The organism is Streptococcus suis (assembly GCF_017601095.1).
Lineage (GTDB): Bacteria > Bacillota > Bacilli > Lactobacillales > Streptococcaceae > Streptococcus > Streptococcus suis_Z.
The window spans coordinates 1-46,897 of the sequence record NZ_JAGFUX010000013.1; the positions used below are offsets into that span (position 1 = coordinate 1).

54 protein-coding genes, 16 tRNA genes and 1 pseudogene are annotated in these 46,897 nt (G+C 44.1%); 1 reads left to right on the top strand and 70 read right to left on the bottom strand.

Annotation, left to right across the window (positions count from 1 at the left end):
- Positions 1–104: 104 nt before the first annotated feature.
- The 39 genes and pseudogenes from J5566_RS09335 to purD form a co-directional block, all read right to left on the bottom strand.
- The gene (locus J5566_RS09335) at positions 105–1,373 is read right to left on the bottom strand and encodes a glutamate-cysteine ligase family protein (RefSeq protein ID WP_208563072.1); all 1,269 of its coding nucleotides are present in this window, start codon (positions 1,371–1,373) and stop codon (positions 105–107) included.
- Between the two features lie 183 nt (positions 1,374–1,556).
- Positions 1,557–1,943: a 50S ribosomal protein L17 gene (gene rplQ, locus J5566_RS09340; protein WP_000331493.1), complete on the bottom strand. Its 387-nt coding sequence runs from the start codon at positions 1,941–1,943 to the stop codon at positions 1,557–1,559.
- 14 nt (positions 1,944–1,957) lie between these two features.
- Positions 1,958–2,896, bottom strand: coding sequence for a DNA-directed RNA polymerase subunit alpha (locus J5566_RS09345; protein WP_208563073.1), 939 nt, complete (start codon positions 2,894–2,896; stop codon positions 1,958–1,960).
- Positions 2,897–2,940: 44 nt separating this feature from the next.
- On the bottom strand, positions 2,941–3,324 hold the full coding sequence (rpsK, locus tag J5566_RS09350) for a 30S ribosomal protein S11 (protein ID WP_003080097.1): 384 nt from the start codon (positions 3,322–3,324) through the stop codon (positions 2,941–2,943).
- 17 nt (positions 3,325–3,341) lie between these two features.
- Entirely contained in the window at positions 3,342–3,707 is a 366-nt protein-coding gene (gene rpsM / locus J5566_RS09355; protein WP_099832346.1) for a 30S ribosomal protein S13, read from the bottom strand.
- Between the two features lie 19 nt (positions 3,708–3,726).
- Positions 3,727–3,843: a 50S ribosomal protein L36 gene (gene rpmJ, locus J5566_RS09360; RefSeq protein WP_001808836.1), complete on the bottom strand. Its 117-nt coding sequence runs from the start codon at positions 3,841–3,843 to the stop codon at positions 3,727–3,729.
- A 24-nt stretch (positions 3,844–3,867) separates the two neighbouring features.
- Positions 3,868–4,086: a translation initiation factor IF-1 gene (infA, locus tag J5566_RS09365; protein ID WP_002936627.1), complete on the bottom strand. Its 219-nt coding sequence runs from the start codon at positions 4,084–4,086 to the stop codon at positions 3,868–3,870.
- Between the two features lie 121 nt (positions 4,087–4,207).
- Positions 4,208–4,849 carry an adenylate kinase gene (locus J5566_RS09370; RefSeq protein ID WP_208563074.1) on the bottom strand — a complete coding sequence of 214 codons (642 nt, stop codon included), beginning with the start codon at positions 4,847–4,849 and terminating at the stop codon, positions 4,208–4,210.
- A 139-nt stretch (positions 4,850–4,988) separates the two neighbouring features.
- Entirely contained in the window at positions 4,989–6,299 is a 1,311-nt protein-coding gene (secY, locus tag J5566_RS09375) for a preprotein translocase subunit SecY (RefSeq protein ID WP_208563075.1), read from the bottom strand.
- Between the two features lie 13 nt (positions 6,300–6,312).
- Positions 6,313–6,753, bottom strand: a complete 441-nt coding sequence (gene rplO / locus J5566_RS09380) for a 50S ribosomal protein L15 (RefSeq protein ID WP_002936637.1) — start codon at positions 6,751–6,753, stop codon at positions 6,313–6,315.
- Between the two features lie 174 nt (positions 6,754–6,927).
- Positions 6,928–7,110 carry a 50S ribosomal protein L30 gene (rpmD, locus tag J5566_RS09385; RefSeq protein ID WP_172043755.1) on the bottom strand — a complete coding sequence of 61 codons (183 nt, stop codon included), beginning with the start codon at positions 7,108–7,110 and terminating at the stop codon, positions 6,928–6,930.
- 14 nt (positions 7,111–7,124) lie between these two features.
- Positions 7,125–7,619 carry a 30S ribosomal protein S5 gene (rpsE, locus tag J5566_RS09390; RefSeq protein ID WP_024391473.1) on the bottom strand — a complete coding sequence of 165 codons (495 nt, stop codon included), beginning with the start codon at positions 7,617–7,619 and terminating at the stop codon, positions 7,125–7,127.
- Between the two features lie 18 nt (positions 7,620–7,637).
- Entirely contained in the window at positions 7,638–7,994 is a 357-nt protein-coding gene (rplR, locus tag J5566_RS09395) for a 50S ribosomal protein L18 (protein ID WP_002936641.1), read from the bottom strand.
- 88 nt (positions 7,995–8,082) lie between these two features.
- Positions 8,083–8,619, bottom strand: a complete 537-nt coding sequence (rplF, locus tag J5566_RS09400) for a 50S ribosomal protein L6 (RefSeq protein WP_024379980.1) — start codon at positions 8,617–8,619, stop codon at positions 8,083–8,085.
- A gap of 242 nt (positions 8,620–8,861) precedes the next feature.
- Positions 8,862–9,260 (bottom strand): 30S ribosomal protein S8, encoded by a 399-nt coding sequence (rpsH, locus tag J5566_RS09405; protein ID WP_002936647.1) that lies wholly within the window; start codon positions 9,258–9,260, stop codon positions 8,862–8,864.
- Between the two features lie 307 nt (positions 9,261–9,567).
- Positions 9,568–9,753: a type Z 30S ribosomal protein S14 gene (locus tag J5566_RS09410; protein WP_002936651.1), complete on the bottom strand. Its 186-nt coding sequence runs from the start codon at positions 9,751–9,753 to the stop codon at positions 9,568–9,570.
- Between the two features lie 14 nt (positions 9,754–9,767).
- A complete protein-coding gene (gene rplE, locus J5566_RS09415; protein ID WP_002936653.1) occupies positions 9,768–10,310 on the bottom strand; it encodes a 50S ribosomal protein L5 in 543 nt (180 codons plus the stop codon).
- 23 nt (positions 10,311–10,333) lie between these two features.
- Positions 10,334–10,639: a 50S ribosomal protein L24 gene (rplX, locus tag J5566_RS09420; RefSeq protein WP_014637292.1), complete on the bottom strand. Its 306-nt coding sequence runs from the start codon at positions 10,637–10,639 to the stop codon at positions 10,334–10,336.
- A gap of 77 nt (positions 10,640–10,716) precedes the next feature.
- Positions 10,717–11,085, bottom strand: a complete 369-nt coding sequence (rplN, locus tag J5566_RS09425) for a 50S ribosomal protein L14 (protein ID WP_002936658.1) — start codon at positions 11,083–11,085, stop codon at positions 10,717–10,719.
- Between the two features lie 24 nt (positions 11,086–11,109).
- Complete coding sequence (rpsQ, locus tag J5566_RS09430) at positions 11,110–11,370, bottom strand: 30S ribosomal protein S17 (protein ID WP_000440801.1); 261 nt, start codon at positions 11,368–11,370, stop codon at positions 11,110–11,112.
- A gap of 23 nt (positions 11,371–11,393) precedes the next feature.
- Positions 11,394–11,600 (bottom strand): 50S ribosomal protein L29, encoded by a 207-nt coding sequence (gene rpmC / locus J5566_RS09435; protein WP_002936659.1) that lies wholly within the window; start codon positions 11,598–11,600, stop codon positions 11,394–11,396.
- A gap of 9 nt (positions 11,601–11,609) precedes the next feature.
- Positions 11,610–12,023, bottom strand: coding sequence for a 50S ribosomal protein L16 (rplP, locus tag J5566_RS09440; RefSeq protein WP_002936660.1), 414 nt, complete (start codon positions 12,021–12,023; stop codon positions 11,610–11,612).
- A gap of 3 nt (positions 12,024–12,026) precedes the next feature.
- Positions 12,027–12,680 carry a 30S ribosomal protein S3 gene (gene rpsC / locus J5566_RS09445; protein ID WP_044689746.1) on the bottom strand — a complete coding sequence of 218 codons (654 nt, stop codon included), beginning with the start codon at positions 12,678–12,680 and terminating at the stop codon, positions 12,027–12,029.
- A 12-nt stretch (positions 12,681–12,692) separates the two neighbouring features.
- Positions 12,693–13,037, bottom strand: a complete 345-nt coding sequence (gene rplV, locus J5566_RS09450; RefSeq protein WP_002936662.1) for a 50S ribosomal protein L22 — start codon at positions 13,035–13,037, stop codon at positions 12,693–12,695.
- A gap of 17 nt (positions 13,038–13,054) precedes the next feature.
- Complete coding sequence (gene rpsS, locus J5566_RS09455; RefSeq protein WP_000533766.1) at positions 13,055–13,336, bottom strand: 30S ribosomal protein S19; 282 nt, start codon at positions 13,334–13,336, stop codon at positions 13,055–13,057.
- 250 nt (positions 13,337–13,586) lie between these two features.
- Positions 13,587–14,420 (bottom strand): 50S ribosomal protein L2, encoded by an 834-nt coding sequence (rplB, locus tag J5566_RS09460; RefSeq protein WP_002936663.1) that lies wholly within the window; start codon positions 14,418–14,420, stop codon positions 13,587–13,589.
- Positions 14,421–14,437: 17 nt separating this feature from the next.
- The gene (locus J5566_RS09465) at positions 14,438–14,737 is read right to left on the bottom strand and encodes a 50S ribosomal protein L23 (RefSeq protein ID WP_004195491.1); all 300 of its coding nucleotides are present in this window, start codon (positions 14,735–14,737) and stop codon (positions 14,438–14,440) included.
- Complete coding sequence (gene rplD / locus J5566_RS09470; RefSeq protein ID WP_004195490.1) at positions 14,737–15,360, bottom strand: 50S ribosomal protein L4; 624 nt, start codon at positions 15,358–15,360, stop codon at positions 14,737–14,739. Before rplD ends, J5566_RS09465 begins: the two co-directional genes overlap by 1 nt.
- A gap of 24 nt (positions 15,361–15,384) precedes the next feature.
- Positions 15,385–16,011: a 50S ribosomal protein L3 gene (gene rplC, locus J5566_RS09475; protein ID WP_011921686.1), complete on the bottom strand. Its 627-nt coding sequence runs from the start codon at positions 16,009–16,011 to the stop codon at positions 15,385–15,387.
- A 213-nt stretch (positions 16,012–16,224) separates the two neighbouring features.
- Positions 16,225–16,533 carry a 30S ribosomal protein S10 gene (rpsJ, locus tag J5566_RS09480; RefSeq protein WP_002939332.1) on the bottom strand — a complete coding sequence of 103 codons (309 nt, stop codon included), beginning with the start codon at positions 16,531–16,533 and terminating at the stop codon, positions 16,225–16,227.
- A gap of 425 nt (positions 16,534–16,958) precedes the next feature.
- Positions 16,959–17,495 (bottom strand): annotated as a pseudogene (locus J5566_RS09485) (nucleotidyltransferase family protein).
- A gap of 111 nt (positions 17,496–17,606) precedes the next feature.
- Positions 17,607–18,221 carry an HAD-IA family hydrolase gene (locus J5566_RS09490; RefSeq protein WP_208563077.1) on the bottom strand — a complete coding sequence of 205 codons (615 nt, stop codon included), beginning with the start codon at positions 18,219–18,221 and terminating at the stop codon, positions 17,607–17,609.
- Position 18,222: 1 nt separating this feature from the next.
- On the bottom strand, positions 18,223–18,969 hold the full coding sequence (locus J5566_RS09495; RefSeq protein ID WP_208563078.1) for a GNAT family N-acetyltransferase: 747 nt from the start codon (positions 18,967–18,969) through the stop codon (positions 18,223–18,225).
- Positions 18,969–19,970 carry a Holliday junction branch migration DNA helicase RuvB gene (ruvB, locus tag J5566_RS09500; RefSeq protein WP_208563079.1) on the bottom strand — a complete coding sequence of 334 codons (1,002 nt, stop codon included), beginning with the start codon at positions 19,968–19,970 and terminating at the stop codon, positions 18,969–18,971. Before ruvB ends, J5566_RS09495 begins: the two co-directional genes overlap by 1 nt.
- Before the next feature lie 205 nt (positions 19,971–20,175).
- Positions 20,176–21,444 (bottom strand): MerR family transcriptional regulator, encoded by a 1,269-nt coding sequence (locus J5566_RS09505; protein WP_208563080.1) that lies wholly within the window; start codon positions 21,442–21,444, stop codon positions 20,176–20,178.
- Between the two features lie 277 nt (positions 21,445–21,721).
- Positions 21,722–23,014, bottom strand: coding sequence for an adenylosuccinate lyase (gene purB / locus J5566_RS09510; protein ID WP_024411508.1), 1,293 nt, complete (start codon positions 23,012–23,014; stop codon positions 21,722–21,724).
- A gap of 181 nt (positions 23,015–23,195) precedes the next feature.
- Positions 23,196–24,263: a 5-(carboxyamino)imidazole ribonucleotide synthase gene (gene purK, locus J5566_RS09515; protein WP_208563081.1), complete on the bottom strand. Its 1,068-nt coding sequence runs from the start codon at positions 24,261–24,263 to the stop codon at positions 23,196–23,198.
- Positions 24,250–24,738, bottom strand: a complete 489-nt coding sequence (gene purE, locus J5566_RS09520; RefSeq protein WP_024383089.1) for a 5-(carboxyamino)imidazole ribonucleotide mutase — start codon at positions 24,736–24,738, stop codon at positions 24,250–24,252. The genes purK and purE overlap by 14 nt, the downstream gene beginning before the upstream one ends.
- A gap of 25 nt (positions 24,739–24,763) precedes the next feature.
- Positions 24,764–26,026: a phosphoribosylamine--glycine ligase gene (gene purD / locus J5566_RS09525; protein WP_208563082.1), complete on the bottom strand. Its 1,263-nt coding sequence runs from the start codon at positions 26,024–26,026 to the stop codon at positions 24,764–24,766.
- A gap of 126 nt (positions 26,027–26,152) precedes the next feature.
- Between purD and J5566_RS09530 the strand changes: the two genes are divergently transcribed.
- Entirely contained in the window at positions 26,153–27,562 is a 1,410-nt protein-coding gene (locus J5566_RS09530; protein ID WP_208563083.1) for a GBS Bsp-like repeat-containing protein, read from the top strand.
- A gap of 27 nt (positions 27,563–27,589) precedes the next feature.
- On the opposite strand, the gene J5566_RS09535 is transcribed toward J5566_RS09530, so the two are convergent.
- The 31 genes from J5566_RS09535 to J5566_RS09685 form a co-directional block, all read right to left on the bottom strand.
- Positions 27,590–28,666 (bottom strand): LysM peptidoglycan-binding domain-containing protein, encoded by a 1,077-nt coding sequence (locus J5566_RS09535; protein ID WP_208563084.1) that lies wholly within the window; start codon positions 28,664–28,666, stop codon positions 27,590–27,592.
- Positions 28,667–28,857: 191 nt separating this feature from the next.
- A complete protein-coding gene (purH, locus tag J5566_RS09540; RefSeq protein WP_208563085.1) occupies positions 28,858–30,405 on the bottom strand; it encodes a bifunctional phosphoribosylaminoimidazolecarboxamide formyltransferase/IMP cyclohydrolase in 1,548 nt (515 codons plus the stop codon).
- Positions 30,406–30,414: 9 nt separating this feature from the next.
- Positions 30,415–30,966: a phosphoribosylglycinamide formyltransferase gene (purN, locus tag J5566_RS09545; protein WP_208563086.1), complete on the bottom strand. Its 552-nt coding sequence runs from the start codon at positions 30,964–30,966 to the stop codon at positions 30,415–30,417.
- The gene (purM, locus tag J5566_RS09550; RefSeq protein WP_208563087.1) at positions 30,963–31,982 is read right to left on the bottom strand and encodes a phosphoribosylformylglycinamidine cyclo-ligase; all 1,020 of its coding nucleotides are present in this window, start codon (positions 31,980–31,982) and stop codon (positions 30,963–30,965) included. The genes purN and purM overlap by 4 nt, the downstream gene beginning before the upstream one ends.
- A gap of 17 nt (positions 31,983–31,999) precedes the next feature.
- Positions 32,000–33,454 (bottom strand): amidophosphoribosyltransferase, encoded by a 1,455-nt coding sequence (gene purF, locus J5566_RS09555; RefSeq protein ID WP_208563088.1) that lies wholly within the window; start codon positions 33,452–33,454, stop codon positions 32,000–32,002.
- 2 nt (positions 33,455–33,456) lie between these two features.
- Complete coding sequence (locus tag J5566_RS09560) at positions 33,457–37,176, bottom strand: phosphoribosylformylglycinamidine synthase (RefSeq protein WP_208563089.1); 3,720 nt, start codon at positions 37,174–37,176, stop codon at positions 33,457–33,459.
- Between the two features lie 12 nt (positions 37,177–37,188).
- Positions 37,189–37,896: a phosphoribosylaminoimidazolesuccinocarboxamide synthase gene (gene purC, locus J5566_RS09565; RefSeq protein WP_105160531.1), complete on the bottom strand. Its 708-nt coding sequence runs from the start codon at positions 37,894–37,896 to the stop codon at positions 37,189–37,191.
- Positions 37,897–38,013: 117 nt separating this feature from the next.
- Positions 38,014–38,262, bottom strand: coding sequence for a phosphopantetheine-binding protein (locus J5566_RS09570; RefSeq protein WP_105160532.1), 249 nt, complete (start codon positions 38,260–38,262; stop codon positions 38,014–38,016).
- On the bottom strand, positions 38,255–39,262 hold the full coding sequence (plsX, locus tag J5566_RS09575; RefSeq protein WP_105160533.1) for a phosphate acyltransferase PlsX: 1,008 nt from the start codon (positions 39,260–39,262) through the stop codon (positions 38,255–38,257). The genes J5566_RS09570 and plsX overlap by 8 nt, the downstream gene beginning before the upstream one ends.
- Entirely contained in the window at positions 39,259–40,041 is a 783-nt protein-coding gene (recO, locus tag J5566_RS09580) for a DNA repair protein RecO (RefSeq protein ID WP_105160534.1), read from the bottom strand. The genes plsX and recO overlap by 4 nt, the downstream gene beginning before the upstream one ends.
- The gene (locus tag J5566_RS09585) at positions 40,028–41,206 is read right to left on the bottom strand and encodes a pyridoxal phosphate-dependent aminotransferase (RefSeq protein ID WP_208563090.1); all 1,179 of its coding nucleotides are present in this window, start codon (positions 41,204–41,206) and stop codon (positions 40,028–40,030) included. The genes recO and J5566_RS09585 overlap by 14 nt, the downstream gene beginning before the upstream one ends.
- A 283-nt stretch (positions 41,207–41,489) precedes the next feature.
- Complete coding sequence (locus J5566_RS09590) at positions 41,490–42,458, bottom strand: ribose-phosphate diphosphokinase (RefSeq protein ID WP_208563091.1); 969 nt, start codon at positions 42,456–42,458, stop codon at positions 41,490–41,492.
- A 130-nt stretch (positions 42,459–42,588) separates the two neighbouring features.
- On the bottom strand, positions 42,589–43,890 hold the full coding sequence (locus J5566_RS09595) for a PcsB-like coiled-coil domain-containing protein (protein WP_208563092.1): 1,302 nt from the start codon (positions 43,888–43,890) through the stop codon (positions 42,589–42,591).
- Positions 43,891–43,981: 91 nt separating this feature from the next.
- A complete protein-coding gene (mreD, locus tag J5566_RS09600) occupies positions 43,982–44,500 on the bottom strand; it encodes a rod shape-determining protein MreD (protein WP_208563093.1) in 519 nt (172 codons plus the stop codon).
- Positions 44,497–45,321, bottom strand: a complete 825-nt coding sequence (gene mreC / locus J5566_RS09605; protein ID WP_208563094.1) for a rod shape-determining protein MreC — start codon at positions 45,319–45,321, stop codon at positions 44,497–44,499. The genes mreD and mreC overlap by 4 nt, the downstream gene beginning before the upstream one ends.
- Positions 45,322–45,387: 66 nt before the next feature.
- Positions 45,388–45,475 (bottom strand) — tRNA-Ser (locus J5566_RS09610).
- A 10-nt stretch (positions 45,476–45,485) separates the two neighbouring features.
- Positions 45,486–45,559: transfer RNA gene (locus tag J5566_RS09615), tRNA-Ile, on the bottom strand.
- 21 nt (positions 45,560–45,580) lie between these two features.
- Positions 45,581–45,653: transfer RNA gene (locus tag J5566_RS09620), tRNA-Phe, on the bottom strand.
- 3 nt (positions 45,654–45,656) lie between these two features.
- A tRNA-Met gene (locus J5566_RS09625) sits at positions 45,657–45,730 on the bottom strand.
- 9 nt (positions 45,731–45,739) lie between these two features.
- Positions 45,740–45,829, bottom strand: a tRNA-Ser gene (locus J5566_RS09630).
- A gap of 8 nt (positions 45,830–45,837) precedes the next feature.
- Positions 45,838–45,911 (bottom strand) — tRNA-Ile (locus J5566_RS09635).
- An 11-nt stretch (positions 45,912–45,922) separates the two neighbouring features.
- A tRNA-Met gene (locus J5566_RS09640) sits at positions 45,923–45,996 on the bottom strand.
- An 11-nt stretch (positions 45,997–46,007) separates the two neighbouring features.
- A tRNA-Pro gene (locus J5566_RS09645) sits at positions 46,008–46,081 on the bottom strand.
- A gap of 48 nt (positions 46,082–46,129) precedes the next feature.
- Positions 46,130–46,203: transfer RNA gene (locus J5566_RS09650), tRNA-Arg, on the bottom strand.
- A gap of 6 nt (positions 46,204–46,209) precedes the next feature.
- Positions 46,210–46,293: transfer RNA gene (locus tag J5566_RS09655), tRNA-Leu, on the bottom strand.
- Between the two features lie 7 nt (positions 46,294–46,300).
- Positions 46,301–46,372: transfer RNA gene (locus J5566_RS09660), tRNA-Gly, on the bottom strand.
- Positions 46,373–46,385: 13 nt separating this feature from the next.
- Positions 46,386–46,458: transfer RNA gene (locus tag J5566_RS09665), tRNA-Thr, on the bottom strand.
- 16 nt (positions 46,459–46,474) lie between these two features.
- Positions 46,475–46,556 (bottom strand) — tRNA-Leu (locus J5566_RS09670).
- Between the two features lie 3 nt (positions 46,557–46,559).
- A tRNA-Lys gene (locus tag J5566_RS09675) sits at positions 46,560–46,632 on the bottom strand.
- A 64-nt stretch (positions 46,633–46,696) separates the two neighbouring features.
- Positions 46,697–46,769, bottom strand: a tRNA-Asp gene (locus J5566_RS09680).
- Between the two features lie 2 nt (positions 46,770–46,771).
- A tRNA-Val gene (locus J5566_RS09685) sits at positions 46,772–46,844 on the bottom strand.
- Positions 46,845–46,897 lie beyond the last annotated feature (53 nt).

Sequence of the window (46,897 nt, forward strand, 5' to 3'; positions counted from 1 at the left end):
AGTCTACCTCTTCCTACTTTTGTTTTCATTCTACTACCTATATCAACTCCTGAACAGGACATAAATGTCCGATTACAAAAAAAAAATTCAAAAAAACTAAACCATTACTGGTCTAGTTTTTCTTTTAGAGATTGTAGATAAATTTCTTCCCCAAAATCACGCATTTGTAAGCCTTCTTCTGCAAGGAACACTAGTTCTTTTGATAACTGATGCATCTGAGACTTTGTGGTTGAATCAAGATTTTTTTTCGAAAATATCTGACGCATTTGTGGGATATCAAATTCTTTTTCTTTATATAGGGAATGGTTAGAGAGTAATTGTTCTGCCTTCGGACGATTGAAGAGCAGCCCTAATTGAAAGGCAGTTGGTAGAAAACTCTGATCAAATGGTTGTGCGCAAACACTTCTTAGCTCGACCGTGCTGCGGGTAGTTAGTAGCTGATAATGATAGGCTCGATGATATTGGATATCTTCGTTTTGCGGAATAAGAACGCTAGTTTGACCCAAAAGGTTTGTGGCTTGGACGCTCTCTGCTTGAAAATAGTCAGAGACGGTCATTGGAAGAAAGTAGTAATCAACCCCGTCTCGTTTGCAGCAAAACATGGCGGACTGATCCAATACATTGAGGTAGTCATCCAGCTGATTAAACCCCCGATCAAATGGCCCAACATTTTTCGAAATGACCCCATGCATCGATTTCTCCCACAAGAAGTCACGTGCTATCGTCAGCCCTTGAACAATCTCATCTTGGCCTGAATTGGCAAACAAATAGGCCTTTACAGGTTCCAAAAGGTTAAAAAAATTCAACACCGGCAAGACGGATGTTCGATCTACATCAAATTGTACTTGATTACCATGTATAAAGCCTGCATAGTCTAGAAAGACATGACAATCCTTTCTAAACTTTCCAAGGGCTAAATAAGCCATTAGAAGTTTGTAGCGGCCTATTGGTATTGGACTGTAATCATTCTCCTTCCAATAAGGATGAAGCCCCTTGCCTTGTAGTTCATAGCCCTTTTCACTTAGAATACCTTGAATGATCGGGAGATAGTTTTGAAATCGATCTGCGATTTGGTGAAGATTACTAGCTTTTTCGAAAGCAATTTCAAGCGTGGTATAAGTGACTTCAAAAACAAGGATATCTTTTGCTGGCGTCTGAATGCCGATAATATTTCCTGTATCATCCCATGCAGTCGCAATTGCTTGCAGAGGGGCCATCAAGCCTCTCAGTAAGGAAACCATGTCTTGGCTCTTAGTTCCTCTACCAGCTTTTGAAACGATGGGAAACTCTAGTTCTACTCCGATGTATAGTTCATTTTCTTGTGGAATTGGCTGAATATAGCGCTTAAATAATAATTGTTTTGATAGAGACAAGGTCCTCTCCTTACTTAAAAACGCCTGCTTACAAAATCATTCTATTTTAGAGTGATTTCGTAAACAAGCGTTACGTCTATTCTGATGAGTGTTACCGCTGGGCAGAAGCCCAGCAGTAGACCAGAGCTAGACTAAGAATAGTAACTATTCCATCATCATAACACTCAACAAAATTGATGATTATTAAACTAATTCAATGATAGCCATTGGGGCTGCATCGCCACGACGTGGTTCAGTTTTAAGAATACGAGTGTATCCACCGTTGCGTTCTGCATAACGAGGTGCGATTTCTGAGAACAATTTTTGAAGTGCTGTAGTAGAAGTGTACTTATCAGTAGCTTCATCATAGTTTTCAGATGCGATTTCGTTACGTACAAATGCAGCTGCCTGACGACGAGCGTGCAAATCACCACGTTTACCAAGTGTGATCATTTTTTCAACTGTTTTACGGATTTCTTTAGCACGAGCTTCAGTTGTAACGATTGATTCGTTGATCAAAAGGTCTGTCGTCAAATCGCGCAACATTGCTTTACGTTGTGAGCTAGTGCGTCCTAGTTTACGGTATGCCATGATTTCCTCCTATATTATTTATCTTTCTTCAATCCAAGACCGAGATCAGCCAATTTAACTTTGACTTCTTCAAGACTCTTACGGCCAAGATTGCGTACTTTCATCATTTCTGGCTCAGATTTCTCTGTCAAATCAAATACAGTATTGATTCCTGCACGTTTCAAACAGTTGTAAGAACGTACTGAGAGATCCAATTCTTCAATTGTGCGGTCTAACATCTTATCATCGGAAGCCACTTCAGTTTCTTTCATCACTTCTGCAGATTTTGCAACCTCAGTCAAGTCTGTAAAGAGACCCAAATGTTCCATCAAGATACGAGCAGATAGGCCAAGGGCATCTTCTGGCACAATTGTACCATTGGTCATGATTTCAAGTGTTAGTTTGTCAAAACCATCATTGCTACCAACGCGAGCTGGTTCAACTTGGTAATTAACTTTTTTCACTGGCGTGTAGATTGAATCCACAGCAAGTGTACCTACTGGTGCATCATCTTTTTTGTTTCCTTCAGCTGGAACATAGCCTCGACCTGAATTTACTTTAAGAACTGCTTTGAAGCTTGCTCCCTCAGCAATGGTGAAGAGATGATGATCAGGGTTTACAATTTCAATATCACTGTCTGTTAGAATATCGCCTGCAGTTACATCTGCTGGACCCACCACATCAAGTTCAATCGTCTTTTCGTCTTCGACATAAGATTTTACAGAAATCCCTTTGATGTTAAGAATGATTTGCATAACATCTTCACGAACACCTGGAACGGTATCGAATTCGTGCAATACTCCATCAATTTTAATTGAAGTTACAGCAGCTCCTGGAAGAGATGCCAAAAGTACGCGACGAAGAGAATTTCCGAGAGTTGTGCCGTAACCACGCTCAAGTGGTTCGATTACAAATCTACCAAAATCTTTATTTTCATCAATTTTTGTTATAGTTGGTTTTTCAAACTCAATCATTTCCTACTCCCTCTTAAACGAAAAGCTGTGTATGGTTTGTATGATTATACACGGCGACGTTTTGGAGGACGAGCACCATTGTGTGGTACAGGAGTCACATCACGAATTGCTGTTACTTCAAGACCAGCGGCAGCAAGAGCGCGGATAGCAGACTCACGACCTGAACCTGGGCCTTTAACGGTAACTTCAACTGTTTTAAGACCGTGTTCTTGTGCAGATTTAGCCGCAGCTTCAGCAGCCATTTGAGCAGCAAATGGTGTAGATTTACGAGAACCTTTGAAACCAAGAGCGCCAGCTGATGACCAAGCAAGAGCGTTACCATGCACATCAGTAATCATAACAATAGTGTTATTAAATGTTGCGTGAATATGAGCAATACCAGATTCGATATTCTTTTTCACACGACGTTTACGTGTTGGTTTAGCCAATTTTTCTACCTCCTATTTTATTTTTTCTTACCTGCGATCGCAACAGCTTTACCTTTACGAGTGCGGGCATTGTTCTTAGTGTTTTGTCCACGGACAGGAAGTCCACGACGGTGACGGATACCACGGTATGAACCGATTTCCATCAAACGTTTGATGTTCAAGTTAACTTCACGACGGAGGTCACCTTCAACTTTGATTGCATCAACTTCACGACGGATAGCGTCTTCTTGATCAGGTGTCAAGTCTTTTACGCGAACATCTTCTGAAATACCTGCAGCAGCAAGAATTTTTTTAGAAGTTGCGAGACCGATACCGTAAACATAAGTCAATGAAATAACTACACGTTTGTCATTTGGAATGTCAACTCCAGCAATACGAGCCATGTTTTCTCCTTTCTATTTCTTAACCTTGACGTTGCTTGTGTTTAGGGTTTGCTGGGCAAATCACCATAACACGACCATTACGACGAATAACTTTGCAGTATTCGCAAATTGGTTTGACCGATGGTCTTACTTTCATGTTTAATCCCTCCAAGTATTTCGACTATTTAAAGCGGTATGTGATACGGCCACGCGTCAAGTCGTAAGGACTAAGCTCAACAGTTACACGGTCACCGACTAAAATACGGATGTAGTTTTTACGGATTTTTCCTGAAACAGTTGCAAGGACTTGGTGCCCATTTTCCAACTCAACAGTGAACATAGCATTAGGCATAGTATCGACTACTTTACCTTCAATTTCAATCACATCTTCTTTTGCCATGCAAAAGTATCCCCTCTCTAAATTTCGATTTGATGCCCTCTGAACACAGAGGTAACAATTATAAGTCAGACTAGGCTATTTTATCATGTTTGTCAACAAAACGCAAGCCTAATCCCTTTAATTATTTCAAATTTGTTAAAACTGTATCAATCGCACCAAAAACCACTTCGATATCTTGATCACCTTCGATATCATGAACCAAACCTTTGTTTCGGTAATGGTCAATGATTGGCTGACCTTGTGCAATATTGACTTCTAAACGGCGTTGTACAGATTCCGGTTTATCATCTTCACGTTGGTAGAAATCTTCTTCTTTGTAATCGCCAACTGGTGGGTTGAAGATCTTATGGAAGGTTTCACCTGTTTCCTTATGAATGATACGACCGCTTAGACGCTCGACCAATTTTGCAGGGTCGATTTCAATGTTAATCACCCCTTGCAATTCAATGCCCAAATCTACCAAACTTGCATCCAAGGCATGTGCTTGCTCAATCGTGCGTGGATAACCATCCAACAAGAAACCTTTTTCTTTGATGTCGTCTTGTAGCAAACGTTCTTTAACAATACCGTTGGTCACTTCATCTGGTACTAAATCGCCCTTGTCGATGTATGACTTAGCTAAAAGTCCCATTTCAGTTTGATTGGCCATTGCTGCACGGAACATATCTCCAGTGGAAATATGAGCAACATTAAATTTTTCAACAATCTTTGCGGCTTGAGTGCCCTTGCCTGCACCTGGTAAGCCCATGATTAAAAGATTCATGACAAACTCCTTATTTTGTTTTCACATAAATTTGCCACTCTTGACAAACTTATCTAAAAACAAAATAGGAGCTAGACGACAAACCATCGTCATTTCAGCTCCTATTTCAAAATTCCCTTAAAGGGAAGTGACCAGCAAGCTAGTCTGTAATTTCCATAAAACCTACATATTTTCTCTTAAGAAGGTAGCCTTCCAATTGCTTGATACCTTCGATACTTGTCATAATGACGATGATCAGACTGGTACCAAGGAAAGCGATGTTTGAAGATAATCCAAATAGATTTTGGGCCAAGATTGGGAGAAGGGCAATGAAGCTCAAGAAGAGTGAGCCAATCGCTGCCAATCGCTTCAAGAGGGTTGAAAGATATTTCTCTGTTCCATTTCCTGGACGAACACCGTGGATGTATGCAGCACTCTTTTGCAAACTTTCCGCAGTTTTCTCAGGGTTAACCTGAACAAAAGTATAGAAGAAAGTAAACAGAATGATTAGTAAGGCATAAACAACCATACCTTTAACGGTTGAATAATCAAAGTATTCCTGAACATTCAATAACCAACCAATACTACGGTTTTGACTTGCTAAGAATTGAATGATTGAAGTTGGAATCGCAGTGATGGAACCTGCAAAGATAACAGGGATAACACCAGCTGGGTTCAGCTTCAAGGGCAAGTAAGAACTAGACGGTGCGCCTTGAGCGCGTTTGGTGTACTGAATTGGAATTTTGTATTCAGCTTGTTGAACAAAGGTTGTAAAGTAGATTACCACTAAGATCAAGACTACTAAAATCGCTACATAAATCGCAGACTCTACTAAACGACTGGACTCAATGTTAATGAAGCGATCTTCATAGATTTCATAAAAGGTTCCTGGCAATGATGAAATGATACCAGCAAAGATAATCATTGATGTACCATTTCCATAGCCCTTATCAGAAATCAATTCACCCAACCAGGAAACGATAACCGATCCTGTTGTCAGAATAGATCCGATAATGAGATAGGTTTTCCAATCCAAAGGCATGGATGTCAACTTCGCTCCAGATAGAGCGTTGAAGCTGGCAGTAATACCGATTGATTGAACAAAGGCCAGAACAACTGAAATGTATCGAGTAGCTTGATTTAGTTTTCGCCGACCGACCTCTCCTTGTCTGCCCCATTCTACAAATTTTGGAAGAATATCCATTTGTAGGAGCTGAACAATGATGGATGCGGTAATGTATGGACTCACCCCAAGTGCAAATACAGAGAAGTTTCGCATGGCGTTACCAGAGACCAAACTCAACATGTTCAAAAACGGTACATTTGAGAGGGCCTCTAGGCTTTTTGCATTGACACCTGGAACAGTAATGTGAGTCCCGATTCGGAAGACAAAAAGGATAAACAAGGTAAAAAGAATCTTTTTACGTACGTTTTTGACCTTTAAGGCATCTTTTAAAAGTTTAAAAAACATAGGCTGTCACCTCTTAGATGACTTCTACTGAGCCACCTTTAGAAGTGATTGCTTCTTCAGCTGATTTAGAGAATTTAGCAGCTTTAACTGTCAATTTCTTCGTCAATTCGCCGTTACCAAGAATCTTGATTCCTGATTTTTCAGCTTTAACGATTCCAGCTTCGATAAGCACAACTGGTGTTACTTCTGCACCATCTTCAAAAGCGTTCAATTGATCAAGGTTAACGATTGCGTACTCTTTAGCGTTGATGTTTGTGAAACCACGTTTTGGAAGACGACGGAACAATGGAGTTTGTCCACCTTCAAAACCTGGGCGAACACCGCCACCGCTACGAGCTTTTTGACCTTTTTGACCACGGCCAGAAGTTTTACCGTTACCTGATGATGTACCACGACCTACACGGTTGCGGACTTTACGAGAACCTGTTGCAGGTTGCAATTCATGAAGTTTCATTATTTTTTCTCCTCTTTTTTCAATGCTAGCGCCTGTGGAGACCAAAGAGTCTTCTTCCACAAACTCGCCACTATACTGACAGTAAGTCGCAAAGATTTCTCTATGCGACTTCGTCAATTGTTTAATTATTTAGAAGTTGCACAAACTAGGTTTGGCAGAACCAAGTACAAAGACTTAGTTTACTTCTTCGACAGTTACCAAGTGAGAGATAGCGTTTACCATACCAAGGATAGCTGGGTTATCTTCCTTAACAACTGAGCTGTTCAATTTACCAAGTCCAAGTGCAACAACTGTTTTACGTTGTTCTGGTTTGCGACCGATTGGAGACTTAGTCAAAGTGATTTTAATTTGAGCCATGAGTATCTCCTTTCTTATGCTAAATCAGAAACTGAAATGCCACGAAGTGCAGCCACTTCTTCAGCACGTTTCAATTGTTTCAAACCTTCAACTGTTGCGCGAACGATGTTGATTGGTGTGTTTGAACCAAGTGACTTAGACGTCACATCTGCGATACCTGCCAATTCGATTACGGCACGAGTTGCACCACCGGCAGCAACTCCAGAACCTTCTGCAGCAGGTTTCAACAATACACGAGCGCCGCCAAATTCTGAGCGAACTTCGTGAGGAATTGTTGTACCAACCATTGGTACTTCAATCATGTTTTTCTTAGCAGATTCAACTGCTTTACGGATAGCTTCTGGTACTTCTTGAGCTTTACCAGTACCGAAACCTACGCGACCGTTACGGTCACCAACAACCACAAGAGCTGCAAAACGAAGACGACGTCCACCTTTAACAACTTTTGTAACACGGTTGATGGCTACTACGCGTTCTTCAATTTCAACTGCGTTATCTTTGAATGCCATTTCTTAGTGTCCTCCCTATTAGAATTTCAATCCGTTTTCACGAGCTGATTCAGCCAAAGCTTTCACACGTCCGTGATAGAGATATCCACCGCGGTCAAAGACCACTTCAGAAATACCTTTAGCTACCGCGCGTTCAGCAACGAGTTTACCTACAACAACAGCTTGTTCTGTCTTAGTACCTTTTGAAACTTCTTTATCAAGAGTAGAAGCGCTTGCGAGCGTTACACCCGCTACGTCATCAATCACTTGAGCGTAGATGCCTGTATTAGAACGGAAAATGTTCAAACGTGGGCGAGCAGCAGTTCCAGAGATTTTACCGCGAACGCGACGGTGGCGTTTTTGGCGGATTTTGTTTTTATCTGGTTTTGAAATCACAATATTCACCTCTTAATGTATGATTCTGTTTCTTGCGAAACAATTTGAGAAATAGTCAGCCAGGTGGCTAAGCCACCTCAGCAAGCTATTATTTACCTGTTTTACCTTCTTTACGGCGAACAAATTCACCAACGTAGCGAATACCTTTACCTTTGTATGGCTCAGGAGCGCGAAGGCTACGGATGTAAGCTGCTGTTTGACCAACAACTTCTTTGTTGATACCAGACACGACGATTTGTGTTGGTGTTGGAACTTCAAATGTAATACCTTCTGGTGCAACCACTTCATCTGGGTGTGATTTACCAACAGCAAGTGTCAATTTGTTACCAGCCAATTGAGCACGGTAACCGACACCACGCATTTCAAGTTCTTTTTTGAAGCCTTCAGAAACACCAACAACCATGTTGTTGAGGTTAGCACGGCTAGTACCGTGAATAGTCTTCATTTCTTTTGAATCATTTGGACGGTGAAGAGTTACTTCTGCACCTTCCACACGGATTTCAATAGCAGTTGGGAATTCACGAGTCAATTCCCCTTTAGGTCCTTTTACAGTTACCACGCCGTTCTTTTGAGCAAGCTCAACGCCAGCAGGCAATGTAATTACTTTATTACCAATACGTGACATATTTTTAATTCTCCTGTTAAATTATCAGGCCGTCAAGCGACCAGTTTTCACGGGGGCTCATTTAAACACGGACAATAGCCCGTGTTCGATTGAGCATGGTTTTATGATACCTTCAAATCAAATCATTCGATTCGAACCCGAGCTGTGACCTGTGTGAAAAAGATAAATCAAACTTGAATGCAAGCATTCTTCGTTTGATTTCCTATTTTCACTTGGGTCACTACGCTCTCAGTATCATCAAATTACCAAACGTATGCGATAACCTCACCACCAACGTTCTTTTGACGAGCTTGTTTGTCAGTCAAAAGACCTTCTGATGTTGAGATGATTGCGATACCAAGTCCGTTAAGAACTTTTGGAATATCTTCACGTTTTGAGTAAACACGAAGACCTGGTTTTGAAACGCGTTTCAAGTTAGTGATAACTTTTTCACCGTTTGGTCCGTATTTCAAGAATACACGGATGATGCCTTGTTTGTCATCTTCGATGAATTCAACGTTTTTCACAAAACCTTCGTTTTTAAGGATTGTAGCAATACCTTTTTTAATGTTTGATGCAGGTACTTCAAGCACTTCGTGTTTTGCTTGGTTAGCGTTACGAATACGTGTCAAAAAATCTGCAATTGGGTCAGTCATAACCATTTGTTGTTTCTCCTCTTACTAGCAGTTTGATTGAATCACTTGCTAGTTAATTCATGATACAAAGTGCACTAAAAAGCCAAAGTGAAAATAGAAAACTTGACGTAGAAACTTTGGTTTCTAGGAAAGTTTGTCTTTTTCACACAGGCTTTCGCCCGTGTTCAAATCGGCAAGCAAACTTTGTATCGGGGTTGTTTTAATTGAGTTCGAGCTACAACCTTAGCAAAGAAGATAGATTTTCCTAGAAGTAAACTTCATAGTCAAATCTCCTATCTTTGCCTTGGTTGCTTAACGCTCTCACATCTTGAAATTACCAAGAAGCTTTTGTTACGCCAGGAATTTGTCCAAGGTAAGCCAAGTCGCGGAAGCATACACGGCACAATTTGAATTTGCGGTAAACTGAGTGTGGACGTCCACATTTTTCACAGCGTGTGTAAGCTTGTGTAGAGAACTTAGCTGGGCGTTTGTTCTTAGCGATCATTGATTTTTTAGCCATTTATTCTCTCCCTCTTATTTTGCAAACGGCATACCAAGGCCAGTAAGCAATGCACGTGATTCTTCGTCAGTGTTAGCAGTTGTAACGATAACGATATCCATACCGCGAGTTTTATCAACATCGTCGAAGTTGATTTCTGGGAAGATTAATTGCTCTTTCACACCAAGTGTGTAGTTACCACGTCCGTCAAATGACTTAGTTGGTACACCGTGGAAGTCACGTACACGTGGAAGTGAAACTGTAACCAATTTGTCCAAGAACTCATACATACGTTCGCCACGAAGAGTTACTTTCGCACCGATTGCAACACCCTCACGAAGACGGAAGCCGGCGATTGATTTCTTAGCTTTAGTGATAAGTGGTTTTTGACCTGAGATCAAAGCCAATTCTTGAGCAGCTTTCTCAAGGTTTTTAGCGTTAGAAACAGCGTCACCAACACCCATGTTCAAAACGATCTTATCAACTTTTGGCACAGCCATAACTGAAGAATAGTTAAATTGTTCAGTCAAAGCAGGAACTACTTCATTAAGATATTTTTCTTTTAAACGATTTGCCATTATACTTCTCCTTTCCTTCGTGATTAATCAAGCACTTCGCCTGATTTTTTGTTGTAGCGAACTTTTTTGCCGTCTACAAACTTGTAACCAACGCGTCCTGCAACACCATTTTTGTCAAGAACTTGAACGTTTGACACATGGATTGGAGCTTCTTTTTCAACGATAGCGCCTTGAGGGTTTTCGCTGTTTGGTTTTTGGTGTTTCTTAACGATGTTAACACCTTCAACAATAACTTTGTTTACTTTTGGAAGTGCTGTTACAACAAGAGCTTCAACGCCTTTGTCTTTACCAGCGATTACGCGAACTTTATCGCCTTTTTTTACAAACATTTGATTTCTCCTATAATTTCTTACGCCCTAATGGGCACCCTGGTTAGTAATGTAACCAGGGGACTTAGTTTGTTAGATTAAAGTACTTCTGGTGCCAATGAAACGATTTTCATGAAACCGCCATCACGCAATTCGCGTGCCACTGGGCCAAAGATACGAGTTCCGCGAGGGTTTTTATCTTCACGGATGATAACTGCAGCATTCTCATCGAATTTGATGTATGAACCATCAGCACGACGAGCACCTGTCTTAGTACGAACGATAACGGCTTTAACAACGTCACCTTTTTTAACCGCACCACCAGGAGTAGCTTGTTTTACTGAAGCAACGATGATGTCGCCGATGTTCGCGAATTTACGTCCTGAACCACCAAGAACTTTGATTGTCAAGATTTCACGTGCGCCACTGTTGTCAGCAACTTTCAAACGAGTTTCTGTTTGAATCATGTCAATTTTCTCCTTTCAGGTTGATTAAATGATAACTGCCTCTTCCACAACTTCTACAAGACGGAAACGTTTTGTAGCTGAAAGTGGGCGAGTTTCCATGATACGAACGATATCGCCTTCTTTAGCAACATTGTTTTCATCATGAGCTTTGTACTTTTTAGAGTAGTTAATACGTTTACCATAGACTGGGTGGTTACGTTTAGTTTCAACTACAACTGTGATTGTTTTGTCCATTTTGTCAGATACTACGCGTCCAACAAGAACTTTACGATTATTGCGTTCCATTGAAATTCTCCTTTCCCAATCTATTATTTAGTTTCAGATTGCACAGTTTTGATACGTGCAATTTGTTTCTTCACTTCGTTCAAACGAGCAGTTTGCTCAAGTTGACCAGCAGCAGCTTGGAAACGAAGTTCGAAGAGTTCTTTCTTCAATTCGTTTTCTTTCTTAGCAAGTTCTTCTTGAGAAAGGCCACGAAGTTCTTTTACAAAATCTTTAATTTCTTGAAGTTTCATGTCTTCTCCTTATTCTGCTTCACGTTTTACGAATTTTACTTTAACTGGCAATTTGTGACCAGCAAGGCGGAATGCTTCACGTGCAATTTCTTCAGAAACGCCAGCTACTTCAAACATAACCTTACCGCGTTTAACTGGAGCTACCCAACCTTCAGGAGCACCTTTACCAGAACCCATACGTACACCGATAGCTTTAGCAGTGTATGATTTGTGTGGGAAGATCTTAATCCAAACTTTACCACCACGTTTCATGTAACGCGTCATAGCGATACGGGCAGCTTCGATTTGGCGGTTTGTAATCCATGAGCTAGTAGTTGCTTGAAGACCGTATTGACCAAAGTCTACTTGTTTTCCACCTTTAGCTTCACCGCGCATTTTTCCACGGAATTCACGACGGTGTTTTACACGTTTAGGTACTAACATTTGTTATTTACCTCCTTTAGTGTTTTTACGAGCTGGAAGAACTTCACCACGGTAGATCCATACTTTGATACCAAGTTTACCGTAAGTTGTCAAAGCTTCTTCCCAAGCGTAGTCGATATCCGCACGAAGTGTATGAAGAGGAACAGTTCCTTCTGAGTAGCCTTCTGCACGGGCAATATCAGCACCGTTCAAACGACCAGAAACTTGTGTTTTGATACCTTTTGCACCAGCGCGCATTGCACGTTGGATAGCTTGTTTTTGAGCACGGCGGAATGCCACACGTTGCTCCAATTGACGAGCGATTGACTCACCAACAAGGTGTGCATCCAAATCAGGTTGTTTGATTTCGATGATGTTGATGTGTACTTGCTTACCAGTCAATTTGTTCAATTGAGCACGAAGTGCATCAACGTTGCTACCAGCTTTACCGATAACCATACCTGGTTTAGCAGTGTGGATAGAAACGATAACTTTGTTTACAGCACGTTCGATTTCGATTGTTGATGTTGACGCATCAGCCAATTCTTTTTTGATAAAGTTGCGGATTGCAAGATCTTCATGAAGGTAATCCGCGTATTCTTTTTCAGCATACCATTTAGCATCCCAATCACGGATGATGCCAACACGCATACCAATTGGATGTACTTTTTGACCCACGTTTTTACCTCCTTATTTCTCTGCCACAACTACAGTGATGTGAGCTGTGCGTTTGTTGATTGGTGAAGCAGAACCTTTCGCACGTGGACGGAAACGTTTCAACGTTGGTCCTTCGTTTGCGAATGCTTCGCTGACTACCAAGTTAGCTTTTTCCAAACCAAAGTTGTTTTCAGCGTTAGCGATTGCTGAGTTCAAAACTCCCTCGATAATGCCTGCAGCTTTGTTTGGTGTGAATTTCAAGATTGCGATTGCGTCTGCTACGCTTTTGCCACGGATGTTATCCAAGACAAGACGTGATTTACGAGGTGAAACACGTACTGTGCGAGCAGTTGCTTTAGCTGAAGTAATTTCTGCCATTGTGTTTTCCTCCTAAATTATTTACGACGAGTTTTCTTGTCGTCAGCAGCATGACCTTTGTAAGTACGAGTTGGTGCAAATTCACCAAGTTTGTGACCTACCATGTCTTCTTGAATGTATACAGGTACGTGTTTACGTCCATCGTAAACTGCGATTGTATAACCGATGAAACTTGGGAAGATCGTTGAACGACGTGACCAAGTTTTAATTACTTTTTTCTTTTCGTCATTTGCTTGAGCTTCAACTTTTTTCATCAAATGCTCATCGACGAAAGGTCCTTTTTTAAGACTACGTCCCATTTTAGTGTTTTCTCCTTTAAAATATGTACCACAGCGGCTTGGGAGCCGGACAGAACCCCAGTTACCGTGTTCGTTGTCCTGCCCCCGCACAGTTGATTAGGAGTTTCGATGTAGCTAAGCTACTAGAAACTGCAATCAACCACTGCGTCAAACTGGCATTTCAATCAAACTGAGGTGCTGGAATAGTCAGCCCATAAGAAACCCTACCGAGTTGGCGGATGATATAGAATGCTAAGCAACTAAGAATAGATTATTTTTGGTTGCGACGACGAACGATAAGTTTGTCAGATTTAGCTTTCTTGTTACGAGTTTTCAAACCAAGAGCTGGTTTACCCCATGGTGTAGATGGTGCTTTACGACCAACTGGTGCTTTACCTTCACCACCACCGTGTGGGTGATCGTTAGGGTTCATTACAGAACCGCGAACTGTTGGACGGATACCTTTCCAACGGCTACGACCTGCTTTACCAAGATTAACAAGGCCATGTTGTTCGTTACCTACAGTACCAACAGTAGCACGGCAAGTACCAAGGATCATACGAACTTCACCTGATTGAAGGCGAACAAGAACGTATTTACCTTCTTGACCAAGAACCTGTGCAGATGCACCAGCAGCACGAACCAACTCACCACCGCGACCTGGTTTCAACTCGATGTTGTGAACAACAGTACCGACTGGGATGTTTGCAAGTGGAAGTGCGTTACCAACTTTGATATCTGCTTCTGGGCCTGAAACGATGCGTTGACCAACTTCAAGACCTTTAGGAGCAATGATGTAAGCTTTAACACCGTCTGTGTAGTGTACAAGAGCGATGTTTGCTGAACGGTTTGGATCGTACTCGATCGTTTTAACGATTGCTTCAACGCCATCTTTGTTACGTTTGAAGTCTACCAAACGGTAGAAACGTTTGTGACCGCCACCTTGGTGACGAACAGTGATGCGACCGTTGTTGTTACGACCAGCTTTGCTCTTCAAAGCAACAAGCAAGCTTTTTTCTGGAGTGCTTGTTGTGATTTCAGCGAAGTCCAAAGAAGTCATGTTACGACGGCCATTTGTCGTTGGTTTATAAACTTTAATACCCACGTTAATTCCTCCTTTGATTATTCAGCGTCAGCTGTAGCGAACAATTCAATCGCTTTTGAATCAGCAGCCAATGTGATGATTGCTTTTTTCACTTTGTTTGTGCGACCTACATAACGACCTACGCGTTTTGTTTTAGGTTTCACGTTGATTGTGTTAACATTTGCAACTTTAACACCCTCGAATGCAGCTTCAACAGCTTGCTTGATCAAGAGTTTGTGTGCACGAGTGTCAACTTCAAATACATACTTGCCTGCTTCGAGTTGGCCCATTGAGCTTTCTGTGATGACAGGTTTTTTGATAACATCATACAAATTCATTATGCAAGAACCTCCTCAATTTTAGAGATAGCTGCTTGAGTTACAAGAAGTTTGTCTGCATTTGCGATGTCAAGTACGCTTGCAGTTGTTGCAGTTGCAACTTTAACTCCTGGGATGTTACGAGCAGAAAGAGCTGCGAATTCGTTGCCTTCTTCAAGAATAACAAGGACTTTAGAATCAATGCTCAATGCTGCAAGTACTTTTGCAAATTCAGCAGTTTTTGGAGCTGTGAATTCAAGTGAGTTAACAGCTACAAATTTGTTTTCAGCAACTTTTTCTGAGTAAACAGATTTAAGTGCCAAGCGACGAACTTTTTGTGGAAGTTTGTACGCGTATGAACGTGGAGTTGGTCCGAAGACTACGCCACCGCCACGCCATTGTGGTGAACGGATAGAACCTTGACGAGCACGTCCAGTTCCTTTTTGACGCCATGGTTTGCGTCCGCCACCTGAGACTGCTGAACGGTTTTTAACTGCGTGAGTACCTTGACGAAGGCTAGCACGTTGGCTGATGATCACATCAAATACAACTGCTTGGTTTGGCTCGATACCAAAGATCGCATCGTTAAGAACTACTTCACCAGCTTGTTTACCAGTTTGGTCAAATAATGTTACGTTTGCCATTTCGACTGATTTCCCCTTTCCTTATTATTTACCAGCTTTAACTGCTGACTTGATAGTGATAAGAGATTTCTTAGCACCTGGTACGTTACCTTTGATAAGGATAACGTTCTTTTCTGGAACAACTTGTACAACTTCAAGGTTTTGAATTGTTACACGGTTGCCGCCCATGCGACCTGCAAGGTTTTTACCTTTGAATACACGGTTAGGTGCAACAGGACCCATAGAACCTGGACGACGATGGTAACGAGAACCGTGAGCCATAGGACCACGTGATTGACCGTGGCGTTTGATAACACCTTGGAAACCTTTACCTTTAGATGTACCAGTTACATCAACAACATCACCAGCTGCGAAAGTTTCAACTGTAATTTCTTGTCCAACTTCCAAGCCTTCAATGTTTTTGAATTCACGAATGAAGCGCTTAGGAGCTGTGTTAGCTTTAGCTACATGGCCTTTGGCAGGTTTGTTGCTCAATACTTCGCGTTTGTCATCAAAACCAACTTGAACTGCCGCATAACCGTCAGTTTCAACTGTTTTCACTTGAAGAACAACGTTTGGAGTTGCTTCGATGACAGTTACAGGGATAAATTCACCAGATTCAGTGAAGATTTGAGTCATTCCCACTTTTTTCCCTAAGATTCCTTTTGTCATGAGAAAAATATTCCTTTTCTTAATTTTGTATTTAAAAAGTTTTTAACGAGCGTTTTTCATGCTCAAATATAAGATACTAAAGGCGTCAAACTCAAAATGAAAATAGGAAATCCAACGAAGAAACGGTAGTTTCTAGGAAGATTTGTCTTTTTCACACAGAATTTAGCCTGTGTTCAATTAGAACACTTGCTTTACTCAGTCGTATCTAGCTGATTAAAGTTTGATTTCTACGTTTACACCACTTGGAAGATCCAATTTCATCAAGGCATCAACTGTTTTTTGAGTTGGGTTGATGATGTCGATCAAACGTTTGTGTGTACGCATTTCGAACTGCTCACGAGAATCTTTGTACTTGTGAGTCGCACGGATGATGGTGTAGAGGCTACGTTCTGTTGGAAGTGGAACTGGACCTGCTACTTGAGCACCTGTACGTGTTGCAGTTTCAACGATTTTTGCAGCTGCTGTATCAAGTGTACGGTGTTCGTACGCTTTCAAGCGGATGCGGATTTTTTTGTTTGCCATCTTTTTCTCCTTTTCGTCTATTTAAGATAATAGGCTAGCTCCACAAGAAAACCAACACGTGTTGCGTGGCAATGCAACCGAGCGTGTCGCAACCTCTTGCATCAAAGCTACAGCCGTAATTTTTACGGCACTAGAACATTCTACCAAATTCTGTTATCCAATGCAAGAGATTATACTTTCTTTTTTTAAAAAATCTTAAAAACTTTTTCTGGTATCTCAACCGAGTCAACTTCTTATCTTTTTGATTAACTATATATAGAAGAAAACAAACAGAAAACAGCCGGCAACTGCCGACTGTTTTCCAGGAGATTATATGAAAAAGATATGCCAGCCGTTTGAGCTTTAACTCTTACGGATGACGATACTGAAACTATTTCAGTAAAAGTGTGCTATTTCTAGCTTGACTATAGTATAGTACATCTTTCTTAACGAAATCTAAATTCCTTTTTCTTCCAATTCTTTTTGACAAGTCGATTCCGATAAAGTTGCATACGTTTCGGATGTTCTTAAAAATGCGGTGTCGGCCGCACACGATAGCGGAGAATCTCCTCCAGACCATAAGGACAATAAATCTCCACATTCCCATCCCCTAACAGACGGGCACCAATTGCCGTACACCGTTCGGGATACTTGCTCATGGCATCTTTGGAAGAGGTGTAGGGCCGGGTATGCGGACTATGTTGGTGCATATAGACCTGATTTTTGACTTCCCATTGGTAACTCGGATAAGTTTGACGCAAATACTTCTCAATCGCTAGCGTTTCTTCATAGGAAACAGCTGCATCGTGAAAAATCACATCTACATCCGTTTCTAAATCGAAGGCTCCGCCATTCCACAAAAAATTCCGCAAGGTCCCCGCACAGAGCCAGACATCTCTCAGCCCCAAAGAAGCAATAATCTCCAGAATGCTTTTCATGTCCTGGTCTGCCAACAAGGCCTTTTCAACATCTCGTTCTTTCATAGGTCCATTATAACAGAAAGCCCAGCACGGTGGCTAGGCTTTCTAGGAGATTATATGAAAAAGAAAAGTTTTTGGATAAGGGTAGTATAGCCCGGTTTGCTTAAGATTTCCTTAATCCTCAAATAATTCTTTGATTTTTAACAAATCTTTGATTTTGCGATTCAGCTCCACGCCCTCAATCTGGAGGTTGATACTCTGAATCCCTGCGTTGATAGCTGTTTCCACATCGAGCATACGATCACCGATATAGTGGGTATTTTCCTTATCCAGTCCGTATTTTTCGATGAGAAATAGCAGAGCTTCTGGACTTGGTTTGCGGGCAAATCCAGAATCGCTGGTCAAGATTTCTGTGAAATGGTGACGGACACCCAAATCCTCCAAAACCTGAAAAGCGTTGTCACTCTTGTGAGTATAGACAAAATTTTGAATACCTTTCTCTGCCGTCCAATCCAGAATTTCACGCGCACCAGCCATCAAGGGAATTTTCGTGTTTTTCTCCTTCAAGGAAGTCGCACGCACGCGATTGAGCTCATCACTATCCAGACCATATTTGTCTGCATCACGCACCAATAAATCTTTAACAGAATAGCGCAGAATAAATTGTTTGACTTCCTCACGGTCAAAAGGAAGTTTGTATTGTTCATAGGTTTCTTGAATTCCAGCCAATATCGCCTCATAGGAATCCAAGAGCGTTCCATCCAAATCCCAAATAAATGTCGGTGTCATCTTATCTCCATTCATATGCTCGATAGGGCTTGTCTAATTGGTAACCCAGCTTTTCAGCTAGTTTCAAGGATGTCAGGGTATGGGCATCCCAGCTTGGATAGAGTCCGCGGTCTAAACAAGCTAAAATTAACTGAGCCGCACAGGCTTTTGCCAAACCCAGACCTCGATAGTCTTCCCTAGTATCCACTTCTATCTCAATCCCAGCTGAATAGCTGGCATAGGATGAAGCCCCTGAGACCACCTGTCCCTTATGCAAGATGACATAGCCCAGCCCCAAGTCCAAAAATTGTTCCACGTCTATATAATTTCCCACCAAATCCCGTGACCATTCCTCTACCAGACAAGCCTCGTACAGATTACGGTCAATCAGTTTCATATCAAAGCTTTCAGGCAAGTCATCAACCAGTTTCTGTAAATGCCCAAGGTCAAACTCAGTTTCCTTTTTCGTAGCGTATCGAGTAAAAAAACGAACTCCGTCTCCGTAAGTTTCTTCTATCAAGTCTGACCAGGCTTGGTTTTGGGGGACTAGAATAATATCCTTTCCCTCGCAGATTTTTAGCAAGTCTCGATGTGGCTGGCCAGCTAAAAAACCAAAGAAGCTCTGCCGTCCATAGAGAGCTAGAGCTGACTGGGGCAATTGGCTGTCATCAACATAAATGTCTCCCATGACACCTTCTAAACAGGTCCAGATAATCGTCTCAGGCCAGTCTCCAAATAAACGAGCTATTTGTCTCATCTGCTCTGCCATTATTTTTCCGTATAGGGATAACCCAAGTGCTCGTAGGCCTTGGCTGTCGCAACCCGCCCTGTCCGTGTCCGCATGAGGAAGCCCTGCTGAATCAGGTAAGGCTCGTACATGTCCTCCACCGTCTCACGCTCCTCGGCGATATTAACCGACAGGGTGTTAAGACCGACGGGACCGCCACCGTACATCTCAATCATGGTGCGGAGAATCTTCTGGTCCACGTAGTCCAGCCCCTCGCGGTCCACATCCAGCATGGTTAGGGCCTTGTCTGTAATGGTGTCGTCAATCAGGCCGTCGCCCATAATCTGTGCGAAATCCCGCACCCGCTTGAGCAGACGGTTGGCGATACGGGGAGTTCCACGAGACCGACGAGCCAACTCAATAGCAGCTTCATGAGTAATCTCCATATCAAAGATATCCGCCGTCCGCTCGACAATCTCCGTCAAATCAGCCAGTTCATAATACTCCATATGACCGGTGATACCAAAACGGGCTCGCAGGGGATTGGATAGCATACCCGCACGAGTAGTCGCTCCAATCAGGGTAAAAGGTGGTAACTCCAAATGCACGGAGCGGCTGGTTTCTCCTGCTCCAATCATAATGTCGATGTAGAAATCCTCCATAGCAGAGTAGAGAATTTCCTCTACCGCCATAGGCATACGGTGGATTTCATCAATAAAGAGGACGTCGCCAGGCTCCAAGTCATTGAGAAGGGCCACCAAGTCACCTGCTTTTTCAATAACAGGACCACTGGTCTGCTTGATATTAACGCCCAGTTCGTTGGCGATGACAAAGGCCATAGTGGTCTTCCCCAGACCCGGAGGGCCAAACAGAAGGGTATGGTCCAAGGCTTCATCACGGAGCTTGGCTGCCTCGATAAAGATTTTGAGCTGGTCCTTGACCTTGTCCTGACCGATGTATTCATTTAATTTCTGGGGACGCAGGGTACGTTCTACGTACTCCTCATCCTGCATTTGTTCCATGTCTAAAATTCGATTTGTCATAAAACTATTATAGCACAAAATGAAAATACCAGACTCAGTGAGTCCAGTATTCTCAGGAGATTATATGAAAAAGATATGCCAGCCGTTTGAGCTTTAGCTCTTACGGATGACGATACTGAAATTCATTCAGTAAAAGTTTTCGCCATTTCTAGCTTGGATATAGTATAGCGCGCCAAACTTAAGGGAAACTAAAACAGAATTCATTTTATTTATTTTCCACTATTCGCAAAAATCGCCCTAGAAAGTGCGCATCTAAATCGTTGTACTGACTGCCTTCTGCTGAACTTTCTTTGGGAATGCCCAGATTCATCAGCCGCTGATCAAATTCCTCTAGTTCTATGTAGCTATCAACTGGCACTAAATCCTGATTGGAAGTCGGCTGCATAAACACAAGTTCTTTTCCGTCAAGCTGGATACGGTAGCTAAACTGTCCCTGCTTTTTAGTTTCATCTAGGGTAAATACCTTGGTCCCAAATCCTGTCCAGACAGACTTGACATCACTGTAAAGACATTCCTTGGACGGTGCCAACAGATTGATGTCGATAATCTGACTATCTGTCACTACTGTTGTGGTGGAAATGAGCAGAGTGGTCAACAAGACACCGCTACCTGCCAGACCCCAGCCGTATTTCCAAGGAAGTTTCACCAGCCTCGCCAGTTTTCCCAAAAGAAAAACAAGAAAAGCCATAATAAACGCCATGGAAACCTTGCCCAGACCAATCGAATACTCATAGAAGAGCCAGTCGCTTGGCAGGAAGAAGGTTTCTGTCAACCAGCCGACAAAAACAAAATAAGCAATACCTCCCACAAGAGAGATTAGACCGATTGGAATCCACCAGGCTTGACTACGGTTCTTCTGACGGACCTTGTCTCTATGTTTCCACCAGGTCACGAGATAATCTCGCCAGAGGAGCGTTATCCAAGCAGTTGCTAGTAGGGAAACCACGGCGAGTAGGAAAAGATTTTCCTGATGGCCTTGTTGTATTCGAGTAAACAACCAGAGAATTGGACCTGATAGCATCATGGTCTGCACGAGGGTCAGCCATATGCTTGGTAACAAGGCATCTTCTAGGTCTTGCTTTAAGTCTTGGAACTCACCGCTTTCCACAAAAGCAATGGAGTCCTGTGCTTCTTCCAACCAGTCGTCTTTCTTACCCAGATCCTTGACTACCTGACCAAGCAAGTCAACCTTGTCCACTAATTCCTCTACTTGCTGGTTGATTTCTTGCTGCTTCTCACGCAGGGCTGATTGCAATTCCTCCTCCGACAAGGTTAGAAGTCCTTGAATCTCTGCTAGGGAAAATTCAAAATAGCGGAGCAACTTAATCAAGCGAAGCTGACGTACATTTTCCTCTGAATAATTACGGTAATCGTTGAGCGGATTTCTCGCCACTTCAATCAAGCCCTTTTCTTCATACAGCCGTATCGCCTTAGTTGACAAGCCTGTCAACTTCTCCACATCTTTGACCTGCATAAGCAACCTCCATCTGTTTTGATAGTCCTAGCATACACTATTCCCCTAGGGATGAGTCAAGGATTTTTTGATTTTTTATACAAAAACAGTCAGCTAATTCTTACTGACTGTTTTCTGGAGATTATATGATACCTAGCTCTTGTCGCTTGCGACTTAGAGCTAGGGACACCTTTAGGTGAAAAGGAAGTCCGCTATTTCTAGCTTGGATATAGTATAACTCGCCAAGCTTAAGGGAAACTAAAAAATTCTCTGGAAAATCCAAAGAATTTTGATTTTTTTATAATCCAAGTCGTTCAAAGATGTCATCCACCCGCTTCGCATAGTAGTCTGGGTTGAAGAGTTCATCGATTTCTTCTTGACTGAGTTTAGCCGTCACGCGCTCATCCGCTTCGAGAAGGGGCTTGAAGTCCACTTGATTATCCCATGACTGCGCAGTTTTTGGTTGCACCAAGTCATAGGCTTCCTCACGGGTCATACCTTTTTCAATCAAACTGAGCATGACACGCTGGCTGTAAATCAAGCCAAAAGTTGACTCCATATTGCGTTTCATATTTTCAGGGAAGACCGTCAAGTTCTTGACAATATTGCCAAAACGATTGAGCATATAGTTGATGAGGATAGTCGTATCCGGCGTGATAATCCGCTCCGCTGACGAGTGGGAAATATCACGTTCGTGCCAAAGCGCCACATTTTCAAAAGCCGTCACCAAGTGACCACGCACCACACGAGCCAGACCGGTCATATTTTCAGATCCGATAGGGTTGCGTTTATGGGGCATAGCAGAGCTGCCTTTTTGGCCTTTGGCGAAATACTCTTCAACTTCACGTTGTTCAGACTTTTGTAGTCCACGGATTTCTGTCGCCATACGCTCGATGGACGTTGCAATCAAGGCTAAAGCTGAAAAATATTCTGCGTGGAGGTCGCGAGGTAGGACCTGGGTCGAAATTTCCTGCGGACGAATGCCCAATTTGCCACAAACATACTCTTCCACAAATGGAGGAATGTTGGCAAAGTTTCCAACCGCACCTGAAATTTTTCCAGCCTCAACTCCCTTAGCAGCCACATCAAAACGCTCCATGTTGCGTTTCATTTCGCTATACCAAGTCGCCAATTTAAGACCGAAGGTCGTTGGCTCCGCATGAACACCATGAGTCCGCCCCATCATGATGGTGTACTTGTGCTCACGCGCCTTGTCGGCGATGATATTGGTAAAGTTCTCAAGGTCACGACGGATAATGTCGTTGGCCTGCTTGTAGAGGTAGCCGTAAGCCGTATCTACCACGTCGGTCGAAGTCAGACCATAGTGGACCCACTTGCGCTCCTCGCCAAGACTTTCCGAAACCGCACGCGTGAAAGCCACCACATCGTGACGGGTTTCCTCTTCAATCTCTAAAATGCGGTCGATGTCAAAAGTCGCCTTCTCACGAATCAAGGCCACATCAGCCTTCGGGATCTCGCCCAACTCAGCCCAAGCCTCATCTGCGAGGATTTCCACCTCCAACCAAGCCTTGTACTTGTTTTCTTCACTCCAAATAGCCGCCATCTCTGGGCGGGAATAACGATTGATCATTGTTTATGATACAGAGGGCTTTAAGAAAGCGAGAGAAAAATAGGAAACTGACGCTGTGTGCTAGCACACAAGACAGTTTATCTTTTTTCCGACGCTTTTAGCCCGAGTTCAATTGCTCGAACTTACCCTCATTCCTTTCTATTTTTATATGTAATGGAATTCACTTGAACTTCGAATTCTCCTACAACTCCACCTCAACATCCTCCCCCAACACCGTCACGTGTCCCATTTTGCGATTGTGCTTCGCTTCTAGTTTACCATAAAAGTGGGGATGGGCGGTAGGGTTTTCTTGAAGAAAGGTTTGGACTGCTTCCATGTCTTGTCCCAAAACGTTGATCATAACAGCTGGTGAAAGCAGGCGGATAGGGGGTAGGGGCTGGCCGAGAATGCCTCGGATATGGGTATCAAACTGTGAAAAATCACAAGCTTCAATAGAATAATGCCCCGAATTATGTGGTCGAGGAGCGATTTCGTTGACCAGAATATCCTGACCTGCCACAAACATTTCAACACAGAGGCTGCCTGCCAAATGGAGCTTGGCGGCGATTTGCAGGGCCATAGTTTTGGCTTTTTCAGCAAGTTCATCTGAAATACGAGCAGGCACGATGGTCTTGTAGAGAATATTATTGCGGTGGATATTTTCCTGTACAGGAAAGACGGTGTAGTCGGAGCCATTGCCAGACACAAGGACGGAGATTTCCAGGTCGAAATTCACAAACTCTTCCAAAACACACTCGGCAGAGTTGGCTAGTTGGCTAGCCTCTACCAGGTCCGCCGCTTCTCGAATGACCTTCTGGCCATGTCCGTCATAGCCCCCAGTGGCTGTCTTCAAAACGTAGTTTTTGCTAAAGTCCAGACCTTCTAGGTCTAGGCTAGAAGTGACAACCTTGTAGGGGGCGACTTGCACGCCAGCTTTTTTGGCCAAAAAATCCTTCTCAAAAATGCGGTTCTGGGAAATGCGGAGGAGGTCTGTCCCTTGAGGGAGCTGACCGTCCTTGATGACCGCGTCCAGTCCGTCTGCATCGACATTTTCAAACTCGTAGGTCAGGACATGGCACCGCTCCGCCAGCTGTTTGAGGGCCGCCACATCGTGATAGGGAGCGACGATAACCTCGCTAACCTTGGAGGCTGGGCAGTCCGCCGCAGGATCCAGCGTGATCACCTTATGACCCATGTAAATAGCCGAAATAGCCATCATCTGACCTAGCTGACCGCCGCCGATAATTCCGATTGTCTTAGATGAGGTCATCTGTCATCGCCTCCGCAATTTTTTCCTGTTCCTTGGCAAAATCTGCTAGCTGAGCTGCAATGGTTTGGTCTTCAATGGAGAGAATGCGAAGAGCTGTCAGGGCTGCGTTGGTGGCTCCTGCTTCACCGATCGCCATAGTCGCAACAGGGACGCCACCCGGCATCTGCACGATAGAATAGAGGGAATCCACACCACTCAGGGCACGGGATTGGACTGGGACACCGATAACTGGCAGGGTTGTCTTAGCTGCTACCATACCTGGCAAATGAGCCGCACCGCCCGCTCCTGCGATAATGACCTTTATGCCACGACCACGCGCCTCTTCGGCATGACGGAACATGAGGTCTGGTGTGCGGTGGGCAGAGACCACTTTCTTTTCATATGCTACGCCAAATTTGTCCAGCACATCGGCTGCTTTTTTCATGGTTTTCCAGTCGGAACTAGAACCCATGATGATGGAGATTGGAATGTTCATACTTGTCTTTCCTTTTCTTTATCCCTTATTTCACGGCCTTGCTTCCAATATCTGTCCGATAAAAGAGGCCTGTCGTATCTTGATTTTTCAGCTCCGAGTAAATTTTTTTTTGTGCTTCTTGGACGGTATCTGCTGTGGTGACTAACATATAAACTCGACCGCCGTTTGAGAGCAGTGCTCTGCTATTTTCCGCAAAACGAGCCCCTGCATAGTAGGTCGTGATGTCGCCCTCGGTCTTCGCTGGCAAGGTTACGCCTTTTTCGTAGTCCAGTGGGTAGCCATTTGAAGCCACGACCACACCGAGCGTCACGCCACTATCCAGCCAAGTCAGCTGTGTAGGACGTATGTGGAGGATGTCGTCGATGTTCTGAGCAAAGTCAGAGGTCAGACGAGGCAGGATAATTTGGGTTTCTGGATCGCCGAAACGGGCGTTGAACTCGATGACCTTGGGACCTTGGTCGGTCAGAATCAAGCCAGCATAGAGCACACCCAGATAAGATCGCCCTTCCGCAATCATGCCGTCCAGAATAGGTTTGACAATGGTGTCAACCGCTGTATCCACCACGCTTTGAGGCAGGTGGGGAACAGGAGCGTAAGCCCCCATACCGCCCGTGTTGGGACCTTGGTCGCCGTCAAAGGCACGCTTGTGGTCCTGGGCTGTCGGCAGAATGTAGAACTGGTCGCCGTTGACCAGGGCAAAGAGGGAAAACTCCTCGCCCGCCAAGAACTCCTCGATGACCACACGAGCACCCGAGTCACCGAACTTGTTGTCCAAGAGCATCTCCCGTGCCGCTTCGACCGCCTGCTCGACGGTTTCCGCCACGACCACACCCTTGCCCAGTGCCAAGCCGTCCGCCTTAACCACGATCGGTGCCCCCTGCTCTTCGATGTAGGCTTTGGCTTCTTCGAAGTTGGAAAATGTGCCAAAGGCTGCTGTTGGAATGCCGTATTTGACCATGATTTGTTTGGCAAAGTCTTTTGACCACTCCAGCTCCGCGGCTAGACGACTGGGACCAAAAGCTTTTAGTCCAGCCTGTTCAAAATCATCAACGATACCTGCTGCCAAAGCATCGTCTGGACCAACAAAAGTCCAAGCAATATCATTTTCCTTAGCAAAGTTGATGAGAGCAGAATGTTCGGAAATCCCGATATTGACTAACGAGATACCGTCCAAGGTCATACCGTCATTTCCAGGAGCGACAAAGACTTGTTCTACTTGCTCAGACTCTAATAATTTCTTTGCAATAGCGTGTTCGCGACCACCAGACCCGACAACCAAAAGTTTCATTTTCCACACCTCAAAAACGGATTTTACATTCTAATTTTAACAAAAATATTCAGTTTATCATAATTTATCTGGATTATTTTGTTTTTTCTCAATTTTTACCGAACAATTAGGTAGGAGGTAAAAAAAATGAAAAAATACACATCATTTTTATGTTCAACAGCTATCCTAGCTGCTAGTCTATTTTCAGTATCTGTCGCCCATGCCACTAGCGACACAAGCACCCCCGCAACAACAGTCGGGCAGATTGAAAACACAGCAACCAACAGCGCTCCGGTGATGACAGTAAAACTATCCGAAGCTGGGCGATTCAATGTACTAATTGAAAACATCCCTCAAAATGTCACTGAGGTATTGGTACCTATTTGGTCTAATGAAAATGGACAAGATGATATCAAATGGTACTCAGCCAAAAGAGATACGTCTGGGAATTTCTTTGTGGGTGTAGATTTTAGTAATCACAAGAATATCGCCGGTCTGTACCACATTCATCTATATACTCGAACGGATGGAGGAGCTTTAAAAGGACAAGCTGCCATATCACACACATTTAAACAAACTGAAGTAAAAACTCAAGTCACATCTCATTATCAAACAAAACTATCTGTTGACAGACCTGGATATTTACATGTCTCAATTTCTAATATCCCCGGCGAGGTTACTGAAATAAAGGTACCAACATGGACCGACTCAGCTGGTCAAGATGATATTATTTGGTACACCGCAGTAAGGCAATCAAATGGTATTTTCTCCCTCGATATTCCACTTAAAAATCATAATTTTGAAATAGGGAAATATCATCTCCATATCTATTCCAAAACAAGAACTTCTCAACTTCAGGGCAAATCTGTAACCTCAATTCAAATCGCTGCCAATCAGCTACCCAACATCGAAAAACCTGACATTTCAGTAGTCAATATCAACCAACAAAAAGGAACCTATTCTATTAAAATTCGTGAAAAAGAATTTTCTAAAAAAATAAAAAAGGTAGAAATTGCAACATGGTCTGAAGCCGATCAAAGTAATATTAAATGGCGCATTCCAACAAACGTAAATGGAGAATATACTGCAAATATTGACTATGCTGAACATAGTTATAAAACAGGAACCTATAAGAACCATATCTATATTACTTACCAAGACAATAGCAGAGTAGGATACATCGCTAACTCTATCTCTATTACAACTCCCAAACCAGCCACTATCCAAAACTATACCCCAAACAAATATCCTGTGGGGCAGTGTACCTGGGGAGCGAAGCAACTTGCTCCTTGGGCTGGCAACTATTGGGGACATGCGAAACAGTGGCTTGCTTCAGCTCGAAATGCTGGATTTAAGACTGGTACAGCACCTCGTGTTGGTGCTATCGCTGTCTGGACTGGAGGAGCTTACGGACACGTAGCGGTCGTAACAGAAGTTTCTAGTACAACGCGCATTCGAGTTAAGGAATCAAATTACAATAACAACCAAAATATCAACGACTACCGTGGTTGGTTCAATCCTGTCGCTGATGGTGTCGCAGGGTACATTTACCCATAATAAAAAGCTCCTTTGGAGCTTTTTTAATTATTGATTAAAGGAAACATGGACGTGGTCATAGTGATTTTCTGTAACGCTACCACGATCAGGCATCAAATTCCAGGTATAGGCAGGGCCATAAATGCTGGCAAATGGTGAGTAAAAACGCTGCTTCCAAATGATATAGGAAATCTTCTTAGAAGCCATATTGGCAATACTATACTCAGCAATTTGATCTCCAAGACTTGAACTCTCGGGAACCATAAAATCAAGCGCCAAACCTGAACCATGGTCTCCAGAATCTCCAGCTCGGTAACCACCAACATTAGACAGTCCAAAGAGAGCTTTCACCTCATCTTTATAAGCAATGACATGCGCTTGCAAACCTGCATTTTCAGCACTTGAACTGATAATGGTATTTGTTTCAGTAGTTGTCGAAGTGGACGGCGATGTAGCTGTTGTTTCTTGTGAAGAAAGGTTATCAGTTGATGCTGTAGTTTCCTGTTCGCTCTCTTGAGTTGCCGGAGCTACTTGAACAGCTGGGGTCTCCACAGGGGCTACTTGAGCTTCTGGAGTAGCAATAGGAGCTTCCTGTACCTCAGATGTAGTCTCTTCAGTCGGTACTTCCGTTGGACTTGGCTCTGTAGCCGCTTCTTCGCTCGCTTCCGTTGTCACTTCTACTTGATTCAAATCAACCGTCTTATTTTCGACAACCACTTCATTGGACTTGCTTTCAATAACAACCTCATTCATTTGCAAATCAACCGTCGCTTCAACGGTTTCCTGCGGATTTTCTGGCGTAGGCGTTACAATTTCAATCTCTGTAACTTGATGATTGGCATCTAAGGTTGTCGTCAATACAGTATCTGGGAAAATCAAGTCTAGGTTCGTAATTTGATTGACTTTGGCTAATACTTCCATGTCAATCGCCATCGCATTCGCAATTGTACTCAGCGTATCACCGTACTGAATGGTGTATGTTTCCTTACTACCACTTGCAATAATATCAGCTGAAATCTCATCTACCGAACGTGGCGTCCAATTCAAGGTGTCAGCCTTCACTTGGCTAGAGAACATAGTCAAAGCCATCGTTGATGCTAAAAAAATTCGTTTATTCCATTTCATATCGAAACCTTCTTTTCTGTTTGATGGTTCTAATAGTAACTGAAACTTTTCTGAATTTCAATGCTTTCTAGCCTGATTTAACCCAACTGTAGTTTCTGACTTAGACTCGACATTTTTTGACATCCCGCCAACATATTTGTCACTAATTCGTCACATTTGTCACAAAAAGAAACTAGCCCACGGCTAGTCTCTCAATGTCTAAAATGCCTAACACTCGTAAAGACCATGGTCAAGCCGTACTTGTTGGCCATGTCAATGGAGTCTTGGTCGCGGACGGAGCCACCTGGTTGGATAATGGCCTTAATACCTGCTGCAGCAATCTCTTCCACATTATCAGCAAATGGGAAGAAGGCATCCGACGCCAAAACGGCTCCCTCCAAATGATCTTTGGCTTGCTCAATAGCGATGCGGACGGACGCCACACGGTTGGTTTGTCCCGGCCCCAAGCCCAAGGTCATCTTGTCATTGGTGATGATGATACCGTTGGACTTGACATACTTGGAGGACTTCCAAGCAAACTCCATGGCTACCCACTCTTGTTCGGACGGTTGACGCTCGGTCACCACCTGCCAGTCCGATGGGCTTTCCGCCACCACGTCCTGATCCTGCACCAAAAGCCCACCGACAACGCCTGTGAACTCTTTTTCCACTTGGCTGGCATCCTGTGCGTCAAAGGCCAATTCCAAAATCCGAAGATTTTTCTTTTTATTGGTCAAAATAGCTAGCGCTTCTGCCGAGTAGCTCGGTGCGATGATGATTTCTAAGAAAATCGGGTGCATCTTTTCAGCCGTCGCAGCATCCACTTCCCTGTTCAGCACGACGATGCCTCCGAAAATCGATACTGGGTCAGCCTCATAAGCATAATCCCAAGCCTGCTCAATAGTCTCTGCCTGCCCGATACCACAAGGGTTCATGTGTTTGAGAGCCACAACAGTTGGACGGTCCTTGAAATCACGGATAATCCGAATGGCCGCATCCGCATCACGAATGTTGTTGAAGGACAATTCCTTTCCATTTAACTGCTTGGCAGAGGCGATCGAGTAAGCTGTCGGAAGGGCATTTTGGTAGAAATCCGCATGTTGCTGAGGATTTTCTCCGTAACGCATTGGCTGATTGAGGTCGTAGGTAATGGTGAGTTTTTCAGGCTTGTCTTCGCCGACTCGCTTGGTAAAGTAGTCTGCAATAAGAGCATCGTAGGCTGCGGTGTGACGGAAGACCTTGGCAGCCAATCGCTGACGCGTAGCATAAGCCGTCTCTCCCTGCTCTGCTATTTCCCCTAAAACCGTCGGATAATCTGCCGGATCCACCACAACAGTCACGCTGGCGTGGTTTTTAGCTGCTGAACGAAGCATGGACGGACCGCCAATGTCGATGTTCTCCACCGCCAAGTCGTAGGTCACATCTGGACGTAAAATGGTCTCTTTGAAGGGATAAAGGTTGACCACCACCAAGTCAATCAGGCCAATTTCATGGTCCTTGGCTGCTTGCAGGTGGCTGTCCAAATCCCGACGAGCCAGCAAACCACCATGGATTTTGGGATGAAGTGTCTTGACGCGACCATCCATCATCTCAGGAAAACCGGTCACATCGTCAATGGCAATAGTAGTCACTCCAGCCTGATCCAAGGCAACCTTGGTGCCACCTGTCGAGATGATTTCCCAGCCAAGCTTGGTCAATTCTTGGGCAAATTCTACAATGCCCGCCTTATCGGATACGCTAATTAGTGCGCGTTTTGTCATGATTTCTCCTTATTTTTTCACTGCCCCCAACTCCTCCAAAACTGCTGGATAGAGTTGGTACTCCGCTTCATGTATTCTTGCTTCAAAGGCTTCCAAGGTATCATCGGCCAATCTTGGCACTCGGACTTGTTTGATGATTTGTCCTGTGTCAACGCCACTGTCAACCCAGTGGACTGTCACACCACTTGCTGCCACACCTGCATTCCAAGCGTCTTCAATCCCGTGAGCCCCTGGAAATTCAGGCAGATAAGCCGGGTGGATATTGATGATACGACCTTCATATTGAGCTAACAAGGTCGGACCCACAATCTTCATATAGCCTGCCAAGACCACCAAGTCAATCTGGTGCTGGTCTAAGAGTTGGATGAGGGCTTCTTCGTAGGTCTGCTTATCGGCAAACTCTTTTAATTCAAAAGTAAATGCTGCCACACCTAGTTTTTCAGCCCGTTCCAGGACATAGGCGTTTCTGTGGTCTGAAAAGAGGAATGCTACTTCAAACTGCTCTGCAATGACTTGAAAATTAGAACCAGACCCACTGGCAAAAACAGCTATTCGTTTCATTTGATGACCACGCTCTTGTCTTCCTTAGTGATAATGCGGCCGATTTCATAGACTTCTTCATCTACCAATTCACGGACTTTCTCCACCTGCTCTGGACTGACAGCCAGTACCAAGCCGATACCCATATTGAAGATTTCAAACATTTCTTCGTGTTTGATTTGGCCGTACGTTTCAAGGGCTGTAAAGATTGGAAGGACTGGAATCTTATCTTCTTCAATTTCAGCTGCAAGGTTGTCCGCAAACATACGGGGAATATTTTCAATGAAACCACCGCCTGTGATGTGGGCAATGCCGTTGACCAGCCCTGCTTTTACCAGAGGCAATACCTGCTGGACATAGATACGGGTCGGCTCTAGGAGGACTTCCTTAAGAGCTCTGCCATTGAGCTCTGGCAGCAGAGCGTCGCCAGAAACATCCGCAAAAACGCGACGGACTAGGGAATAACCGTTGGAGTGGATACCGCTAGAAGCTAGGCCGAGGAGAATGTCGCCCTCCTGTACCTTGCTGCCATCAATAATCTGAGACTTCTCCGCAATGCCGACGGCAAAGCCAGCCAGGTCATAGTCATCCTCGCCGTACATGCCTGGCATTTCGGCTGTTTCACCGCCAATCAAGCCGCAACCAGCTTGGACACAGCCTTCCGCAACACCTGCAACTACTTGCTCTAGCTTGGCTGGCTCATTTTTTCCAGTCGCAATGTAGTCGAGGAAGTAAAGCGGCTCTGCACCTGCTGCGATGATGTCGTTGACGCACATAGCCACGCAGTCCTGACCAATGGTATCATGTTTGTCGTACTGGATAGCTAGCATGAGCTTGGTTCCCACGCCGTCTGTTCCAGATACCAAGACTGGCTCTTTGATATCCAGCTTGGTCAAATCAAACATACCACCAAAGCCACCGAGAGCTCCCATAACGCCCAAACGTTCTGTCCGAGCCACGTGTTTCTTAATCCGCTCAACCACTTCGTAGCCAGCTTCGACGTCAACACCCGATTGGGCATATGCATTTTTTGACATATCAATCTTCCTTCTTATTATTTGACCTTTTCGATGTAAAAACTTGTCTGTTCTTCTAAACTACGCAAATATTCTTCCTCATAGTCATAAAGAGGCGTTGGATACTCACCATCAAAATAAGCTACACATAGTCCTCCATTGGGAGCATTTGTGTCGATACCGATGGCTTCAATCATCCCCTCAAGAGAAAGATAGGTCAGGCTATCTGCTCCAATAATCTCACAGACTTCCTCAACGGTGTGGTTGGCTGAAATCAGTTCCCGACGGGTTTGAATATCGATACCGTAAAAGCATGGATACTTGAGCTCTGGACTGCCGATTGCCACATGGACTTCTGCTGCACCCGCTTCTCGCAAGAGCTGAACAATCCGCCGGCTAGTCGTCCCACGCACAATGGAATCGTCAATCATAACCACACGTTTGCCCTTAACAACCCCAGAAACAGCAGACAACTTCATGCGGACTCCCTGCTCACGGAGCTCCTGGGTTGGTTGGATAAAGGTACGCTGAGTGTACTGATTTTTCACCAAACCCATCTCATTAGGTAAACCGGATTCTTCAGCAAAACCCATAGCAGCGCTGAGAGAAGAATTTGGCACACCGACCACAATGTCGGCTTCATGTTGAAATTCCTGCGCTAAGCGTTTGCCCATATTTTTTCGTGCCGTGTGGACATTGACTCCATGAATAGTCGAATCAGGGCGGGCAAAGTAGACATATTCCATCGAACAGATCGCCAATTGGGTATCACTTGTGTAACTATCATAGTGGATACCCACATCATCTATGATGACAATCTCTCCAGGTTCGACATCCCGTACCCACTCAGCTCCAACTACTTCAAAGGCACAAGTTTCGCTGGCAATAACCCAGGCTCCATTTTTCATCTTCCCGATAGATAGGGGACGAAAGCCATTTGGATCCAAGGCCGCAATCAACTTGTCCTCTGTCATCAAGAGATAGGCAAAGCCTCCCTTGACAATGCTCAAAGCCTCCTTGACCTTGCCCATAAAATTTGGATTGTGGCTGCGACGAATCAGATGCATGAGGATTTCAGTATCTGACGAGGCGTTGAAAATAGCACCTTGCGCTTCCAATTCTTTTCTCAGAGAAATTGCATTGGTCAAGTTCCCATTATGGGCTAAGCCAAAAGCTTCATCATGAAATTTATAAAGAAAGGGTTGGATATTTCGAATGTCCGCTGAACCAGCTGTGGCATATCGAACATGTCCGATTGCCGCATTCCCTTTTAACCCTTCCAAATCAGCTGGATTTTTAAAAACTTCAGATAAGAGTCCTGTAGCTCGATGTCCATAAAGCGTTCCCTGATTGTTCGAAACAATCCCTGCCCCTTCTTGTCCACGGTGCTGCAAGCTATGCAGACCAAAATAGGTCACCTGAGCAGCCTGCGGATGTCCCCAAATACCGAAAACACCGCATTCTTCGTTGAGTGATTTAACTTCGTATGTCATATTTATTTTCCTGTAAAATAGCGAACTGCTGAAACAAAGAGACCTTGGTCTTTCTTACCTGGAATATTTTGGAAAAGACCGTCCTCGTAACGCTCCGAGTGTCCCATTTTCCCGATAATCTGACCATTTCGGCTGGTGATTCCTTCAATAGCATGGCTAGAACCGTTTGGATTATATTTAGAATCCATGCTAGGCTGACCTGCAAAGTCAACGTATTGGCTGAAAATCTGCCCATTGTCACGCAAGGTAGTGAACTCCTCGTCCGTCACCACGAATTTTCCTTCCCCGTGTGAAACTGGGATAGCGTGAATGTCACCGACTTGAACACCTGCTAACCACGGTGAGTTGACATTGGCAATCCGCGTTTCCACCATTTTGGCAACGTGCTGGTTGGCATCGTTATAAAAGAGGGTTGGACTGGTTTCTCCCGCCTCCTCAAAGTTTCCATACGGCAGCAAACCTGATTTGACAAGAGCTTGGAAACCATTACAGATACCGATGATAAGGCCACCTTTTTCGATAAAACTGTCAATAGCAGAGCGAACCTTGGCATTTCGTAAGATAGTCACGATAAACTTAGCAGACCCGTCTGGCTCATCCGCAGCAGAGAATCCACCTGCAAAGAAAAGAATATTAGCTTTGGCAATGTTGTCAACCATAGTATCCACAGAGCCTTCAATGCACTCTGCATCCAAGGTCACAAACGGAACTAGATTGACTTTTGCACCAGCCTGTTCAAAGGCTTTAGCCGAGTCGTATTCTGAGTTGGTTCCTGGGAAGACTGGGATGTAAACAAGCGGTACTTCTACTGTTTCCTTGGCTTGTAGAACTGCTGAACTGGTAATTGCTGGAACATCCTGTAAGTCTGTCGCCTGTTCAAAGGCTGTTGGATAGACTTCTTCCAACTTACCTTCAAAAGCAGCTTGTAGGTCCTGTCCAGCTAGGCTGACACCGTTGACAAGAATTGTAAAGTCAGTAGTCGTTTGTCCGATTTTCACCGCATCTGGAATGACTTCATTCGATGTGAAGACAAAGCCACCTAGCTGACCTGTTAGACTAGTTTCAAGCTCCGCCAACTCGACTTCTGCACCAAACTGGTTACCAAAGGACATGAGGGCTAAACTTTCTAGAACACCACCATACTTGACTGCACTAGCAGCCGTAATCACATAATCGCTCTGCCATTTTTCAAAAGTCTCAAAATTAGACTTGATCAAGGCAAAATCAATGTCTTCTGACAAAATCTGACCTGGTAAGTAATAAATGTGCTCGCCAGCTGCTTTGAACTCAGGCGAGAGGACCTTGCGGCTGTCTGCCGTTGTCACGCCAAAGGCCACCAAGGTCGGCGGAACTGTCAAGTCCTCAAAAGTACCAGACATGGAATCCTTGCCACCGATAGATGGCAAGCCAAGCTGGATCTGAGCCTCTATAGAGCCCAGAAGTGCTGCAACTGGCTGACCGAAACGTTCAGCCTGCTTGTCCATCCGCTGGAAATATTCCTGGTAGGAGAAGCGAGCCTTGGACCAGTTGGCCCCTGTTGCCACCAAGCGAGCAGTCGCTTCAATGACCGCGTAGGCTGCTCCATGGTAAGGAGACCAGTCTGCCAGATAAGGATGATAGCCCTGAGCCATGACAGAAGCAGTCGTTGTCACACCGTGTTGAACAGGCAACTTCTGCACAGAACTTTCGGTCGGAGTCAGCTGGTGACGACCGCCGAGTGGGTGGTTGACGGTTGAACGACCAACAGATGAGTCGAAAATGGTCTGCAAACCTTTTTGACTAGCATGGTTGAGGTCTGACAACAGTTCTTTCAAGTCTTCTTGCAGGGTTTCAGCAGATGTTTTACGCATTTCTGGTAAATTGACAGTGCTGTCAACCACCTTGGCATCAACGACTACACGCACACCGTTGGTATCAAGGAAGGAACGCTCCAAATCAACAATGGTTTGACCATTCCAAGTCATGACCAGGTTTGGCTTTTCAGTGACTTTGGCTACGACAACAGCATGGATATTTTCCTGACGGCAGGCTGCGATGAAGGTATCGACATCTTGAGGACGGATAACCACACTCATCCGCTCCTGTGATTCAGAAATGGCAATCTCCGTACCATTCAGGCCTGCGTACTTGAGTGGAACTTTATCCAAATCGATTTCAAGACCGTCCGCCAATTCCCCAATGGCTACGCAGACACCTCCTGCACCAAAGTCATTGGATTTTTTAATGAGACGAGTGACGTTACCATTTCGGAACAAGCGTTGGATTTTGCGTTCTTCAATGGCATTTCCTTTTTGGACTTCCGCACCAGCTGTTTCCACAGACTCAACTGTCTGTACCTTGGACGAGCCTGTTGCCCCGCCGATACCGTCGCGACCTGTTTTGCCTCCTAACAAGATAACCACATCGCCTGCGACTGGTTTTTCACGAACCACATTTTCCTTAGGAGCAGCACCGACAACGGCACCTAATTCCATGCGTTTTGCGACAAAGCCTGGGTGGAAATACTCACGCACATAGGTGGTCGCCAGACCGATTTGGTTTCCGTATGAAGAATAGCCATGTGCCGCTGTTTTCGAAATGATTTGCTGTGGCAATTTGCCTGGACGAGTTGCTGTCAGTGGCTGGGTAATATCGCCCGCACCTGAAATCCGCATAGCCTGATAAACATAAGAACGACCTGACAATGGATCACGAATGGCACCACCGATACAGGTTGCGGCACCACCAAAAGGTTCGATTTCCGTTGGGTGATTGTGGGTTTCATTCTTAAACATGAGGAGCCATGGCTCTTTTACGCCATCTACATCCACTTCAATTTCTACCGAGCAGGCATTGATTTCGTCTGAAACTTCCATATCATCCAGACGACCATTTGCTCGCTCATAACGGCCAAAAATCGTCGCCATATCCATGAGCGTCTGTGGCTTATCTGTCCGACCCAACTCAGTTCGCATAGCAAGATACTTGTCATAAGTCGCCTGCAATTGCTTGTGGAATTTTGAAGCTGAAAAGTCAATAGACCTAAGTTCTGTCTCAAATGTCGTATGGCGGCAGTGGTCACTCCAATAGGTATCCAAAACCTTGAGCTCTGTTTCGGTTGGCACACGACCAATAGACTTGAAATAATCCTGAATAAAGAGCAGGTCTTCCACTTCCATGGCCAAACCAGCCTCACGCTTGTAAGTCGCAAACTCCTCCGCCCCATAGCCTACAAAAAAGTCCAAGGTCGGAATAGTCGTATCTGACACCGAAAACTCCTGAGCCACCAAAGGAGCATCCAAATCCTTGAAACGCGAATCCACAGGATTGAGCAAATAGTTCTTGATAGCAACTAACTCTTCTTCCTGCACATCACCGTTCAAGATGTAAAGCTGGCCTGTATTGACACGCACCTCCTGGCGACTGCCCAACAAGAGAAGGGCCTCTTGACTGCTGGCAGCCCGCTGGTCAAACTGACCAGGCAAAGCCTCAATAGCAAAATAAACCGCGTCTTCCAAGCCCAGTTCCGCTTCCGACAAGACCTTGTCCGTCACCTGCTCAGTAAAGATGTGCTTGATGGCCTGCTCTAACAAGTCCTCCTCAAGATTGAAAACATCGTAAATCTGCACTAACCGCAAACTTGACAGGCTTGTCAACTGCAAATTATGAGTCAACTCCTTACGAAGAGTCTCCGCCTTAATCTGAAAATCCGCCTTCTTCTCAACAAAAATCCGCTTCGCCATTTTTTCCAATCCTTATTTCACTTCTTGTAACTTTGCCAATACGACCTCGTAAACCTCGGTCAAATCCCCGAGACCCCGACGAAAAACATCCTTGTCCAGATGGTTGCCATCCGCATCCCATAGACGACAATTATCCGGAGAAAACTCATCCGCCAATACAATCTGACCAGAAGAGTCAATCCCAAATTCTAGCTTGAAATCCACCAAAGTCAACCCAATCTGAGCAAACAAGTCCTTCAAGAAACTATTGATACGACGCGTTTCTTCCTTGATATAGGCAATTTCTTCTGAACTAGCTAGATTAAGAAAAGCAATATGTTCATCGTTTATAAAAGGATCGTCTAACTCATCTTTTTTATAGTAAAATTCCACGATTGGAGTAACTAATGTAATTCCTTCTTCTACCCCAAAACGTTTTGAAAAAGAACCAGCGGTCACATTTCGCAAAACCACCTCCAGCGGAATAATCTCCACTTTTCTATTCAATTGCTCTGAATCTGACAAACGTTTGATAAAATGCGTCTTGACTCCAGCTTCATTCAACTTTTCAAAAATCAAGGATGAAATCAGATTGTTGAGCCGGCCCTTGCCCACAATCTGTTCTTTCTTACCACCATTAAAAGCTGTCGCCTGGTCCTTGTAAACCGCAACAATCTGGTCACTATCAGCCGTAGCGTAGATGTCTTTTGCTTTTCCTGAATAGAGAAGGTCAGTTTTCATGAGAATGTTCGCCTTTCATAAAATATTCTAGTCTTTTCGTTTATTCTATCACATAATATTCGTGTTAACAATTAAAAATCTAAAATACTATCGAATAAAAAGAAAAACGCCCGTAATCTACGAACGTTCTTTTAATTGACTCCAAATAAAATCCACAATATCTGCTAATGTTTCAAAGCGCTCAATCGCGGCATCTGGAACATCGACACCAAACTCGTCTTCCAAGGTCAATACGAATTCCATAATTTCCACTGAATCCGCAGCTATATTATCTGCTAATGAAGATTCTGCCTGCACTTGAAAATCATCACCCTTCTCCTCTTGGATAATGGCAACAACCCGCTGATAAACCTGCTCTTTAGTCATTACTGTCCTCCACTACTGAAAATTTCGCCACTGATTTTTCGACAATACCAGCCTCCAAAATCGAACGCGTCTGCTTAATGGTATAGAAAATCGACTGGGCATCACTAGACCCGTGCGCCTTGATAACTGGAGCCTTCAGTCCGAGCAAGACAGCACCGCCAGCCTTCTTATAATCCATAGCCCCCAGTGCCTTTTTAAGAGTCGGCTTGACCAAAAGACCACCCAATTTAGCACGCAGACCGCCATTTTTGATAGAGCCCGTCAACTGACCGACGATGGATTTGGCCGTTCCCTCAATGGTTTTCAGCACAGCGTTTCCCGTGAAACCATCCGTCACAACCACATCCGCCACGCTGTTGAGCAGCTCACGTGCCTCCACATTACCGATGAAGTTGATGGACTTGTCTTCTGACAAGAGTTTATAAGCCTCTTGGTGAACTGGCGTGCCCTTGCTATCTTCCGTACCGTTGTTCAAAAGGGCTACACGAGGTTGCTTGACCCCACGCACATGCTCCGCGTAAAATGAGCCAAGGATACCATACTGATAGAGGTGATGGGCTGTATTTTCAGCATTTGCTCCCAGGTCCATCATATCAAATCCCTTACCGTCCATAGTCGGCAAAGTAGACATAAGACCAGGACGGTCGATATGCTTGATACGGCCAACCACAAAGACACCTGCCGCCAAAAGAGCTCCTGTATTGCCAGCCGATAAGACCGCATCTGCCTGACCATCCTTGACAGCCTTGGTCGCTAGGACCATAGAAGCCTCTTTCTTACGACGAATCGCCTTGACAGGCTCATCATCTGAATTGATTTTCTCTGTCGTATGGATAATGCTGACACGCTCTGTTGCGGTCAAATACTGCTTGATTTTAGCCTCATCACCATAAAGTTGAATTTCGATGTCTGGAAAGGCAGCCAAGGCTTGATTGACACCTTCTACCACTGCCTGAGGGGCGTGGTCCCCACCCATGGCATCTACTGCAATACGTTTCATTCTGTTTCCTCATTTTCTGTTCTTGGTTTCATAATCTGTCCCCAAGAAGACAAATCATCTATAAATTTCTTGGATTTCAAGTGGATACCCACATATTCCTCATAAACTTGGTCGATAAAAAGCCGTAACTTCTGCTTCATCTCAGGCTTGATGGAAATAGTTTCCAAATCATCAAAGGAAATGGCCTGAAATTGATCAAGTAGGTAGGGAACATTAGGGTCCAGATAAGCCCGCTTCTCATCATCCTGATAGTGTTGCGGACACAAGACACCGCTGTACTTGTAGGAATAGTCAAAAGGCAAGCCAACCCGATGACAAAAAGCACACTCATGAAAATTCAGGCTGACACCAAAACGTCCCAAGAGCTGAATTTCAAAGATATTGGTCAAGACTTCATAATCCAAACCCGACTCCATCAAATCCAAGGTCTTGACCAAAAAAGCAAAGAGGGCTGGATCATAAACCTTATCCTGCAAGGCAGCATCTGCCAAGGCCAGGATATAGGTCGCATAGCTGAGCTTAAAAATATCACCGTTAATATCCTTAAACGGCTGTACCTGATGAAAATCTTCGATATAAGATAGACCATCATCATTGATTTTGACGATAAAATCCGCATAGGTCAAAGGCTGAATAGCAGCAACCAGCTTGGACTTAGAAGCATGTTTCACGAAAAACATTCGCTTGCCAGCCTTCTCCGTAAAAATCTTGACCAGCTTGTCATCTTCTCGAAAATTCCGATTATAAAGGACTAATCCTCTGGTTTCAATTCGTTCCATTTTCTTCTAGATACTCTTTCAAGCGAGCCATAGCCGTCTGAATGGTCTCCATACTTGCTGCGTAGGAAATCCGCACATATCCTTCACCATACTGACCAAAGGCTGCACCTGGAATAAAGGCCACCGCTTTCTTTCTCGCAAAGTCTTGCAAGAAGCTAAAGGAATCTTGATTATAACCCGCAGGAATTTTTGCAAAGATATAGAATGCACCGTCAGGCTTGATAATCTCAAAGCCAAGGTCCGTCATCTTCTCGATGATGTAATCCCTACGCTTGACGTACTCCGCCCGCATCGGAAGAGCATCATCCTTACCGTTTTTCAAAGCCTCAACCGCACCATACTGCATAGCAGTTGACGCTGCCGTCACAAGATACTGGTGACTCTTGATGATTTGAGCGATAATGGGAGCCTGACTCATAATCAAGCCAATCCGCCAACCTGTCATGGCATGGGACTTGGACAAACCCTGAATCAAAATTGTCTGCTCTGGCAAAAACTCTGCAATTGAAGTATGAGGCTGACCAGTATAGGTCAACTCCGCATATACCTCATCCGACAGGACAAAAATAGGATACTTACGCAAGACATCTGCAAAGGCCTGAATCTGCTCACGAGAGTAAGTCACCCCCGTTGGATTGGCAGGATAGTTGAGAATGACAGCTTTTAGCTTATCCCCCTGCTCAATAATCGCCTCTTCCAACATCTCAGGTGTCAACACAAAATCATTTGCCGTCGTATCGATTTCAACGATTTCTGCTCCTACCATATTAACAATAGGCTCATAGCCAGGATAGGCAGGGGCAGGTAAAAGAACCGTATCCCCAGCCTCCAAAATAGCTACAAGGCTTGCTGACAAAGCCTCTGTCGCACCGATTGTAGAGAGAATTTCTGTATCTGGATTGTAATGCAAATTATATTTTTCAGCCACAAACTCCGCCGCAGCCTGACGCAACTCCAAAAGTCCAGCCATACCAGTATAATAACTCTTGTTCGCATCGATAGCAGCCTTAGCTGCTTCTTTTACATGGTCTGGCGTTGTAAAATCAGGCTCTCCCAAAGTCAGTTTCAAAATCCCTGGAACATCTGAAATGGACTGATCAAACTGACGAATCATCGAAACTTCGATGCGGTCTAAATTCTTATTAAAACGGTCATGTAACTTCATAGCAGGCCCCCTTAAACTCATAATTGTATTCGAACTAAAAAGCTAGTGATTTAGATATAGTCATTTGAATTAACTTTGATACATCGTCACTTTCGGCTTGCCGTACTTCAGTACAGCCTGCACCTCAGTTCCTTGTCTGAAAGCTCTTCACTCGACTATAAATCCCCTTGAAGTCCTACCAACTTCCGAGCAGTTTCCTAACATCATACGCTTTTCTTAATGTTCTCATTAATTATATAAGAATATTATACCAAAAAGAAGAGCCTGACGGCTCTTCCAACTATTATTTGATAATCTTTGTTTCAAATAGAGGTGATAGTGGACGTTTTTCATGGATACGAATAATGGCATCAGCCAACAAGTCAGCTGTCGAGATGTGCTCAATCTTGTCAATCAAACGTTCTTGAGGAATCTCAATAGTATCCAAGACCACCAGTTTTTCAATAGCTGACTTGGTGATATTGTCCATAGCTGGTCCTGACAAAACAGGGTGGGTACAAGAGGCATATACAGCTGTTGCACCAGCCTCCGCCAAGGCATCTGCCGCATGACAGATAGTCCCTGCCGTGTCAATCATATCATCAATTAGGATACAAGTCTTACCCTCGATATTTCCGATGATATTCATAACTTCAGATGTATTCATCTTATCGACACTACGACGCTTGTCAATAATTGCAATTGGAGTTTTCAAGAATTGCGCCAGTTTACGAGCACGGGTCACACCACCATGGTCTGGAGAAACCACCACATAGCCATCACCTGTCATCCCACGACGCTCAAAATAATCCGCAATAAGTGGTGCCCCCATCAAATGATCCACAGGAATATCAAAGAATCCTTGAATCTGGGCAGCATGGAGGTCAATGGTCAACAAACGATCCACTCCAGCAGTTTCCAGCATATTAGCAACCAATTTTGATGTGATTGGCTCACGAGCACGAGCCTTACGATCCTGACGAGCATAGCCGTAATAAGGAACAACAACATTTATCGACTCAGCAGATGCCCGTTTCAAAGCATCTACCATGATCAAAATTTCCATTAAATTATCATTTACAGGTGAACTAGTAGATTGAAGGATGAAAACGTGACTGCCACGAATTGATTCTTCAATATTTACTTGAATTTCACCATCTGAAAATTGACGAACACTTGATTTCCCCAAAGGAATTCCAATTTTTTTTGCAACCTTCTCTGCTAACTGTTGATTGGACGAAAGTGCAAACAACTTTAAGTCGGTAAACGCCATGATATCCTCCTAGATTTTTCTACTCTACTATTTTAAACCTTTTTAGACCAATTTTCAAACAAAAATAAAGACCAATTCCATCTTACCCCAGAAAAATAGACCCTTGTTACCAAAGGTCTATGAAAGATGATTAAGGATAAATGTAACCTGTTACGCCATTAGCTGCTGGATTGAACCAACCACGGAAGTTACCAACATATTGGTTCCCGTTATAGTTTGATTCCACAACTTGGATTTGAGATCCATTTACAGCTGTTACAACCGCAACGTGTCCGTATGCACCAGAAGTCCAAACTGCTACCGCGCCGACTACAGGTGTCGAACCAGTACTGAAGCCTGCCGCAGATGCTGAGTAGAGCCACTGGTTAGCATTACCCCAGTAGTTGCCAACCCAAGGAGCGGCTTGTTTTACACCCCAAGTACACTGACCTACTGGATATGTATTGCCACTGCTACTGTTTCTTGATGCTACAGAAGCATTATTTGATGCTGTGGTTGTGGTAGTTGTTGTAGTAGTTGTGCTAGAAGCCACTGTTGTGGTAGCGGTAGCTGGCGCAGCTTGAGTGGAACTTGCCACTGCTGTTGAAGAGCTACTAGCTGCTGGTGTAGAAGCTGCCGAACTTGCACTAGATTGTGCTGGTGTGGCTGCCGGAGCTGATGTTTGGACAACTGCTGCTACAGCCTGCTGTTGTTGTTGCGCCAACTTAGCTTGCTGTGCTTCATAGGCTGCTTGCTCTTCTGCTGCCTTACGAGCTGCTTCTTCTGCTGCTGCTTTTTGCGCTAGCAAAGCTGCTTTTTCATTTTCAGCGGTTGTTTTTTCAGCTGCAAGGTTCAATTGTGCAACTTTAAGAGCTGCTTCTTGTGTTTTCAATTCTTGAGCTGCATCGTCCAATTTTTTCCAGTTTGCTTCAACTGTATTGATAGCTTCCTGGTTAGCTTTTTGTTTTTCTTCGATTGCGACTTTATCAGTTTTTTGCTGTTCCAACATACGGTTGTTTGCTGAAACAATTTCACGCATTGCATTAACACGTGATAAAGCATCAACGATATTTTTTGAATCGAGGATTGTATTAATGTAAGAGCTTGCTGAGCCATCTGTCTGAGCACTACGAGCTTGCTCTTTCAAAGCGGCATCGCGAGAAACGATATCAGCAGCCAAACGTTCGATTTCAGCACTCAAAGCTTTTGATTCTGCTTCAAGACGCTCATTCTCAGCAGTTAATTCAGCTTGCTCTGCAACGATAGCATCTACTTGAGCTTGAAGAGCATCAACCTGCTCTTGAGCAGCTTGTTGTTGAGCTGTAATTGCGTTGATTTTTGCATCTTGTGCAGCAATCTGACTATCTGTGTTTGCTTGCACAACAGCTACATTTCCTGCTTGAGTTAATACAATTGTACTCAATAACAATGTAGCCATGATTTTTTTCTTCATACGAATGAACTCCTCTAAACTCTTCTATTCTTTATGACATTACCATTTTAACAAAAAAAATGCGTAAATATATTACGCAATTATTACATTTCTATGTCTTATTTGTAATTCCAAAAAGCCGATTTAACAAGGGGTTTGAGATGATGAATAAGAGGCTATTAAAGACTAATGTCGGAAATAAGTAATACATGATAAAAATAAATATTGACAGATTTGTCATTCCAAAGAGACGTGCTAAGACAAAGCTTGAGGTTTCAAAAAAGAATGTCCAAATCACCAAGAGTGAAAGAATTGAAAACCAACGGAATTGAATTTTTTCAAAGAGAGAAGCTGTGAAAAAAGCCATTAATGGAAAAATACAGGTCGCCATTCCCAAAATATTGAAATAATAGATATCGTACAAAAGCCCAAAAAAACTGAACCAAGCAATCAAACTAAACGTTGAAAAATACGGTATGGCATACAGTGCAACAATAAAAAATAATTGACTGCTAATCGACCAAATACCAGGTGCAAAATTCCCCAATAAATGAGTAATTTGCCCGTCTAAAAGAAAACTGACAAATAAAATCAAGGGCGAAAATAGAATAAGTTGGCGGAACTTCATCATGACATCACCACCAATACGGAATAAATAGTTGAAAAATCAGCTGTTGGTTCAATATAAACTTGACGATTCAAATTCCCAGAACTCGTTACTACTTCACTTACTGTCCCAATTTGGATATTAGCTGGACTAGTTCCTGCTAGATCACTCGTTACAACAGCATTACCAACCGTCAAATCAGCGCTGCTATTTAATTGTGAAATAATCAATCGATTGCTATCCGTGTCATAGCCTGATAAAATTCCGTAAACATCTGTATCCCCATTTTCAATACGAATGGCAATTTTTTTCAAGTCATCAGAATTCGTCAACAATGACACCGCAGCAGAATCATCATACACATTTTCTACCATCCCAATCAATCCACCATTCGCCATCACCAACTGCCCTTCCAAAATACCACTACTGCTCCCTGCGTTAATCGTTAACGAATTGACCCATGACGCGGGATTACGTACCAAGACATTTGCAGAAAGAAAGGTTGCTAATTGATTGGAAGAAACAGTTCCCAAATCAGATTGGAGGGCAGCTAACTCTTCTTTTAAAGATGCATTCTCAGCTTTCAAAGAATCCACTTCTGCAAGACCTGCCTTCAACTCCTTATTCTCTTGATAAGTATTCATCAAATCAACAACAGCATCCTTCTGAGCTGAAATATAATGTACAGGAATTGATAAAACTGAGTGAATAGCATCAAACGAAGAATGCACAAAAGGTGTTATATATGGAATTGTAACAGATTGCTGAATCGACAAAAACAGCAATGAAAAAGAAACCACAAAAAAAAGTGATACAGCAACAATAGCCTTAGCAAAACGATTCATAGATAACCTCAAACAAGAAAAAGATACAAGAAAACGAGAATATCAAAATGATAATCTCGTCTACTACGGAGAATAAGGGATTCGAACCCTTGCGCCAGTTACCCGACCTAACGATTTAGCAAACCGTCCTCTTCAGCCTCTTGAGTAATTCTCCAATATATTAATGGGCACGAGTGGAATCGAACCACCGACCTCACGCTTATCAGGCGTGCGCTCTAACCATCTGAGCTACGCGCCCAAGGTAAGAACTTGGGTATAATGGCGCGAGACGGAATCGAACCGCCGACACATGGAGCTTCAATCCATTGCTCTACCAACTGAGCTACCGAGCCAAATTGCGGGAGCAGGATTTGAACCTACGACCTTCGGGTTATGAGCCCGACGAGCTACCGAGCTGCTCCATCCCGCGTTAGTAATAAGGAGGATGTGGGATTCGAACCCACGCACGCTTTTACACGCCTGACGGTTTTCAAGACCGTTCCCTTCAGCCGGACTTGGGTAATCCTCCAAAAAAAGTGGACCTTGTAGGACTTGAACCTACGACCGCTCGGTTATGAGCCGAGAGCTCTAACCAGCTGAGCTAAAGGTCCAGCAACAAGTATAGCGGCGAAGGGGATCGAACCCCCGACCTCCCGGGTATGAACCGGACGCTCTAGCCAGCTGAGCTACACCGCCATATAACAAAATCGGGAAGACAGGATTCGAACCTGCGACACCTTGGTCCCAAACCAAGTACTCTACCAAGCTGAGCTACTTCCCGATATCATTAAAAATAAACCTCCCCTAATGTTCTACATTAAGCGAGTGATGCACCCTAGAGGAGTCGAACCTCTAACCGCCTGATTCGTAGTCAGGTACTCTATCCAATTGAGCTAAGGGTGCTCGTCATGCCGAGGACCGGAATCGAACCGGTACGATGTTGCCATCGCAGGATTTTAAGTCCTGTGCGTCTGCCTGTTCCGCCACCCCGGCCTCTCAAAGCGAACGACGGGATTCGAACCCGCGACCCCCACCTTGGCAAGGTGGTGTTCTACCACTGAACTACGTTCGCAATCTTGTCTTAATGCCGGCTACATGACTTGAACACGCGACCCTCTGATTACAAATCAGATGCTCTACCAACTGAGCTAAGCCGGCCTATTATTATTCTCTATGCGGGTTAAGGGACTTGAACCCCCACGCCCGAAAGCGCCAGATCCTAAATCTGGTGCGTCTGCCAATTCCGCCAAACCCGCATATGACTCGTGCTGGGCTCGAACCAGCGACCCATTGATTAAAAGTCAATTGCTCTACCAACTGAGCTAACGAGTCGAAAACAAAATACAAACCACGTTTGCTCTATTTTCAACTTCAATATATCAAAAGACATCTTGAACGGTCCCGACGGGAATCGAACCCGCGATCTTCGCCGTGACAGGGCGACGTGATAACCGCTACACTACGGGACCTATGGGAGTTAACGGGATCGAACCGCTGACCCTCTGCTTGTAAGGCAGATGCTCTCCCAGCTGAGCTAAACTCCCTATTTGCTAAGCGACTACCGTATCTCACAGGGGGCAACCCCCAACTACTTCAG

What these genes read in the sequence shown, in the direction of transcription:
- rplQ (WP_000331493.1), bottom strand. Translation starts at nt 1,943, where the DNA reads ATGGCATACCGTAAACTAGGACGCACTAGCTCACAACGTAAAGCAATG.
- J5566_RS09345 (WP_208563073.1), bottom strand. Translation starts at nt 2,896, where the DNA reads ATGATTGAGTTTGAAAAACCAACTATAACAAAAATTGATGAAAATAAA.
- rpsM (WP_099832346.1), bottom strand. Translation starts at nt 3,707, where the DNA reads ATGGCTCGTATTGCTGGAGTTGACATTCCAAATGACAAACGTGTAGTT.
- rpmJ (WP_001808836.1), bottom strand. Translation starts at nt 3,843, where the DNA reads ATGAAAGTAAGACCATCGGTCAAACCAATTTGCGAATACTGCAAAGTT.
- infA (WP_002936627.1), bottom strand. Translation starts at nt 4,086, where the DNA reads ATGGCAAAAGAAGATGTGATTGAAATTGAAGGTAAAGTAGTCGATACT.
- J5566_RS09370 (WP_208563074.1), bottom strand. Translation starts at nt 4,849, where the DNA reads ATGAATCTTTTAATCATGGGCTTACCAGGTGCAGGCAAGGGCACTCAA.
- secY (WP_208563075.1), bottom strand. Translation starts at nt 6,299, where the DNA reads ATGTTTTTTAAACTTTTAAAAGATGCCTTAAAGGTCAAAAACGTACGT.
- rplO (WP_002936637.1), bottom strand. Translation starts at nt 6,753, where the DNA reads ATGAAACTTCATGAATTGCAACCTGCAACAGGTTCTCGTAAAGTCCGC.
- rpmD (WP_172043755.1), bottom strand. Translation starts at nt 7,110, where the DNA reads ATGGCTCAAATTAAAATCACTTTGACTAAGTCTCCAATCGGTCGCAAA.
- rpsE (WP_024391473.1), bottom strand. Translation starts at nt 7,619, where the DNA reads ATGGCATTCAAAGATAACGCAGTTGAAATTGAAGAACGCGTAGTAGCC.
- rplF (WP_024379980.1), bottom strand. Translation starts at nt 8,619, where the DNA reads ATGTCACGTATTGGTAATAAAGTAATTACATTGCCTGCTGGCGTTGAG.
- rpsH (WP_002936647.1), bottom strand. Translation starts at nt 9,260, where the DNA reads ATGGTTATGACTGACCCAATTGCAGATTTTTTGACACGTATTCGTAAC.
- J5566_RS09410 (WP_002936651.1), bottom strand. Translation starts at nt 9,753, where the DNA reads ATGGCTAAAAAATCAATGATCGCTAAGAACAAACGCCCAGCTAAGTTC.
- rplE (WP_002936653.1), bottom strand. Translation starts at nt 10,310, where the DNA reads ATGGCAAATCGTTTAAAAGAAAAATATCTTAATGAAGTAGTTCCTGCT.
- rplX (WP_014637292.1), bottom strand. Translation starts at nt 10,639, where the DNA reads ATGTTTGTAAAAAAAGGCGATAAAGTTCGCGTAATCGCTGGTAAAGAC.
- rplN (WP_002936658.1), bottom strand. Translation starts at nt 11,085, where the DNA reads ATGATTCAAACAGAAACTCGTTTGAAAGTTGCTGACAACAGTGGCGCA.
- rpsQ (WP_000440801.1), bottom strand. Translation starts at nt 11,370, where the DNA reads ATGGAACGCAATAATCGTAAAGTTCTTGTTGGACGCGTAGTATCTGAC.
- rpmC (WP_002936659.1), bottom strand. Translation starts at nt 11,600, where the DNA reads ATGAAACTTCAAGAAATTAAAGATTTTGTAAAAGAACTTCGTGGCCTT.
- rplP (WP_002936660.1), bottom strand. Translation starts at nt 12,023, where the DNA reads ATGTTAGTACCTAAACGTGTAAAACACCGTCGTGAATTCCGTGGAAAA.
- rplV (WP_002936662.1), bottom strand. Translation starts at nt 13,037, where the DNA reads ATGGCAGAAATTACTTCAGCTAAAGCAACTGCTCGCACAGTACGTGTT.
- rpsS (WP_000533766.1), bottom strand. Translation starts at nt 13,336, where the DNA reads ATGGGACGTAGTCTTAAAAAAGGACCTTTCGTCGATGAGCATTTGATG.
- J5566_RS09465 (WP_004195491.1), bottom strand. Translation starts at nt 14,737, where the DNA reads ATGAATTTGTATGATGTTATCAAAAAACCTGTCATCACAGAAAGCTCA.
- rplD (WP_004195490.1), bottom strand. Translation starts at nt 15,360, where the DNA reads ATGGCAAACGTAACATTATTTGACCAAACTGGTAAACAAGCTGGTGAA.
- rplC (WP_011921686.1), bottom strand. Translation starts at nt 16,011, where the DNA reads ATGACAAAAGGAATCTTAGGGAAAAAAGTGGGAATGACTCAAATCTTC.
- rpsJ (WP_002939332.1), bottom strand. Translation starts at nt 16,533, where the DNA reads ATGGCAAACAAAAAAATCCGCATCCGCTTGAAAGCGTACGAACACCGT.
- J5566_RS09490 (WP_208563077.1), bottom strand. Translation starts at nt 18,221, where the DNA reads ATGACACCGACATTTATTTGGGATTTGGATGGAACGCTCTTGGATTCC.
- J5566_RS09495 (WP_208563078.1), bottom strand. Translation starts at nt 18,969, where the DNA reads ATGGCAGAGCAGATGAGACAAATAGCTCGTTTATTTGGAGACTGGCCT.
- ruvB (WP_208563079.1), bottom strand. Translation starts at nt 19,970, where the DNA reads ATGACAAATCGAATTTTAGACATGGAACAAATGCAGGATGAGGAGTAC.
- J5566_RS09505 (WP_208563080.1), bottom strand. Translation starts at nt 21,444, where the DNA reads ATGCAGGTCAAAGATGTGGAGAAGTTGACAGGCTTGTCAACTAAGGCG.
- purB (WP_024411508.1), bottom strand. Translation starts at nt 23,014, where the DNA reads ATGATCAATCGTTATTCCCGCCCAGAGATGGCGGCTATTTGGAGTGAA.
- purK (WP_208563081.1), bottom strand. Translation starts at nt 24,263, where the DNA reads ATGACCTCATCTAAGACAATCGGAATTATCGGCGGCGGTCAGCTAGGT.
- purE (WP_024383089.1), bottom strand. Translation starts at nt 24,738, where the DNA reads ATGAACATTCCAATCTCCATCATCATGGGTTCTAGTTCCGACTGGAAA.
- purD (WP_208563082.1), bottom strand. Translation starts at nt 26,026, where the DNA reads ATGAAACTTTTGGTTGTCGGGTCTGGTGGTCGCGAACACGCTATTGCA.
- J5566_RS09530 (WP_208563083.1), top strand. Translation starts at nt 26,153, where the DNA reads ATGAAAAAATACACATCATTTTTATGTTCAACAGCTATCCTAGCTGCT.
- J5566_RS09535 (WP_208563084.1), bottom strand. Translation starts at nt 28,666, where the DNA reads ATGAAATGGAATAAACGAATTTTTTTAGCATCAACGATGGCTTTGACT.
- purH (WP_208563085.1), bottom strand. Translation starts at nt 30,405, where the DNA reads ATGACAAAACGCGCACTAATTAGCGTATCCGATAAGGCGGGCATTGTA.
- purN (WP_208563086.1), bottom strand. Translation starts at nt 30,966, where the DNA reads ATGAAACGAATAGCTGTTTTTGCCAGTGGGTCTGGTTCTAATTTTCAA.
- purM (WP_208563087.1), bottom strand. Translation starts at nt 31,982, where the DNA reads ATGTCAAAAAATGCATATGCCCAATCGGGTGTTGACGTCGAAGCTGGC.
- purF (WP_208563088.1), bottom strand. Translation starts at nt 33,454, where the DNA reads ATGACATACGAAGTTAAATCACTCAACGAAGAATGCGGTGTTTTCGGT.
- J5566_RS09560 (WP_208563089.1), bottom strand. Translation starts at nt 37,176, where the DNA reads ATGGCGAAGCGGATTTTTGTTGAGAAGAAGGCGGATTTTCAGATTAAG.
- purC (WP_105160531.1), bottom strand. Translation starts at nt 37,896, where the DNA reads ATGAAAACTGACCTTCTCTATTCAGGAAAAGCAAAAGACATCTACGCT.
- J5566_RS09570 (WP_105160532.1), bottom strand. Translation starts at nt 38,262, where the DNA reads ATGACTAAAGAGCAGGTTTATCAGCGGGTTGTTGCCATTATCCAAGAG.
- plsX (WP_105160533.1), bottom strand. Translation starts at nt 39,262, where the DNA reads ATGAAACGTATTGCAGTAGATGCCATGGGTGGGGACCACGCCCCTCAG.
- recO (WP_105160534.1), bottom strand. Translation starts at nt 40,041, where the DNA reads ATGGAACGAATTGAAACCAGAGGATTAGTCCTTTATAATCGGAATTTT.
- J5566_RS09585 (WP_208563090.1), bottom strand. Translation starts at nt 41,206, where the DNA reads ATGAAGTTACATGACCGTTTTAATAAGAATTTAGACCGCATCGAAGTT.
- J5566_RS09590 (WP_208563091.1), bottom strand. Translation starts at nt 42,458, where the DNA reads ATGGCGTTTACCGACTTAAAGTTGTTTGCACTTTCGTCCAATCAACAG.
- J5566_RS09595 (WP_208563092.1), bottom strand. Translation starts at nt 43,890, where the DNA reads ATGAAGAAAAAAATCATGGCTACATTGTTATTGAGTACAATTGTATTA.
- mreD (WP_208563093.1), bottom strand. Translation starts at nt 44,500, where the DNA reads ATGATGAAGTTCCGCCAACTTATTCTATTTTCGCCCTTGATTTTATTT.
- mreC (WP_208563094.1), bottom strand. Translation starts at nt 45,321, where the DNA reads ATGAATCGTTTTGCTAAGGCTATTGTTGCTGTATCACTTTTTTTTGTG.